This is a genomic window from Tardiphaga sp. (assembly GCF_041424195.1).
Classification (GTDB): domain Bacteria; phylum Pseudomonadota; class Alphaproteobacteria; order Rhizobiales; family Xanthobacteraceae; genus Tardiphaga.
Genome location: NZ_JBGMOE010000179.1, coordinates 1 through 42,629 on the forward strand (window position 1 = coordinate 1; position 42,629 = coordinate 42,629).

Annotated in this window: 33 protein-coding genes and 1 pseudogene; 19 read left to right on the forward strand and 15 right to left on the reverse strand. The window is 61.8% G+C overall.

All coding sequences use genetic code 11. The annotated features are described in order from the left end of the window. The first annotated feature begins 435 nt into the window (after positions 1-435). Positions 436-1,524 carry an acyltransferase family protein gene (locus ACEK02_RS24035; protein WP_371424030.1) on the forward strand — a complete coding sequence of 363 codons (1,089 nt, stop codon included), beginning with the start codon at positions 436-438 and terminating at the stop codon, positions 1,522-1,524. An 8-nt stretch (positions 1,525-1,532) separates the two neighbouring features. On the opposite strand, the gene ACEK02_RS24040 is transcribed toward ACEK02_RS24035, so the two are convergent. The 5 genes from ACEK02_RS24040 to ACEK02_RS24060 all read right to left on the reverse strand — a co-directional run bounded on the left by ACEK02_RS24040 (position 1,533) and on the right by ACEK02_RS24060 (position 5,862). Next, positions 1,533-2,033 carry a hypothetical protein gene (locus ACEK02_RS24040; protein WP_371424031.1) on the reverse strand — a complete coding sequence of 167 codons (501 nt, stop codon included), beginning with the start codon at positions 2,031-2,033 and terminating at the stop codon, positions 1,533-1,535. 46 nt (positions 2,034-2,079) lie between these two features. Further along, positions 2,080-2,256 (reverse strand): hypothetical protein, encoded by a 177-nt coding sequence (locus ACEK02_RS24045; protein WP_371424032.1) that lies wholly within the window; start codon positions 2,254-2,256, stop codon positions 2,080-2,082. 207 nt (positions 2,257-2,463) lie between these two features. Then, positions 2,464-3,525 (reverse strand): polysaccharide deacetylase family protein, encoded by a 1,062-nt coding sequence (locus ACEK02_RS24050; RefSeq protein ID WP_371424033.1) that lies wholly within the window; start codon positions 3,523-3,525, stop codon positions 2,464-2,466. Positions 3,526-3,640: 115 nt separating this feature from the next. Next, positions 3,641-4,045, reverse strand: a complete 405-nt coding sequence (locus tag ACEK02_RS24055; RefSeq protein ID WP_371424034.1) for a YccF domain-containing protein — start codon at positions 4,043-4,045, stop codon at positions 3,641-3,643. A 95-nt stretch (positions 4,046-4,140) separates the two neighbouring features. Further along, on the reverse strand, positions 4,141-5,862 hold the full coding sequence (locus ACEK02_RS24060) for a putative bifunctional diguanylate cyclase/phosphodiesterase (protein WP_371424060.1): 1,722 nt from the start codon (positions 5,860-5,862) through the stop codon (positions 4,141-4,143). A 612-nt stretch (positions 5,863-6,474) separates the two neighbouring features. On the opposite strand from ACEK02_RS24060, the gene ssuD reads away from it, so the two are divergent. From ssuD to ACEK02_RS24080, 4 genes and pseudogenes are all read left to right on the forward strand, one after another. Next, positions 6,475-7,632 (forward strand): FMNH2-dependent alkanesulfonate monooxygenase, encoded by a 1,158-nt coding sequence (ssuD, locus tag ACEK02_RS24065; protein WP_371424035.1) that lies wholly within the window; start codon positions 6,475-6,477, stop codon positions 7,630-7,632. A 19-nt stretch (positions 7,633-7,651) separates the two neighbouring features. Beyond that, a complete protein-coding gene (locus ACEK02_RS24070; protein ID WP_371424036.1) occupies positions 7,652-8,458 on the forward strand; it encodes an ABC transporter permease subunit in 807 nt (268 codons plus the stop codon). Between the two features lie 239 nt (positions 8,459-8,697). After that, positions 8,698-9,342, forward strand: a pseudogene (locus ACEK02_RS24075) (ABC transporter ATP-binding protein); the annotation flags it as partial. Between the two features lie 25 nt (positions 9,343-9,367). Beyond that, positions 9,368-9,970 (forward strand): flavin reductase family protein, encoded by a 603-nt coding sequence (locus tag ACEK02_RS24080; protein ID WP_371424037.1) that lies wholly within the window; start codon positions 9,368-9,370, stop codon positions 9,968-9,970. A 346-nt stretch (positions 9,971-10,316) separates the two neighbouring features. Here the strand turns inward: ACEK02_RS24080 and ACEK02_RS24085 are convergent, their stop codons facing one another. From ACEK02_RS24085 to ACEK02_RS24100, 4 genes are all read right to left on the reverse strand, one after another. Next, the gene (locus ACEK02_RS24085) at positions 10,317-12,542 is read right to left on the reverse strand and encodes a CHASE2 domain-containing protein (RefSeq protein ID WP_371424038.1); all 2,226 of its coding nucleotides are present in this window, start codon (positions 12,540-12,542) and stop codon (positions 10,317-10,319) included. A gap of 10 nt (positions 12,543-12,552) precedes the next feature. After that, the gene (locus tag ACEK02_RS24090) at positions 12,553-13,860 is read right to left on the reverse strand and encodes an HlyD family type I secretion periplasmic adaptor subunit (RefSeq protein ID WP_371424039.1); all 1,308 of its coding nucleotides are present in this window, start codon (positions 13,858-13,860) and stop codon (positions 12,553-12,555) included. Next, positions 13,857-15,614: a type I secretion system permease/ATPase gene (locus ACEK02_RS24095; RefSeq protein ID WP_371424061.1), complete on the reverse strand. Its 1,758-nt coding sequence runs from the start codon at positions 15,612-15,614 to the stop codon at positions 13,857-13,859. The genes ACEK02_RS24090 and ACEK02_RS24095 overlap by 4 nt, the downstream gene beginning before the upstream one ends. Positions 15,615-15,754: 140 nt before the next feature. Next, a complete protein-coding gene (locus ACEK02_RS24100) occupies positions 15,755-20,179 on the reverse strand; it encodes a cadherin-like domain-containing protein (RefSeq protein WP_371424040.1) in 4,425 nt (1,474 codons plus the stop codon). A gap of 566 nt (positions 20,180-20,745) precedes the next feature. Between ACEK02_RS24100 and ACEK02_RS24105 the strand changes: the two genes are divergently transcribed. Further along, entirely contained in the window at positions 20,746-21,546 is an 801-nt protein-coding gene (locus ACEK02_RS24105; RefSeq protein WP_371424041.1) for a transglutaminase-like cysteine peptidase, read from the forward strand. A gap of 44 nt (positions 21,547-21,590) precedes the next feature. Here the strand turns inward: ACEK02_RS24105 and ACEK02_RS24110 are convergent, their stop codons facing one another. Next, positions 21,591-23,279, reverse strand: coding sequence for a methyl-accepting chemotaxis protein (locus tag ACEK02_RS24110; RefSeq protein WP_371424042.1), 1,689 nt, complete (start codon positions 23,277-23,279; stop codon positions 21,591-21,593). 245 nt (positions 23,280-23,524) lie between these two features. Here ACEK02_RS24110 and ACEK02_RS24115 point away from each other — a divergent pair, with 245 nt between their 5' ends. Next, positions 23,525-24,367: an SDR family NAD(P)-dependent oxidoreductase gene (locus ACEK02_RS24115; RefSeq protein WP_371424043.1), complete on the forward strand. Its 843-nt coding sequence runs from the start codon at positions 23,525-23,527 to the stop codon at positions 24,365-24,367. Positions 24,368-24,463: 96 nt separating this feature from the next. On the opposite strand, the gene ACEK02_RS24120 is transcribed toward ACEK02_RS24115, so the two are convergent. Beyond that, the gene (locus ACEK02_RS24120; protein WP_371424044.1) at positions 24,464-24,775 is read right to left on the reverse strand and encodes a hypothetical protein; all 312 of its coding nucleotides are present in this window, start codon (positions 24,773-24,775) and stop codon (positions 24,464-24,466) included. Positions 24,776-24,830: 55 nt separating this feature from the next. Between ACEK02_RS24120 and ACEK02_RS24125 the strand changes: the two genes are divergently transcribed. After that, the gene (locus ACEK02_RS24125; RefSeq protein ID WP_371424045.1) at positions 24,831-25,655 is read left to right on the forward strand and encodes a DUF4886 domain-containing protein; all 825 of its coding nucleotides are present in this window, start codon (positions 24,831-24,833) and stop codon (positions 25,653-25,655) included. 129 nt (positions 25,656-25,784) lie between these two features. On the opposite strand, the gene ACEK02_RS24130 is transcribed toward ACEK02_RS24125, so the two are convergent. Next, positions 25,785-27,011 carry an LLM class flavin-dependent oxidoreductase gene (locus ACEK02_RS24130; protein WP_371424046.1) on the reverse strand — a complete coding sequence of 409 codons (1,227 nt, stop codon included), beginning with the start codon at positions 27,009-27,011 and terminating at the stop codon, positions 25,785-25,787. A 189-nt stretch (positions 27,012-27,200) separates the two neighbouring features. Here ACEK02_RS24130 and htpX point away from each other — a divergent pair, with 189 nt between their 5' ends. Continuing rightward, a complete protein-coding gene (gene htpX, locus ACEK02_RS24135; RefSeq protein WP_371424047.1) occupies positions 27,201-28,130 on the forward strand; it encodes a zinc metalloprotease HtpX in 930 nt (309 codons plus the stop codon). A 34-nt stretch (positions 28,131-28,164) separates the two neighbouring features. Here htpX and sthA read toward each other — a convergent pair whose 3' ends face one another. After that, positions 28,165-29,559 (reverse strand): Si-specific NAD(P)(+) transhydrogenase, encoded by a 1,395-nt coding sequence (gene sthA, locus ACEK02_RS24140; RefSeq protein ID WP_371424062.1) that lies wholly within the window; start codon positions 29,557-29,559, stop codon positions 28,165-28,167. A gap of 270 nt (positions 29,560-29,829) precedes the next feature. Here sthA and ACEK02_RS24145 point away from each other — a divergent pair, with 270 nt between their 5' ends. From ACEK02_RS24145 to ACEK02_RS24185, 9 genes are all read left to right on the forward strand, one after another. Beyond that, entirely contained in the window at positions 29,830-31,245 is a 1,416-nt protein-coding gene (locus tag ACEK02_RS24145; protein ID WP_371424048.1) for an MFS transporter, read from the forward strand. Between the two features lie 161 nt (positions 31,246-31,406). Next, positions 31,407-32,225: a chromate resistance protein ChrB domain-containing protein gene (locus ACEK02_RS24150; protein WP_371424049.1), complete on the forward strand. Its 819-nt coding sequence runs from the start codon at positions 31,407-31,409 to the stop codon at positions 32,223-32,225. Between the two features lies 1 nt (position 32,226). After that, entirely contained in the window at positions 32,227-33,624 is a 1,398-nt protein-coding gene (chrA, locus tag ACEK02_RS24155; RefSeq protein ID WP_371424050.1) for a chromate efflux transporter, read from the forward strand. Between the two features lie 101 nt (positions 33,625-33,725). Further along, complete coding sequence (locus tag ACEK02_RS24160; RefSeq protein WP_371424051.1) at positions 33,726-33,974, forward strand: pentapeptide MXKDX repeat protein; 249 nt, start codon at positions 33,726-33,728, stop codon at positions 33,972-33,974. Between the two features lie 202 nt (positions 33,975-34,176). Continuing rightward, the gene (locus tag ACEK02_RS24165; protein WP_371424052.1) at positions 34,177-35,364 is read left to right on the forward strand and encodes a PHB depolymerase family esterase; all 1,188 of its coding nucleotides are present in this window, start codon (positions 34,177-34,179) and stop codon (positions 35,362-35,364) included. A gap of 100 nt (positions 35,365-35,464) precedes the next feature. After that, positions 35,465-37,954 (forward strand): PAS domain-containing protein, encoded by a 2,490-nt coding sequence (locus ACEK02_RS24170; RefSeq protein WP_371424053.1) that lies wholly within the window; start codon positions 35,465-35,467, stop codon positions 37,952-37,954. 131 nt (positions 37,955-38,085) lie between these two features. Further along, positions 38,086-38,505 (forward strand): DUF1236 domain-containing protein, encoded by a 420-nt coding sequence (locus ACEK02_RS24175; protein WP_371424054.1) that lies wholly within the window; start codon positions 38,086-38,088, stop codon positions 38,503-38,505. Between the two features lie 166 nt (positions 38,506-38,671). Then, on the forward strand, positions 38,672-39,643 hold the full coding sequence (locus ACEK02_RS24180; RefSeq protein ID WP_371424055.1) for an acyl-CoA desaturase: 972 nt from the start codon (positions 38,672-38,674) through the stop codon (positions 39,641-39,643). Positions 39,644-39,708: 65 nt separating this feature from the next. Continuing rightward, positions 39,709-39,948, forward strand: coding sequence for a hypothetical protein (locus ACEK02_RS24185; RefSeq protein WP_371424056.1), 240 nt, complete (start codon positions 39,709-39,711; stop codon positions 39,946-39,948). 56 nt (positions 39,949-40,004) lie between these two features. On the opposite strand, the gene ACEK02_RS24190 is transcribed toward ACEK02_RS24185, so the two are convergent. Both ACEK02_RS24190 and ACEK02_RS24195 read right to left on the reverse strand, forming a co-directional pair. Further along, entirely contained in the window at positions 40,005-40,673 is a 669-nt protein-coding gene (locus tag ACEK02_RS24190; protein WP_371424057.1) for an MBL fold metallo-hydrolase, read from the reverse strand. 150 nt (positions 40,674-40,823) lie between these two features. Beyond that, complete coding sequence (locus ACEK02_RS24195; protein WP_371424058.1) at positions 40,824-41,948, reverse strand: VWA domain-containing protein; 1,125 nt, start codon at positions 41,946-41,948, stop codon at positions 40,824-40,826. Positions 41,949-42,085: 137 nt separating this feature from the next. On the opposite strand from ACEK02_RS24195, the gene ACEK02_RS24200 reads away from it, so the two are divergent. Further along, positions 42,086-42,580, forward strand: a complete 495-nt coding sequence (locus tag ACEK02_RS24200) for an MmcB family DNA repair protein (protein WP_371424059.1) — start codon at positions 42,086-42,088, stop codon at positions 42,578-42,580. Positions 42,581-42,629 lie beyond the last annotated feature (49 nt).

Below are 42,629 nucleotides of genomic sequence, written 5' to 3' on the forward strand. Positions count from 1 at the left end.
TATAGTGCTATTTCAATGACATAGGAGTTCGCATTTTTATTCGGAATGGCGCGCCCGGACAGCGGTGTCGTTTGGCCGCGGCTCTGGCGGCTCTTCAGGGGGGCGAGGCGCCAGTCTGCTCTTCTGGTTGCCCAAGGGGTGATACGGCCAGCAACTGAACGGAATTTAGTCAGTGCGATCGCAGGTCAGCCCGCATCCTTTCGCGCGATGAAAGCGCCGCGTTTGCGGCGGCCCGGCCGGTCGCATTGTATTCCTGATTAGCGAGCACAGCGCGGCCCAACCGGTCTCGCACATCGCGCGCCTGCGCGGCTCCACGGATTCTGATCACGGCGTCACCGCGCCGCCTTCTTTATCCCGCAAGAGTTCCAGGTCGGCGGAACTCTCGTCTCTGCCAGAGGTTTGCCCCCGACCGCGACGGGCGGTCGAGGGAGTCCCATGCTGTCAAATCTGCAGGTATTGCGCGGCGTAGCTGCCCTTGGCGTGGTGTTCTTCCACACCGGCTACAAACTTGCGGGCGATTGGCACACCGAATTCTTCGGGGTCTCCACCTTCTTCGTCATCTCCGGCTTCATCATGTGTTTCATCACCCGGAAGGGTGATGACGATTTTCTCGCCAAGCGCCTGGAGCGGATCGCACCGCTCTATTGGCTGTGCACGGCCGTGCTTCTTGTCGTGATGTTCGGATCTGCGCTGCTTGAGGCGGCGACATGGGCAAAGCCGCTGGATGGCCACGCGTCCGAGCCACTCTGGGCCTATGTCGGCCGCAGCCTGATATTCGCGCCGATCGGCGACAAATATCCGATCCTGAATGTCGGGTGGTCGCTGAATTACGAGGTTTATTTCTATCTGATCTTCGCAGCAGCGCTTGCGATCAGCCGCCGTCTGGCGCCGCCGATCGTTGTTGGATGCCTGGTGGCGTTGAACTATACCGCGGCCGCCATCTGCACGGCGGCTGCCTGCCACTATCTGTCCTTCGACTATACGAAATTCTTCATCGCCGGGATCGCGATCTTCTATGCGCTGCAGGTTTTTGCTCCCGCTGCACCACAACGCTCCATTGTCTGGATCGGCGCTGCACTCGTCGCACTCTGCTATGGGTCGCAATTCGCCGGGCCGCTATGGGCAAACAGCGTCACGCCGTCGGTTTATATGGCGCTCGCCGCAGCCGCGCCGGTCGTGATCGTCGCCAGTGCGCTGTTTGTCGAATATGCCGGCGGCGCCATAACCTGGCAGCCGCTGATTCTGATCGGCAATGCGTCCTACGCCATCTATCTCACCCATCCGATCGTTTTCGACGTCATGAAAACAGGTCATGAGCGATGGCTAGAACTGCCGACGCCCGAAGCATCGGCGATGATGATGCTGTGTTATGTCGCTATAGCCGGTGGCGCGGGCATCATCGTGCATCTCACCATTGAAAACCCGATGCTTCGCATGATCAGGCGCAGGCGGCAGCCGGGCATCAAAGCGCTCGCCTCAGGCAGTAAGCTTGATGCCGTGGGTCGACAGCATCAAGCCGCATAGGTTCTGCGTCAGCTCCGGATCATGTTGATCGAGACGTCGCGGATCTGGCCCTTGGAGCTGATCGAGACCAGCTGCTTGTTGCCCTTGGTGGTCAGGGTCAGGTTGGCGGCGAAGCCGGCGGCCTCGACGAAGACATCGATCTGGCCACCGCCGGCGCTGCCCTGCAGATTGCCGAAGATGTTGCGGCTGGCTTCGCCCCATGTGCCGGTGACCTGACCGCCCTGGCTCTTCACATCGCTGCTGAGTTCGAACTTGTAGCTGTCGCTGGCGCAGCGCAGGGACTGTTTCAGCGCAGTACCGCCGACAACGTTGTAGGTGGCGCGGCAGCGGATCTGCTGCGAAGAGCCATCCGACAGCGACACCGTGCCGCTGCCCCTCCACGAGCCGTCAAAGCCGGCAAAAGGGCCTGCCGACTGAGCCTGGCTCGCCGTCGCCGACAGCATCAGGATGGCGCCGACAGTGGCGGCCTTGAGCGTGTGTCCGATCAGATTTGCGCCGAATGAGGTCATGGTGATGGCTTTCTGTGTCTGGGGATGGCGGAGGGGAGGGATGCGATCAGGCATGACGCGTGAGCGTCAGATGGGCGAATTTCGCCGCCGCCGTATCAGAGGCGACCTGTGCGCCGTTGTAGGAGAAGGTGCCGATGCCCGGCGTGTCGTTCATCGCGGTGCCGGAGAATGACGGGCCGGCAAAGGCGAACGAGAAGGCGAGGATGAAACCGATGATGCGCATGCGACTGTCCCTGTTGGGCGGCGCAGTGTGCCGCGTCGTTGGACAGAGGGATAACCATGCCCGGTTTCAGGCGGTCTGCGTCGAGATGGATAATGGTTTCGTGGGGAGATCGTTTTGTTTCGCCGCGCGGCTTGCCACGAAACACAAAAAGGCCGGGCAGCGGTGCCGCCCCGGCCTCGATTGGGTTCAAGCCACGGAAATCAGGTGTTAGTCGACCGTCTGGATCACGTTGGAGATCGGGCGGGCATTGCTGGTTTTCACCGGCTGCACCTCGGCGGCAACCATCGCGTCGTAATCCGGCAGTGTCGCCAGCGTGTCCTTGGCGCGGATGAACACGACCTTGTAGCCGCCCGCCTTGAGCTGGTTGAGAATCTCCGGCAGGGCGGCAGCAGACCACTTGTGCAGGTCATGCAGCAGGATGATGCCTTTGCCCTTCTTCTTGAGCTGCGTCATCACCGAAGTGACGAGGGCGTCGGGCTTGTGAATCTTGAAGTCCTGCGAATCGATGTCGATCGAGAAGGTCGCGATGTTGCGTTCGGCGAGATGAGCCTTGAGCTCCGGCGTCTGACGCAATTGCGGGAAGCGGAAGAACGGCGCGATCGGCGTGCCGGCCATCATGGAGACGGCGCTGATGCCTTTCTCGATTTCGTCGGTGGCCTCCTGAGCGGGGCGAGATGCCAGGTTCTTGTGCGACCAGGTATGCGAGCCCACGGTATGGCCGGCTGCGATCACCTGCTTCAGCACCGCAGGATGCCAGGTGGCGTGTTTGCCGATCGGAAAGAACACCGCCTGGACGCATTGCGCGCTGAGCGCGGCGAGCACGGCGGGCGTCGTCACCGGCCATGGGCCGTCGTCGAATGTCAGCACCACTTCGCCGGGCTGCAGAAAATCATAATCGCGATATTGCGACAGGCCGAGGCCGGGGCCGCCGGTGGTGTCGATCTGGACGGTGCGCGACACGCCGAGCGCGTTGGGATTGTTGCAGACAGGCTTGGCAATGGCCGGGCGCTTCTCCACGGCCGGAGCGGCGGGCATCGGCGTGGCAGCCGGTGCGGCTGCGACGGCCTGCACGCGCGGCGGCGGTTCGGCCGATGCGGTCGAATTCGACTTCGGCGCGCGCGTGTCGATCGAGGCGGTGGTGATCTCGCCTTTGTCGGCTTTTGCGCTGGTCTGAGCGCCGGCGGGCCCGAAGAAATGCCAGGCGCCTGCGCCCGCAGCGACAACCGCCGTGAAAGAACCTGCAACGATCAAAAAAGGAAGTTTACGCATAATCACTCCGGCGCCCGAGGCCCACCTCGTTTCACCATTGAGCGAAATAGTTAATCAGGCGTATGCGCGGCGCTCTCTCAACGAGAAAATTCGTGTTTGTTCAACGCAATGCGCGTTATGCCGGTACGATGACCTTGCCGATCGGCCATAGTGCGATGCCGGCGAGCTTCAGATGTGCCCAGGCAAAGGGAATGCCGACGACGGTGATGGCCAGGGCCAGTGCCGCGAGGAGATGGCCGATCGCCAGCCACCAGCCGGCCAGCACCAGCCAGATGATGTTGCCGAGCAGGCCGAGCACACCTGTGCCGATGTCGCCGCGGCCGGTGACGGCCTCGCGGTCGACGGCCCGCTGGCCGAAGGGCAGCAGCGTATAGGCGGCAATGTTGAAGGCGGCGCGGGCCCAGGGCAGGCCGATGATGGTGATGGCCATGACGACCGCCGCAATCAGCCAGCCGACCGCCATCCCCAATCCGCCGAACACGATCCAGAGGATATTCAGAAACAGCGGGACGACGGGCATGGGGGCTCTCTGGTGATGCGCGGTAGACGGCGTTGTTTCCAACCTCTTAACAGATGGGATCTGGTTGCAGGATGACAATGAGGGGGGAGAGGGCCTCAATATCCCCGTCCGCCGGCGCGGGAATAGGCGGGACGGGCATTGTCCGTCGGCCGCGCCGATGTGCCGCGCATCGCGTCGCCGCCGCTGCGGGCCTGCGGCGCGAGTTCTTCCAGGAAGATCGGCTTGGAGAAATAGTAGCCCTGCGCATAGCGGATCTTGGTCGCGGCCTGCAGATAGGCGAGTTCCTCGAAGGTCTCGACGCCTTCCGCGATCACGGTCATGCCCAGCGCCTCGCTGAGCGACTCGATGGCGCGGAGGATGCCCTGGCTGCGCGGGCGCTTGTGGATGTCTGTGATGAAGGAGCGGTCAATCTTGATCTCGTCGGCGGTGATGTCCGCCAGCGCCGAGAGCGACGAATAGCCGACGCCGAAGTCGTCGATGGAGATACCGACGCCGAGCGCACGGAACATCGGCAGGATGTCATCCTGAAAATGCGTCTTGGCCACGAACGCGTCTTCGGTCACTTCGACCATGAAACGCGTCGGGCAACCGGTCTCCTCGAGCGCCCGAGCAAAGGAGAGCATGAATTCCGCATTGCCGGCCTGTTTGGCCGCGACATTGATGCTGATGCTGGCGCCGGCACCGAAGGTCTCGTCGATCAGCTCGATCGATTTCATGATCTCGGCGAGCACCAGATGGGTGAGCTCGTCGATCAGGCCGAGTTCGACCGCCAGATTGATGAAAGTACCGGGCGCCTGGATCACGCCATCGTCGTTGCGCAATCGCACCAGGGCTTCGATGCCTTTGATCTCCCGGGTCCGGATATCGACCTTCGGCTGAAATGCGCAGCAGAACTGCTTGTCTAGGATCGCCAGCCGCAGCGCCTGTTCGGTGGCCATGCGGGCCAGCGCCTCGCGTTCCATGCTGGAGTCGAAGAACACCGCGGCGCCCTTGGTCTCGTTCTTCACGCGATACATCGCGATATCGGCATTCTGATGCAGCGCGTCGTAGTCGCGGCCGTGTTCCGGATAGAGGCTGACGCCGATCGAGGCCGAGGCGAACACTTCGGAGCCGTCGATGAAAAATGGTGCGCGCAGCCGCTGCACCAGAAGATCGAGATATTCGGCGACTTCCTGCTGGCTCTGGATCGGGTTCAGCAGCAGCAGGAATTCGTCGCCGGAGATGCGTGACAGCATGTCGGTGCCACGCAGGTCGAGTGCCAGCCGCTTGGCAAACTGCACCAGCAGCGCGTCGCCGACGCTGTGACCGTAATAGTCGTTGATGTGCTTGAAATTGTCGATGTCGAGGAAGGCCAGTGCGAAATGTGATGCCTTGCTGGAATGGCCAATGACATCGCCGACGTGCTTCTCGATCACGCGCCGTGACGGCAGATCGGTTAGCTCATCGTAATAGGCGCGGTGAAACAGCTCTTCTTCCATCGCTTTCTGGCGACTGACGTCGGTGGCGCTGGACAGCAGCACGCTGCGGTCGCCGATCTGAACGGGGCGATGGGTTGTCAGAAACACCCGCCTGTCGCGTTCGGAATTGACGCGTTCCTCGAAGACGGCGGATCGGCCCGACTGCAGCAGGTCGAGCGCGGTGGCGCGCCGATGCGTCAGTGCCTGCGCCAGAAAATCCGATTGCGGGTCGGGCCGATTGAATTGATCTGCCGATGCATTGAACTGGATTGCCGCGGCATCGTTCACCAGCAAAAAGTCGCCCTGTTCGTCCTGCACCGTGACGGATGCCGGCAGCATGCGCACGATCTCGCGCAGCATCTCCAATTCGCGTATGGCATCCCTATCCACGAATCCGGTAGCAGCCTCGGTCGACGAGGTTGCGGTCGGGCGGTCGCTGTCCATTGGAGGGGCCGACGAGCCTGGGGCGGATGCGTTCTGCATGGTGGCCGAGCCTCGCAAAACGCCTTGTCGATTTGGTTAAATCGGTTCGCAAAACGCGGGTACTTGCGTAAATGCCGCACGATCTGGAGCGGTAGCGGTGCTGACGTCATTAACAAAGCGTCAATGACGGCGGCGAAAGCGCCAGATTGCTCGATGACGGCCTATACGATCATTCTCATGATGAGCCTTTGAGCAAAGCAATCTGAGTGTCACATGCCGCGATCTCAGCATGAAATTCTCCGCTCAGTCGTGCTGATCGCCCGTCAAGCTCTTGCATTCCGGCCCACGCGGTTGTGATCGCTGCGGGATGCAGGATTGGCGGAGAAAAATGCGTTGCATATGCCCGGAAGTTTGAAAGGAATGCCTCGTCATTGACCTAAGTCACAGTGCGCGCGTCGCTATTTTCCCGGGCCACTCGACAGACCCATGGCATGACACCATCCTCTCGCGGTGCCGCAATGGTCGCCCGATGCGAGAGAGACGTCGCCGATGAGCAATCCATCCAAAGCCAATATTCTCTGGTTCCTGCCGACCCACGGCGATGGACGTTATTTGGCATCGACCCATGGTGCGCGCGACATCGACTTCAAATATCTCCGCCAGATCGCGCAGGCCGCCGATCAGCTGGGCTATTTCGGCGTGCTGCTGCCCACGGGGCGCAGCTGCGAGGATTCATGGGTGGTTGCATCCGCTGTAGCCCCGTGGACCGAACAGCTCCGCTATCTCGTCGCCGTCCGGCCGGGCCTGCAATCGCCGAGCGTCGCCGCGCGCATGACCGCAACACTGGACCGTGTTACCAACGGTCGTCTCCTGATCAATGTCGTGACCGGCGGCGATCCCGTCGAGAACAAGGGCGACGGCATCTTCTTGGCCCATGACGAGCGCTATGCCGTCACCCGCGAATTCCTCAATGTCTATAACGACCTGCTGGCGGGCAAAACCGTCAATGTGCAGGGCAAGCATATCCAGATCGAGGATGGTCGCCTGATCTTCCCGCCGGTCCAGTCGCCGCGCCCGCCGCTCTATTTCGGCGGTTCGTCGGATGCCGGCATCGATGTCGCGGTGGACACCGTCGACAAATATCTCACCTGGGGCGAACCGCCGGCACTGGTTGCCGAGAAGGTTGCGCGCGTCAAGGCTGCTGCTGAAAAGCGCGGCCGCAAGCTGTCTTTCGGCATCCGTCTTCATGTGGTCGTGCGCGAGACCAATGAGGCAGCGTGGAAGGCTGCTGACGAGCTCATTCAATATGTCACCGACGATGTCATCGCCAACGCGCAGAAGACATTGGCGCGGCAGGACTCGGTCGGCCAGCAGCGCATGATGCAGCTGCATGGCGGACGTCGCGACAAGCTCGAGATCAGCCCGAATCTCTGGGCCGGCGTTGGCCTCGTGCGCGGCGGCGCCGGTACGGCGCTGGTCGGCGATGCGCAGACGGTGGCGGCGCGCATCAAGGAATATCAGGACGTCGGCGTCGATACCTTCATCATGTCCGGCTATCCGCATCTCGAGGAAGCCTATCGCTTCGCCGAGCTCGTCTTCCCGCTGCTGTCGCTGCAACAGCACGACAACGTCACATCGCTACGGACGCGCACCGGCCCGGTCGGTGAAATCGTGGCCAATGAACATCGCGCGCAGAGCGCCTCGTAATTCCGACAGGCACGCCATCATGAGCATCGTTGAAATCCTTCCCCGCGTTCGCAGCTTCCGCTTGCCTGGTATCGATGGCCTGACCCAGTGGATCGTGCCACTGGTTATCCTGCTCGTCTGGCAGGCCGCTTGCGTCACCGGTTACGTGCCGGCGCGGGTGATGCCGGCGCCGACCGATGTTGCACTGGCTGGCTGGAAGCTCCTGATTTCGGGCGAACTCGTCCAGAATATCTGGGTGTCGTTCTGGCGTGCGTCCGTCGGCTTTCTGATCGGCGGCAGCATCGGCTTTGCCTTCGGCCTCGCCAACGGTCTCTCGCAGCTCAGCAGCAAGCTTACCGACACGACGCTGCAGATGGTGCGCAACGTGCCGCATCTGGCGCTGATCCCGCTGGTCATCCTGTGGTTCGGCATCGACGAGTCAGCCAAGCTGTTCCTGGTGGCGCTTGGCGTATTCTTCCCGATCTATCTGAATACGCTGCATGGTATCCGCACCGTCGATCCGCAACTGATCGAGATGGGCCACATCTATGGCATGAGGAATGGTGAACTGTTCCGACGCGTGATCTTCCCGGGTGCGCTGCCGTCGATCTTCGTCGGCGTGCGCTTCGCGCTCGGCATCATGTGGCTGACGCTGATCGTGGCCGAAACCATCGCGGCGTCGTCGGGCCTTGGCTACATGGCGATGCAGGCACGCGAGTTCATGCAGATCGATGTCGTCGTCCTCAGCATCCTGATCTACGCGCTGCTGGGCAAGGTGGCCGACAGCGCCTCGCGCGCGCTGGAACGGCTGACATTGTCCTGGCATCCGGCCTTTCAGAAACATTGAGCGAACTTCGGAAGCGAGAATTTGAAATGACCGTGCAACAGTCTCTTCGCCTCAGTCATGCCGATGCTCAGGTCATCGATGCGCCCGCCGATTTCGAACAGGCCCTCGCCACGCAGGCGCGGCGCCCGTCCGAGTCGAAGTCCCGCGGGCTGTCATTGACCATCCGCGGCCTCCGCAAGTCTTTCGGCAGCAATGAAGTGCTCCGCGGCGTCGATCTGCATATTCCTGCCGGTCAGTTCGTGGCCATTGTCGGCCAGAGCGGCTGCGGCAAGAGCACGCTGCTCCGTCTGATCGCAGGCCTTGACGCCCCGACTGCCGGCACGATCAGCTTCGGTGAGGAAACCCGTGCGGAAGACATCCGCGTGATGTTCCAGGAACCGCGCCTGTTGCCATGGGCTAGCGTACTCTCGAATGTGGAAGTTGGCCTGGGGGCCGACCGGACATCGGCCGATGCCAAGGCGCGCGCTGAAAGTGCATTGACGGAAGTCGGCCTCGCTGAGAAGCGCGATCAATGGCCGTCCGTCCTGTCAGGTGGCCAGAAGCAGCGTGTTGCATTGGCTCGCGCACTGGTCAGCCATCCGCGCGTGTTGGCGCTGGACGAACCGCTCGGTGCGCTCGATGCGCTGACGCGTATTTCGATGCAGCAACTGCTCGGCCGCGTATGGCACGACCAGACCTTCACCTCGATCCTGGTGACGCATGATGTGTCCGAGGCCGTGGCGCTGGCGGATCGCGTGCTGGTGATTGAAGACGGGCGTATCGCACACGATATCAATGTCGATATCGCGCGGCCGCGGCAGCGCGGCTCGGCAGATCTTGCGGCGCTTGAAGGTTCGATCCTGCGCAATCTGCTCGGCCCGGGAGCCGACGCCACTGGCTTGTGAGACTATTGTGACCTGCGAGGCTGCCATGAATTCCGTCGTTCGTAATATCGTTGTCGATCGTGAGGTGTCCTCCGGTCGTGAGGTCTCTTCGCAGGAATTCCGCGGCGCCATGCGGGTGCTGGCTGGCGGCGTCAGCGTCATCACCGTCGGGTGCGGCAACGACATCACCGGCATGACGGTGACGTCGGTCTCGTCGCTGTCGGTCGATCCGCCGACGCTGATTGTCAGCGTCAACAGGGAGTCGTCGTCCTGGCCGCTGCTGCAGCGCTACGGCGTCTTCGGCGTCAACATTCTGTCGGCTGATCAGCTTGACGTGGCCGAGCGGTTTTCGGGCAAGGGCGGATTGAAGGGCGCAGACCGTTTCGTCGGAGCGCAGTGGGTGACCCGGATAACCGGCGTGCCGCTGCTGGCGGGCAGCCTTGCGGCAATCGATTGTGACGTCGAGGAAGTCATCGAGCGCCACTCCCACGCCATCGTCATCGGCCGCGTCCGTGATGTCATCACCTCCGTCCCGCACACCGCGCTGACCTATTGGGACGGGCAGTATGTTGCGATCGACCAGAACGAAGACAACCTGAAACTCGCCGAAGTCAGCGTGCCCAGCATGCGGGCGCTCCGGGAGATCTGAGGCCCGGTCGTTACCCCTCAGTGTGTTTGCGAGACTTCTCCACCATCATTCCGGGCGCGGCCGGCGCCCCGGAACAACGTCGCTGGCTCGCTCGCAAACATTTTTTCCTATATTGCTGACAGTATCCCAAGCAGGACTATCCTCCGCTCGTCCGGTTCACGAGGGGCGCTTCTAGAGGCGTCTTGCAGTGGGACACGGATGCGGCGCCTGCGGGCGTGGGGTGAACCTCGGACGCGCAAGCGCCGCGAGAATGCGACAGCGTGGCTGTTTGAAATTCACATCGGCAAGGACGGGCTGACGTCAGTGAAATCCATCCTGGCAGCGCGGATGGATAAGAAAACGAGCTTCACTTCGTCAACAATGCAAACGAGCCGTTCCAGTCCGCTGGCGGCGGGGTCTCCTGATAGGCGCGGACGCGCTTCTCGTAGAGCTCGTAGAGCGTCTCGAGCGCATTCGCGACATCGGACTTGCGGCCGCGATCGATGGCGAACAATACACCGTCCCAGTCGCGACGACGATAGCAAGCCAGCATTTCTATGGTCAGGTTGCGCAGCGTCTGGAAGCGTTCCGAATGCGTCACGTCCTCGCGTCCGGCGATGGCGTAGATCACCTCCGGTTCTTTCTTGCCCTTCACCATGATGAAGTCGAGTTCGAGAATGGCGAACCTGTCCTTGACGGCGAGCGCGGTCTTCGAGCCGACGATGATCGGGAAACCGTATTCTTTCGATTGCCCTTCAAGGCGCGACGCCAGGTTGACGCTGTCGCCTAGCACCGAATAGTCGAAGCGCAGGTCCGATCCCATATTGCCGACCACGCAGATGCCGGTATTGAGGCCGATGCCGACATTGATCGGGATATAGACGTGGCCGCCCTGCGCGGCTTCGTCTTCACGCAACTTGTTCAACGCGTCGATGCGATCCAGCATGTCGAGGGCGGCGTGGCAGGCATTGATCTGGTGCTGGTCGTCATCGAGCGGCGCATTCCAGAACGCCATGATGGCATCGCCCATATATTTGTCGATGGTGCCCTTGCGATCGAGGATCGCATTGGTCAGCGGCGTGAGAAAACGATTCATCAGTGTGGTCAGGCCGTGCGGATCGTGCTTGTAGGATTCCGATATGGTCGTGAAGCCGCGTACATCCGAGAACATGATGGTCATCTCGCGCTCCTCGCCGCCGAGCACCAGCTTCTCCGGTGACTGCGCAAGCTGCGCGACCAGCGCCGGCGACAGATACTGGCTGAAAGCCGAGCGGATGCGGCGGCGCTGCGCCTGCTCGCGTACGAAATTGCTGAAGATGAGCGTGAGATAGATCAGTGTGGTCGAGAGCAGCGGATAAGTGAAGTCGATCAGCAGGCGATGCTGCGTGTAGAAGTACCAGGACGTGCCGGCGAGCAACGCCGCGAATACTGCGCCCATGATGACCAGAATAACAGGCCCGAACATCGGGGCCAGCCAGATCACGATGATGCCGAGAATGATCGCAATGCACAGTTCGGCGCCCCGTGTATAAGCCGGCTGCGACAGAACGGCTTTTGTCAGCGCGCTCTCCAGCACCTGGGCATGAACCTCGACGCCGGGGATCACGGCATCGAGCGGTGTCGTCTTGGTATCGAGCAGGCCGACCGCCGAGGTGCCGATCAGCACCAGATGCCGCGCGATCATGCCGGGCTGCACCGTGCCGTCGAGCACGTCGGATGCCGAGACATAGATGCCGGGATCGTGCTTGGCGAAATGCACCCAGAGCTGGCCGTTGCTGTCGGTCGGAATTTCGAAGCCTCCGGCGCGGATGCTCTTGATGCCGGCGCTATCGGACTTGACGAGGATCGTGTCGGCACCCGAGGCGACGCGCAGCATCTCGAAGCTCAGCGAGGGCATCGTCACGCCCTGGGTCAGCATCAGCATTGGCACGCGGCGCACGATCCCGTCGCGTTCGTTGCGGATCGAGAACAGGCCGCGGCCTGCGGCAGCTTTCTCCAGCACGTCGACATTGCGTAATAGCCCCGGGAAATCCACCATAAACCGCTGCGGCTCGCCGCCAAGCGTTGCGAGGCCGGTGGTCGGCAACGCCTTGTCGAGCCCCGGAACCTCATAAGGCAGGCCGGATTCGCCCAGCACCACGCGAGATCGCCGGATGGCGTCGGCGAATACCTGATCGTTACTTGGCAGCGTCTTCAGCCGGGCTCGCAGCTCGTCGTCGAGGCCGGCAAAGCTGTCGGCAGCCAGCGCCGGATTCAGCCGGTCGGGCTCGGGGAACACGACGTCGAAGGCGATGACGACGGCGCCGAGTTGAGTCAGCCGCGTGACCAGTTGGGCGAGCAGTGTCCGTGGCCATGGAAACTGGCCGTATTTGGCAATGCTCTTCTCGTCGATATCAATGATGGTGACGGGCTTCGCCGTTTTCACCCGCGGCTGAATCACCTGATAGGTATCGAAAACGCGTAGCCGCAATTCCTCGATCGCGGGCGGGTCGGCGATACGCAGCGCTGCGAGGCCCAGCAGCAAGACAAGACAGAATGCACGTGCGCGACCGAACTGCGACGCCAGTCGTCTCACTTGCTGCATGCGCTTCATGGTTGCTGGATCATTTCTCGCGGAAGGCGCGCATCAACTGATCGCTCAGCGGCTTGGCGAGATAGGACAGCATGGTGCGGTCGCCGGTCTGCACGAAGGCTTCGACGGGCATGCCGGGGATCAGGCGCACATCGCCGAGCTTGGCGACTTCCGACGCCGGCATCGAAATCCGGATCGTGTAATAGCTCTGCCCGGTGCGCTGGTCGGTCGTCGTGTCCGGCGAGACGCGGCTGACGGCGCCGTTGAGCTCCGGCGTGGTGCGCTGGTTGAAGGCGGAGAGCCGCAGCAGCGTCTTCTGGCCGATCTGCAGCTTGTCGATATCCTGCGGATTGACCCGCGCTTCCACCGACAGATTGTCGGTCTGCGGCACGATCAGCATGATGGCGTCGCCGGCGGTGATGACGCCGCCGATGGTGTGCACCGTGGATTGCAGCACCATGCCGTCCTGCGGTGCGCGAATGTCGATGCGGCGCAGCTGGTCCTCGGCGGTGACCTTGCGTTCGACGAACTCGCCGATCTTGTCATTGGTCTCGCGCAGATCCTTGGAGACCTCGCTGACGAGATCCTTGTCGATCTGGAAAATCTGCAGCTCGATTTCGGTGATCTTGCCCTTGGCCTGGGCGCGGGCCGCGATGAACTGCGCGCGTTCGCCGGCGAGGCGCGCGGCGTCGCGTTCCAGCACGGTCAGGCGCGAGATCTGCACGAGCTGCTGATCGAACAGACCGCGGACGCCGACGAGCTCCTTCTCGACCAAGGCGATCTCGCGGGTCTTGGCGGTCTCCTGCGCTGTCAGGCCGGCAATCTCCTCGTTGAGCTGGGCGATGCGTTCACGCAGCTGCTGCTTTTGCCCAACGCGGCCGGTCGAGCGCACATTGAACAGCTTTGTTTCGCTGGCGATGACATTCTTCACGTCGTCGTCGGCGATCTGCTCGAGCAGCAGCGTCGGAAAGGTGATGAATTCAGCACCGCGCTGCTCCGCTTCCAGCCGTGCCGCGCGGGCCCACAATCCGTTGAGGTTCTTGGTGACGATGGCGAGGCCGGCCTTGGTCACGGTATCGTCGAGGCGCACCACGACATCCCCGGCTTTCACCACGTCGCCGTCGCGCGCGCGCACTTCGCCGACCACGCCGCCGGTCGGGTGCTGGACTTTCTTGACGTTGGAATCGACGACCACCGAGCCCGGCGCAATCAGGGCGCCGGAGATCTGCGCGGTCGAAGCCCAGCCGCCCAAACCTCCGGCCAGAATGAGCACGACGGCAAGGCCGATCATCAGATGCAGGCGAATGGAACGGCGCGAACCTGTGAGCGGGGCGGTCATGGCTTGGCAACTCCGCCGTCGGCGACGATCTTGATCGGCTGCGGCGCCGGGCGCTGCAGCACTTGGCCGAGCACGGTCTCCTTCGGTCCGAATGCCTGCATGCGACCGTCCTTCAGCACCAGCAGCATGTCGACGCCTTCGATGCCGATCGGCCGGTGTGCCACGACGATGACGATGGCGCCGCGCGTGCGGGCCGCGCGTACGGCCTTGGTCAGCGCTTCGTCGCCTTCGGTATCGAGATTGGAATTGGGTTCGTCCAGAACGATCAGGAACGGATCGCCGTAAAGCGCCCGCGCCAGCGCGATGCGTTGGGCCTGGCCGGCCGAGAGAACGCCGCCGTGATCGCCGACCTGTGTGTCGTAGCCTTCGCGCATGCCGACGATGAGGTCATGTACGCCGGCCTGCCGTGCGGCAGCGATGATGTCGTCATCCTTCGCGTCGGGATTGAAACGGCAGATATTGTCGGCGATGGAGCCTGCGAACAGTTCGACATCCTGCGGCAGGTAGCCGATATGGCGGCCGAGATCGTCCGGCGCCCATTGCTCAAGCGCCGCGGCGTCGAGCCGAACATGACCACGCACCGGCTTCCAGACGCCGACCAGCGCGCGCAGCAATGATGATTTGCCGGAGCCCGACGGTCCGATGATGCCGAGGCCGTTGCCGGCCGCCAGTCCAAAAGTGATGTCGCTGACCGTGATCTTCTGCTCACCGGGCGGGGCGATGCTGACGCTTTCGACGGTCAGTTTCTGGGATGGATTTTGCAGCTGGGTCAGCGCTGCCTGTTCGGGTAGAGCGTGCAGCAGCCCGTTGAGCCGATGCCAACTCTGCCTTGCGGTGACAAACCCCTTCCAGTGCGCAATCGCCAGATCGACCGGCGCCAGCGCGCGGGCGCTGAGGATCGAGCCGGCAATGATGATGCCGGCGGTCGCTTCCTGATTGATCACGAGATAGGCGCCGACGCCGAGCACTGCTGACTGCAGGATCATGCGCATCACCTTGGCGATGGCGCCGAGGCCGCCGGCCACATCGCTGGTGCGCTGGTTGCCGGCCAGATAGGTTTCATTGGCCTCGCGCCAGCGCTCTGTCAGCCGTCCGGCCATGCCCATCGCGACAACGACTTCGGCATTGCGCCGGCTGGCCGAAGCAATGCCGCTGCGGCGAGCCGCAAGACCGTTGGCCTCGCGCGCAGGTTCGCGGGTCATGATTTCCGTAAGGATCGTCAGGCCCACCAGCAGCAGCGCGCCGACCAATGCAGTGACGCCGATCATCGGATGAAAGGCAAAGCAGATCGCCAGATAGAGCGGCAGCCAGGGCAGGTCGAACAGCGCGCTCGGTCCCATGCCGGAGAGGAATGAGCGAACGTTGTCGAGATCGCGCAGCGGCTGCAGGCCTTCGTTGTGCCCGCCGGCAAGGAGCGGAAGCCTCACGACGGTCTGGAACACGCGGGGGCTCAGCGCCTCATCCAGCGAACTGCCGATCCGCACCAGAATGCGGCCGCGCAGCAGGTCGAGAACACCCTGGGCCACGTAGAGTCCGCCGGCCAGGATGATGAGACCGACGAGGGTCGGCACGCTGCGGCTCGGCAGCACGCGGTCATAGACCTCGAGCATGAAGAATGAGCCGGTCAGATACAGGATATTGATCATGCAGCTCATCAGCCCGACGCCCAGAAAGGCACCGCGGCAGGCGCGCAAGGCATCGCCGAGCTCGGTCCGCGCCGGCAGGCTGGAGGTTCGTGACAGGCTACGCTGCATCGTCAAACCTTTGCGGATCATGCGGAGAGAAGTCGTCAGGCGCCAAGCACCACCCCAAGCTTCGATCAGGCGGACATTATGCCATCAGTCAGGCGACTTGTGCAGGTGCCGTCCGCGGGACGGTTAACGGTGGAGCCGCGTTACGCCACGCTGGAATAGGGGTGCACGATGAAGTCGCTGGCGTGCAGCTGGGACATGTGCACGTTATTGAGTTGTAGCGTGTCACCGCCATCGAGGTGGATCAGGGTATTATTTCCCTTTTGCTCGATTCCGCCCGACAGCTCCCAAAGGGTCAGCTTCAAATCGCCGAAGGGGCCTGAAAGATTGGGCACACCACGAATGTGGTCGAGCACGATCTTGTCGATGCCGACTTCGAAGTCCGTGATGACATCCTTGTCAGCCGAGCCGCTATGTGGCCCGAAGACAAATTGATCGGCGCCTTTGCCACCCGTCAACGTATCGCTATTGCCCGTCGCGAAGATGACGTCATTTCCGGCCGTGCCGTTCAGTGACACCTGCGTATTGGGCTGAAGAAACGCTGTATTGAAGATGAAATTGACATGATCGCTGGCGCCGAACCCGTCGGTGACCGTGACGGAAACGGTTGCCTGAGGTGTGTCCGAGTTGGTCGGCTTAAAAATGAAGCCATCTTCGAGATAATGATCGATGGACGACAATGATCCTGATTTGACCCCCGTGCCGTTGATGTCCAGTTGATAGTTCTCACCACCGGACCAATCCTTGTCCGACACCGAGATATCGGAAATCTTGAAAGAGCCGTCGCGGAGTTTGGAAAGTTCGGTCGATGACGTGTCGATGTCCGGCGCGTCGTTCTTCCAGGTCATCTCGGTGCCGCCGTGGTGGTCGGAGTCGATATCGAGATGTTTCAGTACGCCTGGATCGGTCAGGGTGAAGTAGTCGTTCTTGCCCCAGCCGTAATGGACGTCGACGACGCCGTTGTGCTGGTCGAACCAGAGCTGCCAGGGTGAAATGCCCTGCAATTCGATCGAGTCGCCATAGGACAGACCGGAGACGGTCCCGACGAAGTGGGATCCGCGATCCAGGATCAATTCGTCGCTGCTGATGCCGGAGAATGTCACATTGGCATCCGACCAGCCGCCGAACTCCAGCGTACCGCCGCTGATCTTCGCGGTGCCGTGACCGGTGACATTGCCGCCGATCTCGAACAGGCCGGCATAGGCTTCGATGGTCCCGTAATTGACCAGATCGCCCTTGATTTCGAGACCGCCGGTGGCCATCGACGCGATGACACCGAAATTGATCAGGCTGCCCTTGCCGGTGTCGATGATCAGTGCGTGCGAATAGTCGGATGCGATGATCTTGCCGTCGCATTCATTGAGGATGCTGAGCTTGCCGTCGCCGAGCTTGCCGTAGCCATTGATCGTATTGTCGGCATTGACGAGCTTCGAGCTGAGCGAATCGCCGGTGATCCGGTCGGCGCTTCCGTCGAGCGTCACGGTGCCTTCGCCATCGAGCGTGACCGTGCCATGGATCAGCAGGGTCGCGCCGGCCGTGTGATCATCGATCAGCAGCGTACCGGTATTTTGCACGACGCCATTGACCTCGAGCGTCGTGCCCGGTGCGAGTTGGATATCGCCGTCATTCACCAGTGTGCCGGTGACATTCAGCGTTCCGGTGCCGGTCAAATCGAGCTCGGCCTCGGCTCCGATGTGCAGCCCGGCGATTTCCAGCAGGCCGTTGAGATTGAAGGTGACTGTCCCCGTATCGATATAGACGATCTCGTCTGCCGTCGGGACGATTCCGAGCGACCAGTTGCCCGGCGTGGTCCAATTGTGGTCGCCGGCATTACCGGTCCAGACATTTGAAGCGCCGAGGCCGATGATTGCATGGGTTGCAGAGCTGATGATCGCTTCGTTAGTCCCGTCGCCGTCGGTGTAACTGACGATGACATAGACGGTCAGGCCGACATCTGCGGCAGTGAGGATGTAGCTGCTGCCCGTGGCCTGCGAAATCGCGACGGGGGCATTGGAGCCGGGGCTCAAGCGATACCATTGGTAGTGAAACGGCCCCAGCCCATCGACATCGGCCACGCTGCCGGTCTGGGCGGTGATCGTCGCGCCCTCCTGAAATGTTCCGGCGATCGTGACCTCTCCGGTGGGCAAATCATTGACCGGCGTGACGTCGAGCGCCGCATGGCCATCAACCGACGTCACGCCGTCGGAGATCCGATACGTAAATGACACGGGTCCGTTGTAATTGGCCGAAGGCGTGAAGGTCCAGGTGCCGTCTTCGTTTGCGGTGAGTGTTCCGCAGCCGTTCGCAATTTCAAGGCCGGTCACGTGCAGCGTCTGGCCGTCGGCATCCGTGGCATGGGCCAGCAGTTGCGCTTCTGTGATGATCAGACAATGGTCTTCCGCGATGGGTGCCAGCGTCACATCGCTGCCGGCAACCGGGGCATGGTTTTGACCGGGCGCGACCGTGCCCTCATAGGGGGCGCTGAGATTGTTGTGGCTGCCCCCATCGTCGACCTGCACCGTGAAGGTGGGCTGACTGGTGGTGCCGTCACTGACGAAGCGGACATGATGTTGGGCGAGCTGCTCGCTCGTGAAAGTGTAAGAGGTCTCGGAGGTGCCCGTCTCGTTGGCTACACTCAGGCGCTGAAACACGGAATTCGTTGCCGGCACCCATTCGGTGCCGTCCCATATTTCAAACGCGCCGCCAGTGACGTTGCTCACCGTGAAAGTGAAGTCGGTCGTTCCGTCGGGATCGCTGACCGTGAAGCTTGTATCGCTCAGCACCGTCACGCCGCCGAGGACGACTTCGATCGATGTGCCGGTGATCGCCGGCGCGTCGTTGACGCCTGTGATCGTGATCGTCTCGGTCTGCGCCACGCTCGCGCCGTGGGCATCGATGATATTGTAGGTGACAGTGATCGTCGCCGTCTGGCCTTCGCCAAGATAGGCAAAGGCGTGTGGATCGACATGGAGGGTGGTGCCTGTCAGCGTCACGCCGGTCGGGGCTGCCTGCTGTGCGGCGCCGCCATTCAGCGCGAACTTGACGTTACCAACGGTCAGGGTCGCCGTTTCGCCAAGGTCCGCGTCGGAAGCGCCGGCCAGCAGGTTGAAACTCTGCGCGCCGTCATCCTGGCTGGCCGCAGCGGTCAGCGCAGATGCAACGACCGGCGCGTCATTGGTGCCATCGACGGTGAAGGTCAGCGTCTGATGCGTCGTATCCGGCCCTGACTGACTGTCGAAGCCGATGGTGTAGACGGCCTTTTGACCCGCGCCGAGAAACTTGAACAGCGCCGGATCGTAGCTGACATGACCGGTCGCCGGATCTACGGTGATCAGTGTCTTGAGATCGAGCGAGCTGGGCGTGCCACTCGGGCCCGTCGCAGAAATGATATGCGCAGTACCGGGGACGTAGGGAGTCGGAACGTCGCCGACGTCCGGATCGGTGATCTGGACCTGATCCTTGATCTCGAAGCTGGTCTTGTCGATCGGCAGCATCACGACAACCGGCGCAACGGTGATGGTCGGCGCCGTGTTGAAGCGCGTAACCGTAACGATGGTCGGTGGCGTAATCGGGGAGTCGCCCGGCAGGTTGATTGGCACCTGGAAGGGCTGGCCCGGCAACACATCTGGCAGCGGAATGAATTTCAGCGGGTCCGGGCTGGTGCCGGAATTGGGATCGGCTGGCGAGGATCCGCCGCCCGAGCCATTGCTGCGCGGATTGGCGTTCGGAACGTAGTTTGGAAAATAGGTCTGTAGCGTTTGCTCAATGATCGCCCGCGCGATCGGCGTCAGCGGGTCGGCGATGCCGGTGGACGTATCACCATTGCCGAGCACGCTGGTCACCTGACCGGCTGCATTCACGGTGCCGATGATCTGGCCGCTCGTCTTGCTATACAGCACGTAGGAACCGGTCACGCCGTTGGGCTCGACCAGAACCTGGAATTTCACCGGCAGCGCACTGCCTTGTCCCGGAACCTCGAAACCGATTTCGACCAGCACGGCGGTGCCGCGAATGCCCATGGTGGCAACCGGCGTATCGACGCGCATGTTGCCATGCTTGGCAGTTTCGCCGGCAACGAAGGTGATCGTGCCCTGAACGAGGCTGAGCAGGGATGAGTTTGACGATCCGTTGGGATCGTAGACCATCTCGTTCAGTACCATGCGTGCGTTGGCCGAGAGGCCAAACACGGTGCCATCGACGAAAGTCAGGGTCAGCGATGAGTCCCCGCCCGCCTGGACCACGTCGCCCTTCTGCACCTGATCGCCGACATTCAGCATCACCGACACGCCGTTGCGGATAGCGGTGGCGCTGCCGCTCAGCTTGCTGACGGTGCCGATGACCTGGGCTGCAGCATTGGCGCCGCCGCCGAGCTGGGCGAGCTGCACTTCGCCAACAAGGGCGGTGACGAGATCGCCGGACAGCTGCGCGCCATCAGGCGACGACAGAGCTGCGCGCAGCGAACCCTTGAAATAGTCGGAGAGGACGTGTTCGTGCCCGTCCTTGGACAGCACGAGATCGACGCCGGAGCGCTTGTAGTCGCCGGAGAACAGCAGGTTGGCATCCTGCACGACAATCGTGGGGCCGGCTGTATGGGCGGAAAACGTATGGCCAATACCACCGCCGCCAGCTGCCGGTTCGGTCGGCGCAGCGCCAGATTGCAAAAAATCGAATGTACCCGCGTAGCTCAATTCCGACCGCGCATGGTTATGGTTATTAATTGGCTAATTTGCGAGCCATGCATACCACCGCAGGGTGCAATGCGATAGTGGACGCCCGCGCATCTTTTTTCCGTCTATCGACTGATTTGTGAAATCATCCGGATGTCACTGATCCATATAGTGAATTTCCGTTAACGATAATCAGAGTTCAGTCGGTGTTCCCTGGTGAGGAACTCGATACCTGCGGGACGAATGTTTGAGGTAATATAATCCTCCGAATGTCCGGTTGTCGACGATTTCGATAAAATTGTAGCCAAACCGGCGAGGCCCTTTTCAGCCTGTCCACGAACTTCGTCGAACCGACTAACCCCTTTTAATCAGGCCGAAAATCAGCCGCCTCATGATCGCCCCACAAACGATCCGGTCACGTGTGAGCAGTCCCGCTCGCCGATGCTCGGACAGACGGGGCGTCTATCATGTGGACTTCTGCTGTTATGCGCATGCGCTGCGCGTCTGTGCTGGCTCTGGGGCTGGCGATTTTCGCGGCGCCCGCTGATCTCATGGCCGGAACGGCCTTTCCTGACCAGGCAATCGGCGCTGTCGAACGGCCTTCGGAGCCGTTTGGCCTGGCCACATCGGCGCTGCCGGACGGCGAACTCAAAGCCAAGTGGCGTGGGGTGGAGCGCGAGCACGACGACGAACAGCTCGCCCTCGAGCTTTGTGCTGAGACGCCTGCCCGTTGCTCGCCGGAGGCGGCGCAGTTCCTGGCCATCATCGGCGACGCCAGCGCACGTGATGGGCGCGCCCGCATGGGCGAGGTCAATCGTTCGATCAATCTGGCCGTTCGACCGGGTGATGATCTTGCGCTCTATGGCGCAATGGATGTGTGGCGCTCGCCCCTGGCACTGCTCGCCACTGGCGCAGGCGATTGCGAGGACTATGCCATTGCCAAGTTCACCGCGCTGCGCGCCGCCGGTGTCGCGGCCGATGATCTGCGGGTCGTGATCCTGCGCGACACGCTGCGCCAGGAAGACCACGCCGTTGCGGCAGCCCGTCTCGATGGCCGCTGGTTCATGCTCGACAACCGTCGCATGGCGATGGTCGAGGACGTCAATATGAAGAACTCAAGGCCGCTCTTCGTGATGGATCACAACGGTATCCGGCAATATATCGATGCGCCGCTACTCGCAGCTACGCAGGGTCCCGTTGCGGATGAAGCGGCTCTGACCACGCTGGCATCCAGCGCCAAAAGAGCATCGGGCCGCCCCGCGCTGTAAGCGGAACGGCCCTTATCGATGGAAGCTTCGATCGGTCGCCTGATTCAGGCCGCGCGGACCTTGGTGAGGAAGTCCGTCACCGCCGATTGCAGCATGCCGGCCTGCCCGTCGAGCTCACGTGCGTCGTTGAGAACCTGGCCGGCCGCTTGTCCTGTGGCGGAGGCTGCCGCGTTGACGCTGCCGATATTGGTGGCGATTTCGCTGGAGCCAGTGGCCGCTGCCTGAATATTGCGGGCGATTTCACGGGTCGCAGCGCCTTGCTCCTCGACGGCCGACGAGATCGCCATCGAAATTTCGCTCATCTTCTCGATGGTCGCACTGATATTGCCGATCGCCGAGACGGCATCGCCGGTTGTCGACTGCATGCTGGCGACCTGCGCCGAGATTTCCTCCGTCGCCTTGGCCGTCTGCGTTGCCAGGGCCTTCACTTCCGAGGCGACGACGGCGAAGCCACGCCCGGCTTCGCCGGCACGGGCGGCCTCAATGGTGGCATTGAGCGCCAGGAGGTTAGTCTGTGCGGCGATCGTGTCGATCAACTGAACCACAACGCCGATCTTCTCAGCCGCGCCGGACAGGAGCTGAACCGTTGCGTTGGTTCGGTCGGCTTCGCCGACGGCCTGCCGCGCGATCTCGGTCGATTGCGCGACCTGCCGCGAGATTTCCTCGACGGAGGCGGTCAGTTCTTCCGCTGCGGCGGCAACGGTCTGTACGTTGTTCAGCGCCTTCTCGGATGCCATGCTGACGCTGGCGACGCGATCGGTGGTTTCGGTTGCGGTGTTGGTCATGGAGGATGCGGTGGCCTGCATTCCGGCCGCGGACGTCGCAACCGATTTCACGACGCCGTTGACGCTTTGCTCGAAGCCATCGGCAAGGCTGTTCATTGCCGACTTGCGTTCTGCTGCCGCGCGCTGCTGGACGGCGACCTCCTCCTGCTCAAGGCCATGCATGCGGATAGCGTTGTCCTTGAACACCTGCACCGTCGTGGCCATCGCACCGATCTCGTCGCGGCGGCCGGCGCCGGGAATCTCGGCTTCCAGCTTGCCGTCAGCGATGTCTCGCATGCATGTGCCGAGCTGGCTCAGCGGTTTCGTGATGCTGCGAGCGATGAACCAGGCGATCAGTCCGGCAATAGCAGCGATACCGAGGATCGCTGTTGCCAGTGACCAGATGATCGGCGTCAGCTTCGCATCGAGATCGTCGAGATAGGCGCCGGTGCCGACGAACAGATTCCAGTCGGGCACGGCGACCGCATAGGAGAACTTGCGGATCGGCTCGGTCGTGCCAGGCTTCATGTATTCATAGTACAGCGTGACATCGCCCTTGGCGGCGATGCCATCGCGCAACTCGCGGGTCAGGGCACGGCCGTTGGTCGGGATGTCCAGCCTGTTGGTGCCGTACTGTTTCGGATCGGGCGTCACCAGCGCGATGCCGTTCATGTCATAGGAGAAGATGTAGCCGTTGCCCTTGTCATAAGTCATCGTGCGGGCGCGCTTGAGGAATTCCTGGATCGCAGCGTCCTTTGTCAACTCGCCGGCCGCCACCTGCTTCTGCAGGCCGAGGGCCATATTGCGCGCCGTTTCGACAATGGCGTGAACCTGCTCCATGCGGGCAGTGCGCATCTCGGCGCTGACAAGGCGCGTCGCTTGCAGACCGGCCACGCAGAGGCCGAGCAGAGTGACGGTGAGGAGAAGTCCAAGCTTGGCAGAAATCGGAAGATCATTGAGCAACTTCACGGAAAGGTTCTCCAGCAATCGCGAGCCATGCCTGGATGGCGGTACAATGCTGCACGATACGCAGATGCGTCTTAGAACTTCATTAATCGTAATCTTCGTGCGTCAATGATGGTTGCGGCTTTGAAAATTCGCCACGATGCTTGCAAATTCAGTGGGCTGCGGGTCGCACTGACTCCAAATACGCCTTGCGCTGTCGCGCTTCAGAGGCGTCAAATGCAGATCATAAAAACAACGGGGAAACGATCATGGGGCGTCTCGACAACAAGGTCACTGTCATCACCGGCGCGACGAGCGGTATCGGGTTCCGTACAGCGGAAGTCTTCATCGAGCAGGGTGCGAAAGTTGTGATTGCCGGGCGTCGTGCTCCGGAAGGCGAGGCACTTGCTTCGAGGCTCGGCGCAAATTGCAGTTTCCGTCAGACCGATGTCACCGATGAAGCGCAGATGAGCGCATTGATCGGTCACGCGGTCGAGAAATTCGGCCGTATCGATTGTCTGTTCAACAATGCCGGTGGTCCGGCGCAGACCGGCGGTATCGAAGGCCTCGAAGTCGATCGTTTCGATGCAGCTATGGCGACACTCGTGCGCAGCGTCATGCTCGGCATGAAACACGCCGCCCCGCATATGAAGAAGCAGGGTTCGGGCAGCATCATCAACAACGGCAGCATTGCCGGCCGGCTCGCCGGCTATTCGTCCTCGGTGGTCTATGGCGCCGCCAAGGCTGCGGTCATCCATTTGACCAAATGCGTGGCGATGGAGCTCGGCGAGAGCGGCGTGCGCGTCAACAGCATCTCGCCAGGCGCCATTGCGACCGGAATCTTCGGCAAGGCGCTGGGATTATCGGTGGAAGCAGCCGAGCAGACGCCGGTGCAGATGCGCGAGGTGTTCAAGGCTGCACAGCCGATCCCGCGCGCGGGTCTGCCCGACGATATCGCCCATGCCGCCGTCTTTCTCGCCAGCGACGAGTCGTCTTTCGTCAATGGCAACGACCTGGTGGTCGATGGCGGTGTCACCGGCGGCCGCAACTGGAGCCAGCAGCAGCAGGGCTATGTCGCGATGCGCAAGGCGTTCGGCCAGGACAATGGCTGACGGGCAGGGTGCGAAGAATGTCCATCACATGCGATGTGATCGCACTGCGGCTGCTTGAAGCCCGCTATGTGTCTGTGGCCGATGAAGGCGCGCAGCTTACGATGCCGCTGAACCAGTTGCGGTGGTTGAGGCTGGCGTCTTTGGCGCGATGCGGCGATGCCGCTGCAGAAAGGACAAACCTGCGCCGGTCACCTGAACGACGGAGCCATGTCCGTCGATGTGCCTGCGCGTGGCAAATCCACGGTCGGTGCAGTCTTCCCACACCGTCAGTCGCGGGCACGATGTCCGCCATGTGTCTAGCACGTCAGCATAGGATCTGGGTTCGCGCGCGATCCATTCCAGCAGATCGAGGATCAGGGGATCAAGGTCATGAGAATCGAAGTCATGAGAATCGAAGTCTTTGGGCATGGCTACACCGCCCCGTGCTATCGATACGTCTATAATTAGAACCGCGAGGCATTCCATGTCCAGAACTTTGCGAGCCATACTTGTCGCTGTGGCGACCCTTGCTGCTACGGCCGGTATGCTTGTTGCGGCGCAGGCCCAAACCAGGCCCAAGGTCACGACGCTTGGTCCGGATTTTCCGAAGACCGAGATCTTCATCGGCAACAGCTTCTTCTATTTCAACAACAGCATGCACAGCCACGTGTTGGGAATGGTACGTGCCGCCGATCCCGCCAACAGGACGAGCTATCAGGCGACCTCGGTGACCATCGGCGGCTCCGGCTTCGAATGGCACGATGTCGAGAGCTATTTCCGACCCAATGCCATCGCGTCCTATTCCTTCGACGATAATAACAACATCATCTTCAACAAGCGCGAGCCGTTGTTCGATGCTGCGATCATGATGGATTGCAGCCAGTGCCCGATCCATCCCAAGCTGACGTCGGTCTTTACTGAATATGCGAAAAAGGATGCGGACATCGTCAGGGCACACGGCGCGAAACCGGTCTTCTTCATGTCCTGGGCCTATGAGGACAAGCCGGAGATGACGCAGCAACTGGCCGAGGCCTATACCGTCGCCGGCAATGACAATAATGCCCTGGTGATTCCGGCAGGTCTGGCATTTGCCAGGATGCGCGCGAAGCAGCCCGAGCTCACTCTGTACCAGCCCGACAGGCGTCATCCGAGCATGGCAGGCACATACCTTGCGTCCTGCGTGGTCTTCAGTGCGCTGACGGGCCGCTCGCCGGTGGGCAATCCGTATCTCGCGGGTCTCGATGAAGCGACTGCGAAGATACTGCAGACGGCGGCGTGGGAAACGGTGCAGGACTATTACGGGAAGTGAGCGCCACATTCTCCGTCATGGCCGGGCGTGCCCCGGCCATCTATGTGTTTGCCCGGCAATTTAAGACGTGGATGCGCGGGACATCTGGCGAAGCTCGCTTCGCCCTGCCCGCGCATGACGGAATTCCAGCTACCCTTTCTTCTGCAGATCCGGCGCATTCACCAGCGGGATCGCCACGCGTCCCGGCCCCGTCAGTGGCAATGCCGCGGCAGCCTTGTCGTTGGCCATGATCTTGGCCATCACGGCCTGTCCGGCGCGCTCGAACACCTCGCGATTCTCGATGACGAATTGCTGCGACTTCCGCAAGCTCGCGATGTAGCCGTTGATCTCCGGCACCACATAGCGTGCCACCATGTCCCAGCTGCGCCGCGTGTTCTCCGGATTGGCCCAGTCATGCACGAAACCGATGATGGTGCCGACGCCACCTGAGACCTGCATCAGGTTCTTGATGGTCTTGACGAGATCATCGGGCGTGCCGATGGTGGAAGCGGCGGCTTCTCCGCCCGCGGTCTTCTCGACGGCGTCTTCCGGCGAGGTGAAGGGCTGCAGGCCCGGCCGCTGCAGCGTGCCGACATTATACTCGTTGTGCCAGCGCATCAGGCCGGGGCCGGCTTCGCGCGCGGCCTGTTCGCGGGTCTCGGCGATATGCCAGGACAGCAGCACGCGCCAGTTGGCGCGGTTGACGGTAGTGCCGTGCTTCTTCGCGGCATCCTCGGCAAAGCCCCATTGCGTCGGCAGCGCCATCAGCCCCTGCGTCGACATCGAGCCGAGCGAAATGATGCCGATGCCGTATTTGCCGGCGAGCGTCATGCCCGAAGGCGAAATCTGCGACGCCACCACGAACGGCATCTCCTCCTGCAGCGGCAGGATCTGCAGCGCGGCGTCGTTCATGGTGAACCAGTCGCTCTTCGCGGTGACGCGCTCGCCGTTGAACAGACGGCGGATGATGGCGATGGCTTCGTCCTGGCGGTCGCGCTGGGTCATCGGGTCGATCCCGAGCGTATGCGCGTCCGAGGCAAGGGCGCCCGGCCCGGAGCCGAAGATCGCCCGGCCACCGGTCATGTGGTCAAGCTGCACCATGCGCTGCGCGACATTGTAGGGATGGTGGTAGGGCAGCGAGATCACGCCGGTGCCGAGCCGGATCCGCTTGGTGCGCTCGCCGGCGGCCGCCAGGAACATCTCCGGCGAGGCGATCGTCTCCCAGCCCGACGAGTGATGTTCACCGCACCAGAATTCGTCATAGCCGAGGGCATCGAGCTGCTCGACGAGATCGAGATCCCGACGGAACTGCAGCATCGGGTGTTCGCCAATGGGGTGATGTGGTGCGAGAAAGGCGCCGAACTTCACGCGAGCCATAAGTATTTCCTCTTTGTAATGCTTTTTAATGTTTTTCGTGGCGCGCAGCCTATGGCCGCAGGTCGCAGCATTCAATGCAGTCCGCTGCATGGCCGCGACGCGCTGCCGCACAATGCTGCCTTGCGGAACGATCGGGCGGATCACCATTTGATGCCTGTACCGCAGCGCATCGCGCGGTCAGGAGGACAAATGAGCTACTTCAAGACGGCGATATTGCTGGCCGCCATGACCGCCCTGTTCATGGGCGTCGGCTATCTCATGGGCGGCGCGTCGGGTGCGATGATCGCGCTGGTGGTTGCCGCCGGCATGAACATGTTCGCCTACTGGAATTCCGATCGCGCGGTGTTGTCGATGCACGGCGCGCAACCGGTCGACGCACGCAATGCACCGGACCTGTATCGCATGGTCGGCGAGCTCGCCCACAATGCCGGCCTGCCGATGCCCAAGATCTATATCATGGACAATCCGCAGCCGAACGCGTTCGCGACCGGTCGTAATCCGGAGAATGCCGCCGTCGCCGTCACCACCGGCCTGATGCAGCAGCTCACGCGCGAGGAACTCGCCGGCGTGGTGGCGCATGAGCTTGCGCATATCAAGCATCACGACACGCTACTGATGACGATCACCGCCACCATCGCCGGTGCGATCTCGATGATCGCCCAGTTCGGCATGTTCTTCGGTGGCAACCGCAACAATAATGGTCCGGGCATGATCGGCCAGATCGCGCTGATGATCCTGGCGCCGCTCGCCGCCATGCTGGTGCAGATGGCGATCAGCCGCACGCGCGAATATGCCGCCGACGAGATGGGTGCACGGATCTGTGGCCAGCCCATGTGGCTCGCCTCTGCACTGGCCAAGATCGACAACGCCGCGCATCACATCCCGAACGAGGATGCCGAGCGTGCGCCTGCGACCGCGCATATGTTCATCATCAACCCGTTGTCGGGTCGTGCCATGGATAATCTGTTCACGACGCATCCGGCGACGCAGAACCGAATCGCAGCGCTGCAGCAGCTTGCGGGACAGATGGGTGTTCAGTCGCGCGCGCCTGCACGTCCAGCGCCGCCCGCGGCCGGCCCGTGGAGCGGCGGTCCGTCGCGCCGGGGTCCGTGGGGCTAGTGAACCGTTCGACTTAACGAGCGGTGCTTCTGCGCTACCGTGCCGTCATTCGATTCCACGCATCCAGCCCGGCTATCTTGTAGGCCTCCGCCAGCGTCGGATAGTTGAACGTGTTCTGGATGAAGTAGTCGATCGTGCCTTTGAGATTGAGCACGGCCTGGCCGATATGGATCAGCTCGGTGGCGCCCTCACCAAGGATATGCACGCCGAGCAGGCGGCGGGTCCTGGTGGAGAAAATCATTTTCATCATGCCGCTATCCAGGCCCATGATGTGGCCGCGCGAGGTTTCACGAAAGCGCGCAACGCCCACCTCGTAGGGAATGCCCTTCTGGCGGACTTCCTCTTCGGTGAGACCGGTGGTCGATATCTCCGGCACCGAATAGATGCCGTAGGGGAAGAACTCTGGCGGCGCCAACGGATCTATCCCGAGCGCGTGGCAGGCGGCCACGCGGCCCTGCTCCATGCTGGTGGAGGCCAGCGACGGGAAGCCGATGACATCGCCCGCCGCATAGATGTGCGGCACGCTGGTCTGCAGCGTGAGGGGATCGACATTGATACGGCCGCGGTGATCGACAGCGATACCGGCGGCTTCGAGATTGAGTCGGTCGGTGGCGCCGACGCGGCCGGCGGCGAACAGCAGCATTTCCGAGGTGACGTTGCGGCCGTCTGCGAGTTTGGTCACGATGTGCCCGCTCGGTGCGTGCTCGATCGCGTTGACCTTGGAGCCGAGCCGCAATGCGACATTGCGGTCGCGCAGCTCGTGCATGAATTCGTCGATCAGCTCCTTGTCGATGAAATCGAGAAAGGTCGGCCGCGGCTCGATCAGCGTCACGGCGACATCGAGCGCGCTGAAGATGGTGGCATATTCGACGCCGATCACGCCCGCGCCGATCACCGCCAGGCTACGTGGCAGTTTCGGCAGGTCGATGATCTCGTCGCTGTCGAACACTGTCTTGTTGTCGAACGGCACGTAATCGGGCCGGAATGGCCGCGTGCCGCAGGCGATCAGGATATGACCGGCGGTGACATTCTTGATCTCGTTCTTCTCATTGGCGATCTCGATCTGGTGCGGTCCGGTGAAACGCGCTTCGCCGAGCGCCGTCTTTACGGCATTGCGGCTGAACTGATGCTCCAGCACCTCGACCTCGTGGTCGAGTGTCTTCTGCAGCCGCATGATCAGGTCGCTGGCGTCGATGTCCTGTTTCACCCGATAGGAACGGCCGTAGAAGCCGCGCTCGCGCCAGCCGGACAGGTTGAGCACGGTCTCGCGCAGGGTCTTCGATGGAATGGTGCCGGTATGGACGGAGACGCCGCCGACCCGCCGGCCCTTCTCCACCACCAGCACCGATTTACCGAGCTTGGCGAATTGGACGGCTGCGCGCCGGCCAGAGGGGCCGGAGCCGATCACGATCATGTCGTAGTCATACATCGAAGAGGCCTCGAAACCGGAAGGGCCGGCATATGCAATCGCTTCGCCATGCAGCAATCGGGCCACTGGCGGTATCTTCCTGCATGAGGAATGCAAATTCGGTATGACTTGGATGGGGAGATCGAGCGAAGCCGGGCCCACGGTCAGCGCGCCACGAGGTACGACGGGGGCGTTCAATAAAGCTACCTCCGAGGTAATCGACGCGATGACTGGAAGCTGGGATCAACGTGGACGGCTGCTTCAGGCCGAACCGTTGAGCGAGGCGCACCCATGCACCAGATCGTTGCCAATCCTGTCGACTCCACGCGTCGCTGGTGGGTGCTGGCGATCGTCGTTGCGGCGCAGTTCATGTTTGGCGTCGATGCCTTCATCGTCAATGTCGCGATCCCGACCATCGCGGTCGAGCTTCGTGCCACCGCGGCGCAGATAGAGGCCGTGATTGCGGTCTATCTGATCGGATATGCGACGTTGGTGATCACCGGCGGCCGGCTCGGTGACATCTACGGCACCAGGAACACCTTTCTCGCCGGCGTGCTCGGCTTCACCCTGACGTCGCTGTGGTGCGGGATCGCGCAATCCGGACCGGAGCTGATTCTGGCGCGGCTGGCACAGGGCGCCACTGCGGCGCTGATGGTGCCGCAGGTGCTGGCCACCATCCATGTGCTGTTTGTCGATGAAGCCCGTGCCCGTGCCCGCGTCTTCGCCGTCTACGGCATCGTGCTTGGCCTTGCCGGCGCTGCGGGCTTTCTGCTCGGTGGCCTGCTGGTGACGATGGATCTTGCAGGCCTCGGCTGGCGTGCGGTGTTCTTCGTCAATGTACCGGTGGGACTTGTCATCATCGCGGCGGCATGGCGGCTGATGCCATCCATTCCCCGCCGTCCCGGCACGCGGCTGGATATACCGGGCGCGCTGGTGCTGTTCGCCGGATTGCTCGGTCTGATCGGCCCATTGCTGTTCGGGCACGAATTGCACTGGGCGCCGTCGGTGTGGCTGGCGATGGCTGCGGGTGCGGCAGTGATCGCCGGCTTCGTCAGGCTGGAACGCCGCGTCGCGTTGCGCGGTGGCATGCCGCTGATCGATCTGGCGTTGCTCACGGATGCTGCTTTCATGCGCGGGCTGTGCGCGGTATTCTTTTTCTTCTTCGCCAATCTGTCATTTTATCTGGTGATGACGTTGTTCATGCAGAACGCGCTGCACATGCCGCCGCTGCGGGCCGGTCTCATTTTCATACCGCTGGCGCTGGCCTTCGTTGTCGCATCGCGTCACAGCGGTATGCGGTCGCGCCAGCGTGGCACGCTGGTGCTGATCGAGGGTTGCGTGGTGCAGGTCATCGGTCTTGCCGCGCTGGCTGCAACGGTACTGGGCGTGAATGCATCGTCTGCATTGCTGCTGGCGGTGCCGCTGGCCGTGTTCGGTTACGGCCAGGGTCTGGTCATGGCGCCGCTGTCCAGTGCCGTGCTGTCGACCGTGCAGACATCGAGCGCGGGAGCCGGCTCGGGCATGTACGGCACCACGACGCAAATCGCCAACGCCGCCGGCGTTGCTGCGATCGGCGCGGTCTATTTCGCGGTGCAGTCCACAGCATCGGCAGTCATCGCGCTGCTCACAAGCTTCGCATTGTGCGTGTTGTCGGTCGCCGCCTGTGCGGGTTTTCTGCTGTGGATGCGCCGTGCCGGCAACGCATAAATCCAAGTACGGCAATCCAAGTACGGCGTTTGACCGTCCAGCACGCGCGCCTTGACAGGTCAATCGCGATGGCTTGATATTGGGGGCATGGGGACAAAGCGATCTCCCCACGAGGCGACATGCCCAAGTATCGCGTCCCGCACTCCTGCAAGGACGCGCCCATGTCATCGATTAACAGCATTTCCGTTGAAAAACTCGTTCGCCTGATCGGCACGCCGAAATGTCCCGCGCTCGTCGATGTCCGCACCGACGAGGATTTCGCCCTGTCGCCGTTTCTCCTGCCAGGCTCGGTCCGGCGGCCATTCGGCGACGTGAATGGTTGGGCCGCGGCGCTGCGCGGTCGGTCCGCCGTGGTGATCTGCCAGAATGGTTTCAAGCTCAGTCACGGCGTTGCCGCGCTGCTGCGCGATGCCGGTATCCCGGCAGAGGTTCTGGAAGGCGGATATCTCGGATGGGAGAGTGCAGGCCTGCCGCGCATTCCCGGCGGCAAGTTGCCGCCGCAAAATCCGCAGGGCCGCACGTTGTGGGTGACGCGGGAGCGCCCAAAGATCGACCGCATTGCCTGTCCCTGGCTGATCCGGCGTTTCATCGATCCGGCGGCACTGTTCATGTTCGTTGCGCCGTCGGAAGTCTCGGCCGTCGGCGAGAAATTTGATGCTGCGCCTTTCGATATCGAAGGCGTGTTCTGGAGCCATCGCGGCGAGCTCTGTACCTTCGATGTGATGATCGAGGAATTCGGCCTCGCCACACCGCCGTTGCTGCGGCTGGCTACCATCGTCCGCGCGGCGGATACAGCGCGGCTCAATCTCGCCCCGGAAGCGCCGGGCCTGCTGGCGGCATCACTCGGCCTGTCGCGAATGTATGCCGACGATCTCGAGCAGCTTGAGGCTGGACTGGGTCTGTACGATGCGTTCTATCGCTGGTGCCGAGATGCCAGCACCGAAACCCACAACTGGCCGACAGCAAAGACGAAAGCTTGAGATGGCAGAAGCAACTTCGGTCACACCACCGGCCATTCCCGAGCCGCAGACCCACGGCGTTTCCTTCTCGGAGGCATTTTCTGTGTGGCTGCGGATCGCGTTGCTTTCCTTCGGAGGTCCGGCCGGGCAGATCGCTGTGATGCATCGCATCCTCGTCGACGAGAAACGCTGGGTGTCGGAAAGTCGTTTTCTGCATGCGCTGAACTACTGCATGCTGCTCCCCGGTCCCGAAGCGCAGCAGCTTGCGACCTATATCGGCTGGCTGATGCACCGGACCGCTGGCGGGCTGATGGCCGGCGGGCTGTTCGTCCTTCCCGGTGCGATCTGCATCATGGTGCTGAGCTGGATCTATGCCGCCTTCGGGCAGGTCGGGTTTGTCGTGGCCGTGTTCTTCGGCCTCAAGGCGGCGGTCCTGGCGATCGTTCTGCAAGCCGTGGTGCGGATCGGTGGTCGCGCATTGAAGAACAACATGATGCGGACTTTGGCGGCGATTGCCTTCGTCGCGCTGTTCTTTTTCGATGTGCCGTTCCCGGTGATCGTTTTTGGTGCGGCAGCAATTGGTTTCCTCGGCGGCCGGGCCGGTCTGCCGGCCTTTACGGTGAATACGGGCCACGGGTCATCAGACGGCGGCGACGCTGATAGTTTGCTCGGAGACGAGCTTCCCCTCCATGCCCGGTCGAGCGTCCGGCAGTCGCTCGGCGTTGCGGCCGTCTGGCTGGTGCTGTGGCTCACGCCCGTCGCAGTGCTGCTCGTGGCGTTCGGCAGCAATGACGTGTTCAGCCAGATTGCCGTTTTCTTCTCCAAGATGGCGATGGTCACCTTTGGCGGGGCTTACGCGGTTCTCGCTTATGTCGCGCAGCAGGCCGTCGATCACTACGCATGGCTGAAGCCGGGCGAGATGCTCGATGGTCTCGGCATGGCCGAAACCACGCCAGGTCCATTGATCATGGTGCTGCAATTCGTGGGGTTCATGGCCGCCTTCCGCGCACCGGGTATGTTGCCGCCGCTGCTGGCCGGCACGCTAGGCGGATTGCTCGCGACCTGGGTGACCTTTGTGCCGTGCTTTCTCTGGATCTTCCTCGGGGCGCCGTTCATCGAAACCATTCGTGGCAACCGCGCGCTGAGTGCCGCGCTGGCTGCGATCACCGCCGCAGTGGTCGGCGTCATCCTTAACCTGGCGATATGGTTCGCTATCCACACGATGTTTCGCGAGGTGAAACCTGTTCGTGCGCTCGGACTCAGCTTCGACATGCCGGTTCTGCACAGCGTCAACGGATGGGCTGTCGCGCTGTCGGTCGCGGCCCTGATTGGGGTATTCTATCTGAGGATTGGTCTGCTGCAGATACTGTTGGCTTGTGCCGGCATGGGTGTGCTTTTGCACATCGCCGGTCTGGTATGACCTCGCGAAACCGTGTGCGGAACTGGTAATTAACGGCCGACGGAACAGGAACGTTTCGAACCACTTCGCGTTGAATGCCGTTGACTCAACAGGAGCTGATCATGCGGAAAACCATTCTTGTTGCGATCTGCGCCACGGCCATCGGCGTTGCCCCGTTCGCCGCTTTCGCCCAGGCCACCGGCCCGTCCGGTCAGGATTCGACCAAGATGGGCACCGGCACCATGTCAAAGGACGGTGAATCCAAAACCACCGGTACTCAAGGCATGTCGAAAGACAGGATGAAGAAGGATTCCATGCACAAGGACGGCATGAAGAAAGACCACATGATGAAAGACGAGATGAAGAAATAACTCGTCATTTTCTCCCCGACTCGCCCCATATGGCCCGGCCTGTTATGGCCGGCCATATGGGGTTTCCTTTGCATTAAAGGTAATTTTCGAAGGCCTCGCGCTTCAGTGATAGGTATATTGAAACCGTATTTGTTTTATTTTGCGGTGCAGCAACCATATGTCCGCAGTGCTGTTGTATAAGCCTGACGACCCAGGAGCTGCCGTGTCTCTCGCCGATAATATCGATTTCCTCCGCAACCTCCCAAAACTGCCCGGAATCAACACCTTGGACGGGTTGGCGCGCGGCCGTGCGCCTGCAGGCACGAGCCCTATCAGCGAATCAACGGGTTTCGGCAGCAATCCCGGCGACCTCCGGATGTTCAGTTACGTGCCCGCCACGCTGACGGCGAAGCCGGCACTGGTCGTCGTGCTGCACGGCTGCACACAGAACGCTGCTGGCTATGATGTCGGCACCGGTTGGTCGATGCTGGCCGAGCGCTATGGCTTTGCGCTGCTGATGCCCGAGCAGAAATCATCCAATAACGGCAATACCTGCTTCAACTGGTTCAATGCCGATGACATCGCGCGCGACAGCGGCGAGGCGCTCTCGATCCGGGAAATGATCGAGCAGATGGCCGTGGACCATGATGTGGATCGCAAGCGCATTTTCGTGACGGGGCTCTCGGCCGGCGGCGCGATGACCTCGGTAATGCTGGCGACCTATCCTGAAGTCTTTGCTGCCGGCGCGATCATTGCCGGTTTGCCCTACGGGATCGCTACTACCATGCAGGAGGCGCTGAGCGGCATGTATCGCGCGGCGCCGCGTGCCGCGAACGATCTCGGCAATCTCGTGCGCAAGGCATCGCCGCATACCGGTGAGTGGCCGAAAGTGTCGGTCTGGCATGGCAGTGCCGATCGCACCGTCAATCCTGCTAATGCGGGCGAAATCGTCAAGCAATGGCTCGATCTTCACGGCCTGGCGTCCGCACCGATGTCCGCCGTGGACGTCGATGGCTATCCGCGCGAGGTGTGGTGGAACAGGGACGGTGAGACCGTTGTCGAATCCTACACCATCACCGATATGGCGCATGGCGCGCCGCTGGCGATTGCCGGACAGGACGAACCCTATGGTGCCGCGGGTGCCTTCCTGCTCGAAGTCGGCATCTCATCGTCCTACCATATCGCGCAGTTCTTCGGCCTGACCCGGCAACTCGCACCACGCAATGTCGAAACTGCAGCCGTGGAACCCGTGGCTCCGGCGGATGCCATTGTCTCATCGGTGACGCAGAAGCCGCGCTCTGCAGGTGATCGACGCGACGCGCGAGGCGATCGTGCTGGCCGGCGGTCTATCGATATCAACACTGCCATTACCCGGGCGCTCACGGCTGCCGGCCTCATCAAGTCACCCTGACAAGTAACAGGGCGCGATTGGCGACGATTTGCGCGGGGTCTGACAGGGCGCTAAGTTATCAAGAGACGCCAGACTGGTCTTGCGTACCGATTGCTCGCAGATGTTGGATGTCCATCCATCGAACTCAGTCGATTTCCTCGCCGGTGGCGGCGAGATGGGCGCGCTCATGCGTGCTTACGACTGGAAGAGCAGCCCGCTCGGCGCGCCGGATACCTGGCCGCAAGGTTTGCGGACGGCGATCCGCATCATTCTCAATACGCGCCATCCGATGTTCATCTGGTGGGGCCCGGAGCTCATCCAGTTCTACAACGATGCCTATAGCGAGACGATGGATGCACAACAGCATCCGCGCGCGCTGGGCAGCCGGGGCCGGGAATTCTGGCAGGAAATCTGGCCCGTCATCGGCCCGCAGATCGAGCAGGTGATGTCCGGGCAGGGTGCCACCTGGCATGAGCACCAGCTGGTGCCGATGACCCGACACGGGAAAGTCGAAAACAGCTACTGGACCTATAGCTTTAGCCCGCTCGATCTCGATGACGGCATCGGCGGCGTGCTTGTGATTTGCAGGGACGTCACGCAGGACCACAGAGTCACGATAGCTTTGCGTGAACGCGAGGCAGAGCTCGCGCGCGTGCAGGAGATCGGCCAGATCGGCGGCCTCGAAGTCGATCTGCGCACCGGATTCCGCAATCGCCGTTCGCCTGAATATCTGATCGTTCACGGCCTGCCACCGGACGCAGCAAACGAGTCCCACGAGGATTGGGTTCGCCGTATCCATCCCGAGGATCGTGAGGCGACCGAGCAGAAATTTCGCGAGGCCGTGAACAGCGGCGTGCGTGATTACACGGCGCAGTATCGCATCATTCGTCCGAGCGATGGTGAGACCCGCTGGATTTCCGTGCGGTCGTATATCGAGCGCGACGAGGCGGGAAAACCGCTGCGTCTGGTCGGTGCACATACGGACGTCACCGATCAGGTGCTCGCCGAGAAGGCTCTTCGCAAGAGTGAGGAAGAAGCGCGTCAGCTCGCTGTAAAACTCGCAGACCTCAATGCGACGCTGGAGCAGCGCGTGCGCGACAAGACGCGCGAGCGCGACCGGATCTGGAGCGTGTCGCAGGATTTGTTGATGGTCTCTGACTATGACGGCGTCTGGCGCACGGTGAATCCTGCGTGGACGCGTACGCTCGGCTGGAGCGAGGCGGAGCTGCTCAACAAGACCTCGCGCTGGCTCGAACATCCCGACGATCAGGCCAGGACGGTGGCCGAGATCGACAAGCTTGCCAGGGGGCAGCCGACGATCCGCTTCGAGAATCGCTTCCGCCACAAGGATGGCTCCTATCGCTGGCTGTCCTGGACGGCGGTGCCGGATGAGAACCAGATCTATTGCGTGGCGCGCGACGTCACCGCCGAGAAGGCCGCCACCGAGCGGCTGAAAGTGACTGAAGAAGCGCTGCGGCAGTCGCAGAAGATGGAAGCGGTCGGTCAGCTCACCGGCGGCATCGCGCATGACTTCAACAATCTGCTCACCGGCATCGTCGGCTCGCTCGACCTGATGCAGACACGGCTCGATCAGGGCCGCACCGACAATATCACGCGCTATATCAACGCTGCGATGACCTCGGCCAATCGTGCAGCGGCGCTGACGCATCGGTTGCTGGCCTTCGCACGGCGGCAACCGTTGATTCCAAAATCCGTCGACGTCAATGCGCTGATCGTGTCGCTGGAAGATCTGCTGCGCCGGACCATCGGTGAGACGCTTGACCTCGATATCGCCGCAGCACCGGATCTGTGGTGCACATTGTGCGATCCGAACCAGCTGGAGAGCGCACTGCTCAATCTTGCGATCAATGCGCGCGATGCGATGCCCGATGGTGGGCGGCTGCAGATCGCAACACAGAATATGCGCGTCGATGCCGTCAATGCCGATGCGCCGGCACTGATGCCTGGCGATTACATCTGCATCAGTGTGAGCGACAGTGGCATGGGCATGAGTCCGGAGGTGGCGGCGCGCGCCTTCGATCCGTTCTTCACGACCAAGCCGATCGGTCAGGGCACCGGCCTTGGCCTGTCGATGATCTACGGCTTCGCGCGCCAGTCCAATGGACATGTCAGCATCGACAGCAGGCTCGGCGTCGGGACGACCGTGAAACTGTACTTGCCGCGTCACGAAGGCGACGCTGCCACTCATGATGCCAATCCGTTGAAGGGCGATCAGCACGCGGCCACAGGAGAAACCGTGCTGGTGGTCGAGGATGAGCCGGTGGTGCGCTCGGTCATTATCGAGATGTTGCAGGACGAGGGCTACCGCGTGCTCGAAGCCGTCGACGGGCCATCCGGCCTGCGGGTTCTGCGCGAGACACTGCAGATCGATCTTCTGGTCACCGATGTCGGACTGCCGGGCATGAACGGCCGTCAGCTCGCAGACCAGGCGCGCGAGACGCGACCGAATCTGAAAATCCTGTTCATTACCGGCTATGCCGAAAGCGTTGCCATGGCGAAGGGCTTTCTGCTGCCCGGCATGGAAATGATCACCAAGCCGTTCGACCTCGACAATCTCTCGCAGCGCATCCGCGCGATGGTCACGAACTGATCGTTCGGTTCCATATATCTCCCAGTATTTCAGTCTCTGCGCGCGTGTTCGGACAGGTCAATCTCCGGAACCATTGCGCGGTCGCGAACTTGTATCGGCGTAATACCGATCAATCAAAACTGGAGATCATCATGATCCGCCGTCTTCTTGGAACCGCTGCCATCGTCGCCACGATGGCTCTTCCCGCTATTGCTCAGGCTCAGGGTGTCCCCGGAGGCATTGAGCGTGGTGCACGCGATGGCGAGCGCGCCGCCGGCCCAGTTGGCGCTATCGTGGGTGGCACCATCGGTGGTGTCGTCGGCGGTGTTGCCGGTGTGCTCGGCGTCGACGACCGACCCCGTTTTCGCAACTATGTCGTGGAACAGCGTCGCCCATCCTACACCTATCGCGACGAGGTCCGTGTGGGCGCCGTACTGCCGGAGAGCGGTGTGACCTATTACGAGGTTCCCGCCGAATATAGTTCCGCCCGCGAATACCGCTACACCGTGGTCAATGGTCGCACGGTTCTCGTCGAGCCGCGCACCCATCGTATTGTCGAAGTGATCGATTAAGCCGATCAATAAACGACTTTTCGAACAGGCCGCCGTCCGGCGGCCTGTTTTGTTCCGCCTGTTGCTGACAGCGTGTCTATGGTCAGTACCGATGTTCTCGCGTAGAGAAGTGTCGGGGAATCACACGAGCACCACGCGGCGATCAATCGCCCGGATGCGGAGTTAAATGGCCGTCAGCAATCGCGACCAGATCACCCCTGCCATCGCACTCGATGTTCCACTAGCCGATCGCGCCGAGACGGGTCTTGCATTACCGGATGGCGTGCAGCCCTATCGCATCGATTGGCTCAATACGCTCACCATTGGTGTTTTTCACGCGCTCGCACTGCTCGCTCTGATGCCGATGTTCTTCAACTGGACTGCGGTGATTGTCGCGATCATCGCAGCGCGGTTGTTCGGCCTCATCGGCATCAATATCGGCTATCACCGGCTGCTGACCCATCGCGGTTTCAAATGCCCGAAATGGCTGGAGCATGCCTTCGTTGTGGTGGCGATCTGCTGCGCCGAGGATACGCCGGCGCGCTGGGTTGCGATCCATCGCCGTCATCACGAGAAGTCTGATGAACAGCCGGATCCGCACAGCCCGCTCGCCGGCTTCTTCTGGGGCCACATGGGCTGGCTGCTGGTGAAGAATCCGGATCTGTCCCGTCTCGGTATTTATGACCGTTATGCGAAGGACGTCCTGCGCGACCCGTTCTATGTCGCGCTGGAGCGCAATCTATGGCAGCTGAAGATCCTGCTGATCCAGATCAACGTGTTCTTCTTTGCGGGCCTGGTTGGCAAATTGCTGTGGGGCGGCTCATGGCCCGAGGCAGTGCAGTTCGCTCTCAGCATCGTCATCTGGGCGGTCTTCGTGCGAACCGTCTTCGTCTGGCACCAGACCTGGGCGGTCAATTCGGTCACCCATATCTGGGGTTATCGCAACTACGCGACCGATGAGGACAGCCGCAACAATCTGTTTATCGGCTACCTCGCCCACGGTGAGGGCTGGCATAACAACCATCATGCCGATCAGCGCTCGGCGCGCCACGGTCATCGCTGGTGGGAGTTTGATACCACCTATCTGACCATTCGCCTGTTGGAGAAGCTCGGGCTGGTATCGGACATCGTCCAGCCGCGGCATACGACGAAGAGCTAAGCGCGGTCAGGTCCGGCTATGCCACACGAGGTGCAACTTTTCGTCACAATCGACGTTAGTTCCCCATGATGACGAAGCCCGATATCTGGTACGTGGCATTTGGCCCCGACAAGTCCGTGAAATCCGATACCCGCGTGGCAAACGGTGTACGGACGACAAGGACTTTCAAGTCCGAAATCGATGCGAAGCTGTTCGCCCGGGAAATCCTCGCCAAGGGTTGGACCGCGACAGCCGGCACACTCAATCCATACCAGCCCAAGCGCACCATTGCGGCATCGCAGGTCGAGGATTGGGCAAATCCCTGAAAGCCTTGGGATGCTTTCCTTGCTCCCCAAAGGCCTGGTCGCCGCTGATGGCAGGATTACGCCTGGCCGGTGAGGAATGGGTTGGTCATGCGCTCTTGGCCAATGCTGGAGCCGGGGCCGTGACCGCAGATGAACCCGACATCGTCGCCGAGCGGCAGCAGCTTGGTGGTGATGGAATTGATCAGCGCCTCGTGGCTGCAGCCCGGGAAATCGGTGCGGCCGACCGATCCGGCGAACAGGACGTCGCCGACATGGGCGAATTTCATTGCCTTGCTGTAATACACAACGCTGCCGGGTGAATGGCCGGGACAGTGCAGGATGTCGAATGAGAGGCCGCCGACGCTGACGGTGTCGCCTTCCTCGAGCCAGCGGTCCGGCTTGAAGTTCCTGACGCCGGTCATGCCATATTTGGTGCCGCTGTCCTCGACGAGATCGAGCAGGAACTCATCGGCGCGATGCGGGCCGATGATCTCGACCTTCAGTGCCTCGCGCAGTTCGTCAGCCCCGCCGACATGGTCGATATGGCCGTGGGTCAGCCAGATCTGCTCGACCTTCACATTGGCCTTGGCAATGGCGTCCAGGATCAGCGGCACGTCGCCGCCGGGATCGATCACCACGGCCTGTCGCGTGGCTTCATCCCACAGCAACATGCAGTTCTGCTGAAACAGGGTCACCGGAATGATGGTGCCGCCGGCCTGGGCTTTATGTTCGGTTTCATCTGTCATCGCGCCACAATGCTGATTTTTGCGGGCGAGAAAAGGGGAATCTGGGCGTTTCTGCCCTGCCGTCATTGCCGGGCTTGACACGGCAATCCGTCGTTCGGAAGCAGATGAATAGGCCGGCTGAGCCCGCATATGGCTGCCTTTGCTTCTCGACTACTTCTTCAACTGCACCTTCAACGTCGCTTCCACCTCGCGGTCGAAGGAGGATGCCTTGGCCGGCGCCTTGTCGCGCTGGGTCATGAGATATGCATCGCGCTTGGCCACCAGCACGGTCAGCCTGTCGTTCAGCGCCTTGCGATCTTTCATTTGCCTGTCGAGTTCATCGGCGCGCTGCTGCGGCGACAGTTTGCGAATGGCCTCGGGCAATTCATCTTCCTTCACGCTGTCGAGCTTCTGCTTGCCGGCGGAGACGTCGCTGACGAGATCGCCGCCGCCGGTCACGGCTTCCGACGACACTTTCGCGCGCTTGTTGATATAGCTCGCCATATCGGAGGCAGAAGCCGGTGCCGCCGCCGCGACCTCCGACAGCTGCCGTGTCTGGGTCTCGGTGCGCTTCTGTAGCGCGCGGGGACCATAGGGGATCACCGTCTTGTTGATGTCGTTCTGCAGGATGATGATCTCTTCGTCATAGGGCGTTTCGATGATTACCACTTGCCCGCCATCCTGCGGGATCGCGATGAAACGGCCGTCGCCGCGCTGTGCGATATCGCGCCAGGCCTTTTCCGTATCGCGGGCGCCGCCCGCCAGCACGGCATTGACGATGATGTCCTTCTGCTTCGCGACCCCAAGCGTGGTCATGTATTTGGTGTCCTGCGCGTAATCCATATGCGGCGGCGCATCGCCGACCAGAAAGACGATACGGCGGGCGGCGCTGCCCTTGGTCCATTGCAGCTTGTTGACGGCGACATCGAGCGCCTCGTTGACGCTTTCCGGCCAGTCGCCGCCGCCCTGCGCACGCACCTGCAGCAGGTTGGCATAGAGATCCTGGATATCGGTGGTGAGCTCGAAGGTCTTGGTGACGTAATCGTCGCCGATGTCGCGATAGGCGACGAGGCCCATGCGGATGTCGGCATCGGGATTGCTGTCGAGAATCGTGGTCGCGATCGACCAGATCTTGCGCTTGGCACCCTCGATGAGCCCGCTCATGGAACCGGTGGTGTCGAGCACGAAGGCGACTTCGACGGTCGGCTTTGCATGCGCGGAACCGGCGAAAATCGCTTGCGGCAAAGTTGCGGCAGCGGCGATCAGGATGACGCGACTGATATGGGCTAAGTTCATGGGATGTCTCCATAATCCGGGCTGCTGCGATGATTTTTGGCACACGCCGTCGCTTGCGGCCGGCTTGCGACATTCGTGCGGCTGACTTGCGGGAGACGTGATGGGCGGTCCCGCCGAAATCGGCTAAGTTTGTCGCCATGGAATCGAATGCCGTTCACACCCCCGCGCTGATTTTCGACCGCCGTCAGTCGGAGACGGCGTTGGCGATCGCGCGCGGAACCACCCGATTGCTACGGTCGCTGGGATTTTCATGCGTCAGCGAACTGTCATTACCGTCCGGACGGCGCGCCGATCTGGTGGCGCTGAACGAGCGCGGCGACATCTGGATCGTCGAGATCAAATCCTCGATCGAGGATCTGCGGGCGGATCAGAAATGGCCCGACTATCGCGCCCATTGCGACCGGCTGTTCTTCGCCTTCACGCAGGATCTGCCTTGCGAGATTTTTCCGGGCGACACCGGCCTGATCGTGGCGGATGCCTATGGCGCACATGTGCATTGCGATGCGCCGGAGCATCGCCTGCCGGCGCCGACACGCAAGGGCATGATGCTGCGCTTCGCGATGACCGCGGCGCACAGACTCAATAGGCTGCACGACCCTCAGGGTCATGCAGCCTATCCGAACGAGATCTAGAGCGGTTCACGAATTTATTGAATCTGGAGGGATTCCGGTTCATCGGCGA

Excerpts from the sequence above, each read along its gene's own strand:
- ACEK02_RS24095 (WP_371424061.1), bottom strand. The coding sequence starts at position 15,614 with ATGCAGCGTAGCCTGTCACGAACCTCCAGCCTGCCGGCGCGGACCGAG.
- ACEK02_RS24130 (WP_371424046.1), bottom strand. The coding sequence starts at position 27,011 with ATGGCTCGCGTGAAGTTCGGCGCCTTTCTCGCACCACATCACCCCATT.
- ACEK02_RS24090 (WP_371424039.1), bottom strand. The coding sequence starts at position 13,860 with ATGACCGCCCCGCTCACAGGTTCGCGCCGTTCCATTCGCCTGCATCTG.
- ACEK02_RS24080 (WP_371424037.1), top strand. The coding sequence starts at position 9,368 with ATGAATTCCGTCGTTCGTAATATCGTTGTCGATCGTGAGGTGTCCTCC.
- ACEK02_RS24105 (WP_371424041.1), top strand. The coding sequence starts at position 20,746 with ATGTGGACTTCTGCTGTTATGCGCATGCGCTGCGCGTCTGTGCTGGCT.
- ssuD (WP_371424035.1), top strand. The coding sequence starts at position 6,475 with ATGAGCAATCCATCCAAAGCCAATATTCTCTGGTTCCTGCCGACCCAC.
- chrA (WP_371424050.1), top strand. The coding sequence starts at position 32,227 with ATGGCAGAAGCAACTTCGGTCACACCACCGGCCATTCCCGAGCCGCAG.
- ACEK02_RS24055 (WP_371424034.1), bottom strand. The coding sequence starts at position 4,045 with ATGCCCGTCGTCCCGCTGTTTCTGAATATCCTCTGGATCGTGTTCGGC.
- htpX (WP_371424047.1), top strand. The coding sequence starts at position 27,201 with ATGAGCTACTTCAAGACGGCGATATTGCTGGCCGCCATGACCGCCCTG.
- ACEK02_RS24175 (WP_371424054.1), top strand. The coding sequence starts at position 38,086 with ATGATCCGCCGTCTTCTTGGAACCGCTGCCATCGTCGCCACGATGGCT.
- ACEK02_RS24150 (WP_371424049.1), top strand. The coding sequence starts at position 31,407 with ATGTCATCGATTAACAGCATTTCCGTTGAAAAACTCGTTCGCCTGATC.
- ACEK02_RS24085 (WP_371424038.1), bottom strand. The coding sequence starts at position 12,542 with ATGAAGCGCATGCAGCAAGTGAGACGACTGGCGTCGCAGTTCGGTCGC.
- ACEK02_RS24050 (WP_371424033.1), bottom strand. The coding sequence starts at position 3,525 with ATGCGTAAACTTCCTTTTTTGATCGTTGCAGGTTCTTTCACGGCGGTT.
- sthA (WP_371424062.1), bottom strand. The coding sequence starts at position 29,559 with ATGTATGACTACGACATGATCGTGATCGGCTCCGGCCCCTCTGGCCGG.
- ACEK02_RS24045 (WP_371424032.1), bottom strand. The coding sequence starts at position 2,256 with ATGCGCATCATCGGTTTCATCCTCGCCTTCTCGTTCGCCTTTGCCGGC.
- ACEK02_RS24125 (WP_371424045.1), top strand. The coding sequence starts at position 24,831 with ATGTCCAGAACTTTGCGAGCCATACTTGTCGCTGTGGCGACCCTTGCT.
- ACEK02_RS24115 (WP_371424043.1), top strand. The coding sequence starts at position 23,525 with ATGGGGCGTCTCGACAACAAGGTCACTGTCATCACCGGCGCGACGAGC.
- ACEK02_RS24170 (WP_371424053.1), top strand. The coding sequence starts at position 35,465 with ATGTTGGATGTCCATCCATCGAACTCAGTCGATTTCCTCGCCGGTGGC.
- ACEK02_RS24185 (WP_371424056.1), top strand. The coding sequence starts at position 39,709 with ATGATGACGAAGCCCGATATCTGGTACGTGGCATTTGGCCCCGACAAG.
- ACEK02_RS24035 (WP_371424030.1), top strand. The coding sequence starts at position 436 with ATGCTGTCAAATCTGCAGGTATTGCGCGGCGTAGCTGCCCTTGGCGTG.
- ACEK02_RS24070 (WP_371424036.1), top strand. The coding sequence starts at position 7,652 with ATGAGCATCGTTGAAATCCTTCCCCGCGTTCGCAGCTTCCGCTTGCCT.
- ACEK02_RS24160 (WP_371424051.1), top strand. The coding sequence starts at position 33,726 with ATGCGGAAAACCATTCTTGTTGCGATCTGCGCCACGGCCATCGGCGTT.
- ACEK02_RS24200 (WP_371424059.1), top strand. The coding sequence starts at position 42,086 with ATGGAATCGAATGCCGTTCACACCCCCGCGCTGATTTTCGACCGCCGT.
- ACEK02_RS24195 (WP_371424058.1), bottom strand. The coding sequence starts at position 41,948 with ATGAACTTAGCCCATATCAGTCGCGTCATCCTGATCGCCGCTGCCGCA.
- ACEK02_RS24060 (WP_371424060.1), bottom strand. The coding sequence starts at position 5,862 with ATGCTGCGCGAGATCGTGCGCATGCTGCCGGCATCCGTCACGGTGCAG.
- ACEK02_RS24180 (WP_371424055.1), top strand. The coding sequence starts at position 38,672 with ATGGCCGTCAGCAATCGCGACCAGATCACCCCTGCCATCGCACTCGAT.
- ACEK02_RS24040 (WP_371424031.1), bottom strand. The coding sequence starts at position 2,033 with ATGACCTCATTCGGCGCAAATCTGATCGGACACACGCTCAAGGCCGCC.
- ACEK02_RS24190 (WP_371424057.1), bottom strand. The coding sequence starts at position 40,673 with ATGACAGATGAAACCGAACATAAAGCCCAGGCCGGCGGCACCATCATT.
- ACEK02_RS24120 (WP_371424044.1), bottom strand. The coding sequence starts at position 24,775 with ATGCCCAAAGACTTCGATTCTCATGACTTCGATTCTCATGACCTTGAT.
- ACEK02_RS24145 (WP_371424048.1), top strand. The coding sequence starts at position 29,830 with ATGCACCAGATCGTTGCCAATCCTGTCGACTCCACGCGTCGCTGGTGG.